The sequence below is a fragment of the Micromonospora sp. CPCC 206061 genome (assembly GCF_036906915.1).
Classification (GTDB): domain Bacteria; phylum Actinomycetota; class Actinomycetes; order Mycobacteriales; family Micromonosporaceae; genus Phytohabitans.
On sequence record NZ_JBAKHX010000046.1, the window covers coordinates 1 to 56,573 of the forward strand.

A 56,573-nucleotide genomic window follows, 5' to 3' on the forward strand; every position below is an offset into this window, starting at 1 on the left:
CCCGAAGTCCCGGCTCCGCCGGGACGCTGCCGCACACGTGGCTGGGCCGAGTTTCGTCTCAGGAGATCTTCATCGATCAAGGGCGAACGCACGTCGTTTTGAGATCGAACCACGTGCGTTTGTCCTTGATCGGCGGAAGGAGGGCGGCGACGGCGGAAGGAGGGGCGGCGGTCGGCGGGAGGAGGGTGGCGACGGCGGAAGGAGGGCGGCGGGAGCCGCCGGGACACGGCGCGGGGCTAGCGCAGGCGGTAGAGGATCTCGCCAGCGTCCGCCACGACGAGCGTTTCCGGGTCGGCGGCGTACGCGGAGAGGTCGACGGCAGCCGGATCGAGGTAGTCGAGGTTGGCCGCCCGGACCACCGGCTCGGGGATGCCGGTCGCGAGCGTGACCGTCACCCGCGGCCGCTCGCCGTGCTCCGGCGACCAGGTGCCCGCGCCGCGCAGGTGCGTCGAGTGCGCGAGCACACCCCAGTGGTGGTGCCGGTACGCGTCCCACTCGCCGAGGAAGTAGTCGCGGCAGTGGTACCCGATCCGCTCGATCTCCGGGTGCGTCTCGGAGAACGTGGTGATGTGCGGCGCGTACAGGATGACCTGGCCGCCGTCGGCGACGACCGGCTCCACCTTGTAGAAGCCCTTCGCGCCGGTCCACATGTCCTGGTACTTGGCGGGCACGATCGACAGCACCCGGCGCACCGGGGCGTCCAGGTACCGCACGTGCGTGCGCGCGGACACCTCGGCGCACGCCGCCCACGCCGCCTCCGGTGGGCCGAACGACGCGGCGTGCAGGGTGTTGGCGCCGGACTGGACGACCAGGCACAGCGCCAGCCGCCGGCTGGGCACGAGCGCCGCTGCCTCGTCGATAAGCGCGCGCACCGGCGTGGTGCCGCGGGTGCCGATGATGTCGACACTGGTGATCAGCGCGCCCAGCCAGTGCGAGAAGTCGATGATCTCCTGACCGGCGACGCCGGGAAACAGGTACTTGTTGCCCCCGGAGAACCCGACCACCTCGTGGGGGAACACCGGCCCGACCAGCAGGCACACGTCGTGCTCCACGACGGCCCGGTTGAGCGCCACGTCGACCGGCTCGCGCATCCGGCCGCCGGACAGCTCGGCGACCCGGTCCGCGCCGATGGTGCCGAGCGACACCAGCTCCTCAGGGCGCCACCATTCGTGGTTGCGCACCTCGAACCCGGGGTACGGGCCGCCGAGGTGGTCGCGCAGCCGCGCGTCGCTCATCGCCGCGTGGGTGCCGAGCGCCACGAGCACCGTCACCGCGGCGGCCCGACCCGTGAGCGTCTCGTGCACCGCGCCGAGCAGCAGCGGCAGCGGGCAGCTGCGGGTGGCGTCGGGCACGACCACGCACACGTTGCGGCCGTCGAGGTCGGCGCCGGCCAGCCGGTCCCGCACGAACGCCCGCACCGTCGCGTCGTCGAGAACCTGGCCGGCGGCGCCGACCACATCGGCACCGAGTGTCGTGCTCACCCCTGCACTATGCAGGATCCGACGACTGTGGGATGGGTAGGGCGTCGACGGTCGGAAGTCGTAGCGGTGTGGTGGAGCGGGCCGTGGCGACCTCGGGGCACAGGGCGCCCAGCAGGAAGCTCTGGCTCGCCGCGTCGATCGGGTGCAGTTCCTCCGTGATCTGGTAGTGGCTGAAGTTCTGCGCGTACGTCGCCTGGCGCCCCAGGTCGGGCAGGTGCAGCGACATCGTGATGTGACCGATGACGCCGCCGTCGTGGCCCCAGAGCGGCCCGCACGGCGTGGCGACCGAGTACACACCGAGCCCGTAGCCGCCGGCCTCGGGCGCGGCCGGGTCGAACGGCACCGTGGTGCGCATCTGCGTGAGCAGCGCCGGTGACAACACCCTGCCGCCGAACAGCGCCCGGTAGAAGTCGTTCAGGTCTTCGGTGGTGGAGATCAGCTCACCGGCCATCCCAGCCCACGACATGTTGAACGTGCTGACGTCGCGGACGCCGAACGACGCGAAGTACGCCCCGGCGTGCGGGCCGCGGATCGTCGGGTCCGTGCCCGGGAAGTACGTGTCGGTGAGCCGCAGTGGCCGCAGGATGCGCCGGGTGATCTCGGCGGCTGGGTCGTTGCCGGTGAGCCGCTGGATGATCAGCCCGGCGAGGATGTAGTTGCTGTTGGAGTACGAGTACGCGGCGCCGGGCTCGTTGGTGCGCGGCATGGCCAGTGCGATCGCGACGAGCTCCTCAGGCGCGTACGTGGTGGTCCGCGCGCTCTCCACCGCGGCCAGCGAGTTGAACAGCTCGTTGGTGTAGTTACCGATGCCGCTGGTGTGGTTGAGCAGCATCCGCACGGTGACCCGCTGGCCGACCTCGCCGGTCACCAGGTCGGGCAGGAGAGTGCCGACCGGGTCGTCGAGCCCGAGGCGGCGTTCGCCGACGAGCTGCAGGATCGTCGTCGCCACGAACGTCTTGGTGATGCTGCCGACCCGGTGGCGCATGTGCGGGCGGGTCGGTGCGGCGTTGGTCAGGTTGGCGATACCAGTGGCGCCGGTCCAGGTGCGGCCGCCGTCGCGCACCTCGGCGAACGCGCCGGGCGCGCCGGCGGCGTGCACGGCGGCCAGCGCCCGGCGCAGCGCGCGGTTGTCGGTGTCCGCCGACGCGGACGCGGGCAGGGCCGTCGCAGCCACGGCGAGGGCTAATGCTGTCGCGGCTGTCCGGAGTACTCGGGGAAAGTTCGACATGCTTCGCATCGTCGAACGCCGATCGGCCCGGCGCATCACCCCCAGGCGGGATTGTCGGGTCCGTCGTGAGAGCTACCCGGACGTCGTCTTTGACCCCAGCACCGCGAACGCCCACGATGTGTGCTGTGGTGCGATCTTCTTCCGAACGGCCGGACCGGCGACGAGGCGGTTCGCCGCCCAGCATCCGCGATGTGGCGGCCGCCGCGGGGGTGTCCTACCAGACGGTCTCCCGGGTGCTCAACGACTCGCCGAACGTCAGCCCCGAGACGCGGCGGCAGGTGCTCGACGTCATCGGCCGGCTGGAGTACCGGCCGAACAGGGCGGCGCGGGCGCTGGGTCTGGGGCGGGCGAACGCGGTCACGGTGGTGACCGCCGACACGACGCTCTACGGATACGCGTCGACGCTGCAGGGCATCGAGGAGGCCGCCCGGCTCAGGGGGCTGGCGGTGGGCGTGCGGGTGGTCGAGTCGGACCGGCCGGACGACGTGCGGCACGCGGTCGAGTACGTGACCGACCCGAGCGCGGGCAGCGTGATCGTGGTGGCGTTCGACTCGGCCGGTGCCGGGGTGCTCCGGGCGCTGCCGGCGGACCTGCCGGCGGTGGCCGCGACCGAAGCGGGCGGGCTCGCAGATTCGGCACGCATGATGATCTTTCTGGACGAGCGCCAAGCGGCCGCGGACGCGACCCGGCACCTGCTCGAACTGGGGCACCGCACCGTGCACCACGTCGCGATCCCGTCCGAGACCGGCACCAGCGCGCGGCAGGCCGGCTGGCGGGACGTGCTCGAAGCCGCCGGGGCGGTGGTGCCGGCGGTGGTGCCGGGCGGCTGGGACCCTCGCTCGGCCTACCTGGCAGGGCAGCGGCTGGCCGCAGATCCGCAGGTCACGGCGATCCTGTGCGGCAACGACGACACCGCGCTCGCGGTGCGCCGGGCGCTGTACGAGGCGGGCCGCGACGTGCCGGGCGAGGTGAGCGTGGTGGGCTTCGACGACGTGCCCGGCGCCGCGTACTGGACGCCTGCCCTCACCACGGTGCGGATGGACTTCGTGGCCCTGGGACGGGCGTGCCTGGTCGCGGTGACAGGGGAGTCCTGGTCCGCGTCGGACCTCGCGCCGCCCCGGCTGGTGGTGCGCGAGTCGACCGCGCCGCCGCCAGACATCCGCCGGTAACGAAACGGTAACGAGCCCTTCCCGTCCACCTATGTGATCGCTCACACTCCTTCACAGGAAACGGCATGTGACCGGTCACATCGATGGAGGTACAGGGCAAGCATGGACACCGTCACCAGCCTCGTGTGGGGTCACTCGGCGCTCAAGCTCGTCGTCGACGTGTCCCCCGACGGCCCGGTGGCCGTGCGGACTCTGACGGCCGGCGGCGGCCAGCACCGGGCTCGCCAGCAGTGGGCCCGCGCGACCCAGCCGCTCGTCGAGGTGCTGGTCCCGGGCGAGGGCCGGGGCCGGGCCTCGCACCGCTTCTCCGAGACCGCCATCGGCCGCCGCCTGGTGTACGCCGGCAGCGCGCAGACCCACGACGGCCGGTGGCGGGAGCTGCGCATCGACCTGCGCGACGAGCGGACCGGCCTCACGGCCGAGGCCGTATTCCGGTCCGCCGAGGGCGTCAGCGCCGTCCAGGTGCGCACGCGTGTCACGAACGAGGGCGGCACGCCGGTGCTGCTGCTCGGTGTGACGTCGTTCGCCGCCGGCCTGATCGGGTACCCGGTGGACGAACTCGACCTGGTACGCGGCGACAGCGAGTGGCTCGGCGAGGGCCGGTGGACGAGGCGGCCGCTGCGCGACGGCGTGCCCGATCTCAACCTGCCCCTGCACGGCCAGGACGGGCGCGGCCGGCTCGCCGTGGTCAGCAAGGGCACCTGGTCCACCGGAGTGCACCTACCCACCGGCGGTCTCGTGCACCGCGGGGACGGGCCAGCCTGGATGTGGCAGGTCGAGCACAACGGCGCCTGGCGGTGGGAGGTGGGGGAGCGGCGCGACGGCGCCTACGTTTCGTTGCTCGGCCCCACCGACCTCGACCACCAGTGGCAGCACCGCCTCGCGCCGGGCGAGAGCTTCACGACGGTACCCGCGTCGGTGGCCGTCTCCGACGGGCTCGACGGCGCGGTCGCGGCGCTGACCGCCCACCGCCGCGCGCTGGTGCGCCCGCACCGTGACCGGACCGCGCTGCCCGTGGTTTTCAACGACTACATGAACACGCTCATGGGCGACCCGACGACGGCGAAGCTGCTGCCGCTGATCGACGCCGCGGCGGACGCCGGCGCGGAGGTGTTCGTCATCGACGCCGGCTGGTACGACAACGGCGCCCACTGGTGGGACAGCGTCGGCGAGTGGCAGCCGTCGCAGACCCGCTTCCCGCGCGGGATCGAGGAGGTGCTGACCCACATCCGTGAACGCGGCATGGTGCCCGGCCTGTGGCTGGAGCCCGAGGTGGTCGGCGTACGCAGCCCGATGGCCGACAAGTTGCCGGAAGAGGCGTTCCTGTCGCGGGGCGGGGTGCGGTTGGTCGAGCACGACCGGTACCACCTCGACCTGCGCCACCCGCGCGCGGTGGCCCACCTGGACGAGGTGGTCGACCGGCTGGTCGAGCAGCTCGGCGTCGGCTACTTCAAGCTCGACTACAACATCGACCCGGGGGCCGGCACCGACCTGCTGGCCGACAGCGCCGGCGACGGCCTGCTCGAACACAACCGGGCCCATCTGGCATGGCTGGATCGTCTACTCGACCGGCACCCGGACGTGACCCTGGAGAACTGCGCCTCCGGTGCCATGCGCATGGACTACGCGATGCTGTCGCGGCTGCAGCTCCAGTCCACAAGCGACCAGCAGGACTTCCTGCGTTACCCGCCGGTCGCCGCCGCCGCCCCGATGTCCGTGCTGCCTGAGCAGTCAGCCAGCTGGGCGTACCCGCAGCCGGACATGTCCGAAGAGCAGCTCGCGTACAGCATGGTCACCGGCCTGCTCGGCCGGCTGTACCTGTCCGGTCGCCTGGACCGCATGGACGACACACAACTGGAGTCCGTGCGCGCAGGCGTGCGCGCCTACAAGGAGCTGCGCGCCGACCTGGCGGCGACGGTGCCGCTGTGGCCGCTCGGCCTGCCCGGCTGGGACGACCCGTGGCTGAGCCTGGCGCTGCGCGCCGGCGAGACCACCTACCTGGCGTTGTGGCGGCGCGGGGGCGCCACAACGCCTGCGAAGAACGCAGCGCCCCCGACCCTGTCCCTGCCGCACCTTTCGGGCCGGGACGTCGACATCGAAGTCCACTACCCGCGGGAGCTGCCCGCCTGGAGCCTCACCTGGACTCCGGAAAGCGGCTCGCTGACCGTGACACCCACCGGCGCGGAGCCCGCTGCCGCGCGCGTTTTCCGGATTGTTCCCCGACCCGCAGAAGGACCAACGCGATGAAGAGATGGATCAGCCTCGCCTGTGCGGCGGCGCTCACGCTCGGTCTCGCGGCGTGCAGCGACCCCGCCGCGGAGACCTCTTCCGACACCCCCGCCACCTGGGCCGACCCGACCGCGAAGCTCGACGGCGTCAAGCTGACGATCTGGGCGGCGCAGAACAGCAACACCGTGCCGAGCAAGGTGATCGCCGGGTTCCAGCAGGCGACCGGCGCCCAGGTCGAGGTCGTCACCATCCCAGACCCGTACGAGCAGGGCATCCAGACGAAGGTGGCCACCGGCGACAAGCCCGACCTGGCGTTCTGGCAGCCGACCGCGTCGATGCTGACCGCCATCAACGCCAAGACGAACCTCCAGACGCTCGACGAAGCGCCGTGGCTGTCGAAGCTGTCGCCGGACCTGAAGGACATCACCGGGATCCTGGACGGCACCCGATACGCCGCGCTGATCACCAGCCCGGCCGTCGAGGGCGTCTACTACAACAAGGAGGTCTTCGCCGCCAACGGCATCACGGCGACACCGAAGAACTTCGACGAGATGGTCCAGGTTGGACGCCAGCTCAAGGGCAAGGGCGTGACGCCGTTCTACGAGATGGCCGCCGACCGCTGGGGCACCCAGTGGTGGATCCAGGTCATGCTCGCCGACGCCGCGAAGGCCGGGCTCTGGGAGAGGGTCAACTCCGGTGAGGAGAAGTTCACCGACCCGACCATCCTCGACGCGATCAAGAAGTACAAGGCGCTGATCGACGAAGGGCTGTTCAACTCCAACATCAAGACGGCCAAGTTCGAGGACCAGGGCGCGGCGCTGCTCGCCGGCCAGACCGCCATGGTGGTACAGGTCAACTCGTTCTTCGGCCAGCTCCAGGCCAAGGCCGACACCGCCACCCTCGACTCCAAGATCGGCTTCTTTCCGATCTCGCCGTCCGGCAACGTCGGCACGTTCATCCCGGACCAGAGCAACGCTCTGGTCGCGTTCAAGACCGGCGACGCGAAGCGCGAGGCCGCGGCGCGCCAGCTGATGGCGTACTGGATGGGCCCCGGCTACGCCGACTTCATCGCCGACCGCAACACCGTCTCGCTCCAGACCGCCGTTCCGAACCCGCCGAGCGTGCCGAAGGCGCTGCTGGACGTGCACGCCTCGCTGCCGACCGCGGTGGGCTCGATGCAGGCGCTCGCGGTCGCCAACCCCGACCTGTACATCAACCTGGCCGACATGATCACCGGCACTATGACGCCGGAGCAGGTGGCCACGGCGACCCAGGACCAGTTCAACCAGCTCGCCAAGGCGGCCGGGGCACCCGGATTCTGACATGTCCACAGTAGAGACCACGCCGGCACTGGACCGGTCCGGACCGCCGACCCCGTCGGCGGCCCGGACCGGGCGCCGCCCGACCGGCAGGATCAACCGCCAGACCCACCCGATGTGGTTTCTGGGACCGGCGCTGGCGATCCTGCTGGTGTTCTTCTTCCTGCCGACGCTGTTCAACTTCATCTACGCCTTCACCGACTGGTCCGGCTTCAAGGCCGAGATCAACCCGGTGGGCTTGGAGAACTTCGAGGATCTGGCGTCGAGCGGCACGCTGTGGCGGGCGCTGCGCATCACCGTCGTGTACGCGGTGCTGGTGGCGGTCTTCCAGAACCTGTTCGGGTTCGGTCTCGCCGTGCTGCTGGAGCGGGACACCCGGCTCAACCGGATCGCGCGGGTCTTCTTCCTCATCCCCGTGTTGATGTCGGCGCTCGCGGTCGGATACATCTTCCAGGCGCTGCTCAAGCCGGAGGGCAGCCTCAACCAGCTCGTCGAGGCGGTCGCCGGGCACCCGTTCACGTACGCCTGGCTGGGCGACACGACCTGGACGATCGTGGTGGTCGCGGTCATCCACGCGTGGAAGTGGATGGGCCTGTCGATGCTGATCTACCTGGCGGGCCTCAAGACGATCCCGGAAGACATCATCGAGGCGGCCCGCATCGACGGCGCCTCGCGGTGGCGCACGTTCTGGAAGATCCGGTCGCCGCTGCTGGCGCCGGCGGTCACGTTCAACGTCGCCACCGCGCTGCTGGGCTCGATGAACGGATTCGACGTCGTGCAGGCCACCACCGGCGGCGGTCCGGCCCGCACCACGGAGATCCTGAACATCTTCATCTACCGCACCTTCGGCCAAGGGCTGTTCGCCCAGGCCACCACGATGAGCCTGGTGCTGTTCCTGCTGGTCGCGCTGATGGCGTTCCCAGTGATCTACGTGCTGCGCAGGCGGGAGGCGGTGCTGTGAACAGCGATGCCCAGATCTGGCGGCGGCTGCAACCGGTCGTCGCGATCCTCCTGGTGGCCAGCATCATCGGGATTCCACTGTGGCTCGTCGTGGTGACCGCCGGAAAGTCGCGGGGCGAGGCCCTGAGCCCCAACCTGTCGCTGCCGTCCGAGTGGCACCTGTGGGACAACTTCCACCAGGTGTGGACGGAGGGCGAGGTGCCCGCCGCGTTCTTCGGCAGCCTGCTCGTCGTCGTGCCCACCGTGTTCGGGGTGCTGGCCTTCGGCAGCCTGGCGTCGTGGGTGCTGGCCCGGCGCGCCACCCGCCTCAGCGCGGTGCTGTACGCCCTGGGCATCAGCGGAATCGTGCTGCCGCCGGCGGTGGTCACCGTGGTGCTCCTGCTGCGCCAGCTCGGCCTGGCGGGCACCGCGATCGGGATGATCGGCGTCTACATGGGAATCTACATGTCGACGGTCATCTTCTTCGTCACCGGCTTCGTCCGGACGATCCCGGAGTCGCTGGAGGAGGCCGCGCAGATCGATGGCGCCGGCCCGCTGACCGTGTTTCGCAAGGTGGTACTGCCGATGCTGCGGCCGGTGCTCGCAACCGCCACCATCCTCATCTGCCTGTACGTGTGGAACGACGTGTTCTACGCGTTCTTCGTCATCGGCGGGCGGATCGACACCCTGCCGCTGAACCTGTTCCGGGTCGCGAGCGCCGGCCTGTACCTCAACAACTGGCACCTCATCTTCGCCTACGTGATCCTGATGAGCCTCCCGCTGATCGCCGTGTTCGCGGTCGCCCAGCGCAAGATCATCTCTGGTATCACGAGCGGCGCTGTGAAGTAGTAGGGAGACTTGATGCACCGGATTGCCAAGCTGACGGCGACCTGCGCCGTCATCATGCTCGTGGGAGGCACGTTATCCATGCCGGCGGCCGCTGATGAGACCACCGACGTGTTGAGCGTCGACTTCGGGCAGACCACCGGAGACTTCCGGGGCGGCGCGACGGGCACCCTCTACGGGTTCGGCGACGACGGAGCCCCCACCCAGGCGCTCATCAACGGCGCCCACATCACCAACACCTCCCAGAAGGCGCCGTACGGCACGCAGCACCCCAGCGGCGACTCGCTCAAAGTGGAAGACGGCTTCTTCGCCAAGCACGGCAAGGACATGTACATCTACGTCCAGGACTACTACCCGGACTGGTCGTACAACGGTGGCAGGCGCCCCGGCGACGACCGCACGTACAACCAGGCCGACGGCACCTACACGTCGACGCCCAACGGGATCTGGGACTACCTGGAGGTCGTCGAGTTCGTCACCGAGGCGGTCGCCACCCGCTCGTCCCGGCCCACCGACTACGTGTTCATCCCGTTCAACGAGCCGGACGGCGGCAACTGGTACAACAACTGGAGCACGCTGAAGGACACGTTCCTCGCCGACTGGAAGGCCACGTACGACAAGATCCAGGAGGTGTACGCGCGGCACGGCCTCGGCCACGCGCGCATCGGCGGCCCCGGCGACACCCGCTGGCAGCCGGGCCGCTCCGCAGACATCCTCACGTACGCCAAGGCCAACAACGTGCTGCCCGACGTGTTCATCTGGCACGAGCTGGGCATCGACAACCTGAGCACGTTCCGCGCCAACTACGCCGCGTACCGCCAGCTCGAAAGGGACCTTGGGATCGGCCCGATCCACGTCAACGTCACCGAGTTCGGGATGCTACGCGACATGGGCACCCCCGGGCAGCTCATCCAGTGGCTGTCCATCATGGAAGACCTGAAGATCGACGGGCAGACCGCCTACTGGAACTACGCCGGCAACTTCAACGACAACAGCGCCCGCGCCAACGCCGCCAACGCCGGCTGGTGGATGTACAAGTGGTACGGCGACCTGGAAGGCAGCAAGACCGTCGCGGTCACGCCGCCGGCGCTCAACAGCGTCGACACCCTCCAGGGCATCGGGGCGATCGACACCCGCAACAAGCGCGCCACCGTCCTGTACGGCGGCGGCAGCAAGCCGGTGTCGCTGAAGCTGTCCGGCCTCCCGCGCTGGGTCTTCGATGACGTCGTCGACATCGAGGTCCGCGAGATCACCATCTCCGGGGCGGAGGGCGTCTCCGGAGCGCCGCGCGTCGTCAAGGCGCTCGACGGGGTGGCCCTCACCAAGCGGTCGATCACCCTCGACGTGCCCACCTACGACCGGTACGCCGCGTACCAGGTGCTCGTCACGCCCTCGCAGGACCGTGCCGTCACGGCCGGTCCGGTATGGACGTCCAGCGTCGAGGCGGAGAACACCGCGCTCACCGACGCCACCGTGTACTTCCAGGACCCACTGGCGGGAGGCGGCTGGAAGTTCCTCGCCTCGGGCAGCCACGATGTCGGCTCGTTCAACAAGCCCACGTCGAAGGCCGACTGGACCGTCACCGTGCCGCGCGACGGCCGGTACCGCTTCCAGGTGATCGGCGGGACGCCCGGCACCCCGGGACGGCACGCGCTCTTCGTCGACGGCGCCAACCCGACGATCATCCAGTACACCGCCGACCTTGCCCTCACGTCGTACCAGAAGTGGCAGTACCGGGGCAGCGTCGAGGTCACCATCCCGCTGACCGCCGGCCAGCACACCGTGTCGCTGCGGTCCAGCCTGGACGGTGCGACATTGCTGCCGAACTCCGACATCACCCTCGACAAGTTCCTGCTCACCGACGTCACCGACGGCGAGCCCACCGTGTACCCCGCTTCCACCCTGCGGTACACCGGCGGCGCCCGCGTCACCTATGACGTGCCGGCCGCCCGCGGGTACGCCTCGATCCAGGGCAGGAAGGACCGCGCCGACGCGTACGTGCAGGCGTGGGAGTCCGGCTACCACGACCTGGCGCTGGACTACCGCAGCGTCGCCGCCACCGACGCCACGGTGTCGGTCAACGGCCGGGAGGTCGCCACGTTCAAGCCGCGGCGGGCGGGTGCCTGGCGCTCCACCGTGCGCGCCCACCTGAGCCAGGGCATCAACGAGGTCGAGGTGCGCTCGAAGAACGGCATCCTGCTTCAGCAGCTCACGACGACCCGCACCCCGGACGCCGACAGCGCCGCGGTCACCATCCAGGCGGAAGACACCATCCGGCACGGCGCGGCGGCGGTCACCACGTACGCCGATGGCTCCGGCAGCAACGCGTCCGGTCTCAAGGGGCTCGGATCCGTCGGCAACGGTGCCGCGAACACCTTCGAGGTGCCGCGCGCGGCCGGCTACGACAAGCCGGGCGACTACGACATCGCCGTCACGTACGCCAACGCGGAGCTCAGCGGCCGGCACGACTACAACCCACAGGTCGTCGACCGCCGGCTCGACGTGACGGAGACGGGTGGCGGTAGCGGATACGCCTACTTCCGGTACACGTACGCGTGGAACAGCTTCCTGGAGCGCACCATCCCGGTGACGCTGACCACTTCGGACGGTTCGCTGGTCTTCGGCAACCCGTCCGGATGGGCCCCGGACATCGACAAGCTGGTGATCGCCCCGGCGGTCGTCGGCACCCCGACCACGGTCCCCGCTTCCTGACTCCGGCCTGACGACGCGGCCGGCCATTGTGGACGGCCGCGTCGTCTTTCAGGTTCAAGATTGCCTCAAGAGTCGCTTCCGCGAGCGTTCGTCGTGCGGCGCCGGGACGAGAATTCATCGGCCGGGCCCGCTCTGTTGAGGAGACGTCGTGAGACTCGCAACCCGTTTGGGAACCGTACTCGCCGCCGCCACGCTTGTCGTCGGCGGCCTTCCAGCCACGTCCGCCTCGTGCGCCCGCGACGGCGCGAGCGCGCCGAACTGGGACTGCACATCGTGGTCCTCCTGGATCAGCATCAGCACCGGCGAATACACCTGAGCCAAGCCGCTACGCGTACCAGGCGCGGCGGGCCATCCGGCCCGCCGCGCCTTCGGCTGCGTGCACTTGTGTTTTGGGTGGACAGATGTTGGACTGTGGCTAGCACTCGCCCTGTGTGAGTGCCAACCGAATGGGATGAGCCCCCGGAGGGGGACCGTTTGTCGCGGTCATCGCAGGTCGGTCCGATCAGTGCCGCGTTCGGCACTACGAAAAAAGGACGACGCAGATGGCCAAGTTGATCGTATTTGGCGACGAGGCCCGCCGTGGCCTGGAACGCGGCATGAGCATCGTGGCCGACACGGTGAAGGTGACGCTGGGCCCGAAGGGCCGCAACGTCGTGCTGGATGCCAAGTGGGGTGCGCCCACGATCACCAACGACGGTGTCAGCATCGCCAAGGATATCGAACTCGACGACCCGTACGAGAAGCTCGGCGCCGAACTGGTCAAGGAAGTCGCCAAGAAGACCGACGACGTTGCCGGCGACGGCACCACCACCGCCACCGTCCTGGCGCAGGCGCTCGTGCGGCAGGGGCTGCGCAACGTCGGCGCCGGCGCCAACCCGATCGCGCTCAAGCGCGGCATCGAAGCCGCCGTGGCCGCCGTGGTCGAGGCGCTGAGAAGCCAGGCCCGGGACGTGGAGACGAGGGAGCAGATCGCAGCCACCGCGTCGATCTCCGCCGCCGATCCGATGGTCGGCGAGGTCGTCGCCGAGGCGATGGACAAGGTCGGTGAGGAAGGCGTCATCACCGTCGAGGAGAGCAACACCTTCGGCCTCGAACTCGAACTGACCGAGGGCATGCGCTTCGACAAGGGCTACATCTCGCCGTACTTCGTCACCGACACGGAGCGGATGGAGGCCGTTCTCGACGACCCGTACCTGCTGATCGTCGAGAACAGGATCTCGAACCTGAACGACCTGCTGCCCATCCTGGAGAAGGTCATGCAGGCGGGCAAGCCGCTGGTGATCATCGCCGAGGACGTCGAAGGTGACGCCCTCGCGGCCCTGGTCGTCAACAAGGTCCGTGGCACGTTCTCGTCGCTGGCTGTCAAGGCACCTGGCTTCGGAGATCGACGTACGGCGATGCTGGCCGACCTCGCGACCCTCACGGGCGCCCAGGTCGTCACCGAGGCCATGGGCCTCACCCTGGACAAGGCCGGACTCGACGTGCTGGGCCGGGCCGGCAGGGTCATCGTCACCAGGGACGAGACGACCATCGTCGACGGGGCCGGTAACGCCGAGCAGATCGCCGGCCGGGTCGCCCAACTCCGCGCCGAGATCGACAACAGCGACTCCGACTACGACCGGGAGAAGCTCCAGGAGCGGCTGGCCAAGCTGGCCGGCGGTGTCGCGGTGATCAAGGTCGGCGCGGCCACCGAGGTCGAGCTCAAGGAACGCAAGCACCGCATCGAAGACGCCGTACGCAACGCCAAGGCCGCCATCGAAGAGGGTTTGCTACCCGGTGGCGGAGTGGCACTAGCTAACGCCGCGGCCAGCGCCTTCGACAAGCTCGACCTGACCGGCGACGAGGCCACCGGCGCGAACATCGTGCGGGTCGCGCTCACCGCGCCACTGCGGCAGATCGCCGTCAACGCCGGCCTCGAAGGCGGCGTCGTCGCCGACAAGGTCAACTCACTCCCGGTGGGTCACGGCCTGGACGCCGCCACAGGCGAGTACGTCGACATGATCAAAGCGGGCATCGTCGAACCGGCCAAGGTCACCCGCTCCGCGCTGCAGAACGCCGCCTCGATCGCCGCACTGTTCCTGACCACCGAGGTACTCGTCGCAGACGAGGCGGCGGCGGAGTAGCCCGGCGAGTCAAGCGTGCCCGTTGGTACCGCTTGGCGTCGAAGCCAAGCGGCACGGTCACATGGGGAAAACTGAGCTGGGTGATTGGGCTGACCGCCGCGCCGGCCCCGCGGGCCGGCGCGAGACGGAGCGTGTGCCAACCCGCGCAGCCCCCGGTAACCAGGGTTTAGAACCCGCCGGAACCGTAGCGGCCGCCTTCGGTCTCCCAGGCGTCTTCGGCTGCGCCGCCGACCGGGCGTGGGGTTGGTGTGCTGACGGCCAGGAGGATGTGTTGGGCGTGGATCTGGTTGTTGGTGGTGGCGGCCAGCACCATCGCCGCATCGGCGGTGCCGGTGGCGGTGTGGGGTGGGATGACGAGCAGGTCGACGCGGTCGTTGTTGACGCAGATCGCGGTCAACAGGCTGGTGGGTTGGCTGATGAAGTAGCCCAGCCGCAGGACGCGGCCATCCACGCCGAGGCGGTGCGGGTGGCTGTCCCAGCCGGCGGTGGCGAGAACGAGGCGGGTAACGGGGCTCCGGAGCCCGTCGATGGCCAGGATCAGGCCGGGCAGCTCCGCGACCGGGTCGGTCGAGCGGGGCCACCACGCGCCGTCCAGCAAGGTGCGGCGCGAGCCCGTGGACTCCATCCGCAGCCTCGGGGTCGACGGCGGCGTCAGGGAGACGATCGTCATGCGTTCGGCGGCGGTCGTGAGTTTCATGGTGTGCTCCTGCCGCCCGTCGCCGGTCTGGACCGGCGACGGGCTGGTTGGGGGTGCGGTTGCCTGGGGGTGCGCCGAATGTCCGGGGCGCCGGTTACTGGCGCTGACGGCGGGACAGGCGGCGCAGCTGGGTGATGCGGGCGGCGCCGATCACCATGGTCAGGAGCGCTGCGCCGACGGCGGCGACCAGCAGGGCCAGCGCCAGCGGCAGGCTGCCGTGCATCCACAGGAAGCTGACCTCGACGCTGGCCGTGTTCTGGAGCATGAAAACGATCAGCACCACGAACAGCAGCGCGGCGATACAGATACCGAACCATGCCGTGCTGGTGCGCGTGCGCGGCACGCGACCCGCCGGCGATGTAGCTATGGGGGCGGGGCGGGCCGGAGCGGTCGGCTCAGCGGTCGCGTTTCGGGCGCGGTCCAGATCGTTGGACATGACATCCCCTAACGGGGAAAGGCCGGTGTGGCGGGCACCTCAAGGTGGGATGTCGTCGAGTCCGGAATACCTTCATCGTACACCCGTTCGGTCCGATTGACCGATCATCAGCCGTGGTGCCCGTCGACCAGTCACCCGGTGTCCGGTAGCGACGACGCGGCGGCGATGTCGGCCTCAGCTGGGCGTCTCCGTCACCGGGTCACCGCCGCGGCCCACGACTTTGAGATGTCGCAGGGCCTGACGGTAGGAGTCGAGCAGGCTGGTCTGTGCGTACGGCAGGTTGTGGCTGTCGCAGAACGCGCGGACGATGGGCTGCGCGCGGCGCAGCGACGGGCGGGGCATGCTCGGAAACAGGTGGTGCTCGATCTGGTAGTTGAGGCCACCGAGGAGCAGATCGGTGAAGCGCCCCCCATGCACGTTGCGGGATGTCAGGACCTGCCGGCGCAGGAAGTCGCTGTCGTCGGCCCTGGACAGGATCGGCATGCCCTTGTGGTTCGGTGCGAACACCGACCCGAGGTAGAGGCCGAGAAGTCCCTGGTGCACCGCGACGAAGGCCAGGGCCTGAAGGGGCGAGAGCACCAGGAGCACGACGGTCAGGTAGGCCGCGATGTGCAGGCCGAACAGCAGCGTCTCGGGTACCCGGCGGCGGTAGTCGGGTCGGGCCAGCGCCTTCCCGCTGGACACCCGCAGGTCGACCGCCAGCAGCATGAGCATCGGGAAGAACAGGGCGCCCTGGTGGCGGGCGAGGAAGCGGCCCAGCCCTCGCCGGCCGCGCACCTGCGAGCTGGTGTAGGCGAGGTTGTTGCCGCCGATGTCGGGGTCGAGCCCTTCCTGGTTGGGATGGGCGTGGTGGCGGTGATGCTTGTCCACCCACCAGCCGAACGCGAGGCCGATGGTCAGGTTGCCGGTAATGATCCCGATCAGATGGTTGGCACGCCTGGACCGGAAAATCTGGCGATGCCCGGCGTCATGGGTGAGGAAACCGAACTGAGCGAACGCGACGGCCAGGCAGGCGGCGGTGGCCAGCTGCCACCATGAGTCGCCGAGCAGTACGAAGAACGTCCATGCCCCGACCAGCAGTACGGCGCTGGCGACGGTCTTCGCGGTGTAGTAGACGGGGCGCCGGTCCAGCAGGCCGGCTCGCCGTATCTCGGCCAGCAGGGCGGCGTAGTCGCTGCGTGGACGTACTCGTGTGACGGCGGTATCGATGGCGCTCACGGAACCCTCCCCGGCGATCGACGTACTGACACGTCGCCGGGGTCTGGAGCAACTAAGCCCCACTTTACCCCGGATCACCGTGGCTACACCGGCGTGTGATCAGCGGCTGGCGTCGGCGCCGATGTCGATGCCGGGTTCGACGCCGAGCATCCGTAGCAGGGAGCTGTGCTTGCGCGTGTCGACGACTCGGGGGAGCGCGCGGTCGACCCAGTCTGCCCTGTCATGCATCCCTCTGGACCGCAGGACCGCGATGATCTCGGACTTGTTGACATGCATCGTTGTCGTCCTGACTACTTTTCCCGGGCCGTCTCATGGGCATATACGGCCATGGACGAAAGGCGCGGGCCGCCGAATGTGGTCGCCATCGCGACATCCGAGGCGTCGCGGCCCCGCCCTATGACTATCCGGCCCTTGCGCGGACGGTTGTTGCGTGGATCGAACGTCCACCATCGGTCGCCGAGCCACACCTCCATCCACGCGGCGAAATCCATCGGTGCTGTGTCCGGCTCGACGTCCAGGTCCGGCAGGTACCCGAACACGTACCGGGCGGGGATGTTCAACGCCCGGCAGAACGAGATCGCCAGGTGGGTGAAGTCGCGGCAGACCCCGAAGCCGGAAGCGTTGACGTCGGCGGAGGTCGACTGGGCCGTGCTGCTGCCGTAACGGAACTCAAGATGGCCGTTGACGTGGTCACAGATCGCCTGGACGCGCCCGTAACCGGGCGGCAGCGAACCGAACCGCGTCCACGCCTCGTCGCCGAGCATGTCGGGCAGGCAATATCGGCTCGGGAGCGTGTAGATCAGCGTGTCGTCCGGCAGGTCCTGCGGGGGCAGTTCCGGCGCGTAGTGGTCGATCTCCTCGGTCGTGTCCGGCACCGACGCGGTCGCCTCGTACCGCAGGGTCGACCTGCCGGCTGGGAGCACCAGTCGCAGGCACGGGTTGCCGTACAGGTCGGTGTAGCTGCGCGCTGGCGTGTCGGGCGCGATGGACCAGTGCTGGCCGGTGATGATGGCGCCTTCGCCGTGCCGCGGCTGTACCTGGAACACGGTCGGCGTCGCCACGTCCGCCGTGTACACGAACTCGCACCCCACCCGCACCTGTCGGCCCGGCATGTCTCCATGTTCCCGCATATCGCGGTTCCGGGCGATTCGAGGGGGCGGAGACTGGCTCATCGCCTCGATGAGCGAGGTGAGCGAGGCGCTGGCGAACTCCACCCGGGCGTCGCTGGCTCCGTACGGCAGCCACAGCGTGCCATCGTGCAGCAGGCCGCCGCAGGAGTAGACGACGTTGGGTACGTATCCGTCGCGTTCGGTCTCGTCGGGGGCCAGGAGCGGGCCGGGCAACTCGGCGATGACGCGGTGCGGCTCGTCGAGGTCGAGCAGCAAGGCACCGATGGCGTACCGGCGCATCGGACCGACCCCGTGGGTGAGCACGAGCCAGCCGGCGTCGGTTTCGATGGGAGACCCGCAGTTACCGACCTGGATCAGTTCCCAGCCGCGGTGCGGCGCGTGCAGCGGCACCGGTGACTGCCACCGGTTCGCGTCGTCGAGGGCGGTCAGGCCAAGGGTCTCGCCGTCGGTGCGGCACAACGCGAGCTGGCGGCCTCCGACTGTGCGTGGAAACAGAGCTATGCCCTTGTTGCGTGCGGCGGGCCCGCGCATGGGGGTCATCTGGAAATGGCGCAGGTCGTCACTGGTGAGCATGCGGGGCGCGATGCGGTGCCCGTCGTAGGCGGTATAGGTGGCGTGGTAGGTCGATACCCCTTCGTCGTTGGTGAATCTGACGAAGCGCGCGTCCTCCATCCCGTTGCTCTCGGCGGGTATGGCCGGCCAGATGACTCGTTGATGGAGTGGGACGCCAGCGGGGAAGGTCATGGCGTAGCTGGCGGCGACGGTGCGGCGCAGTTGCTCCAGCGTGTTCTGGGTACTGGTGCGGGTGAGCAGGTCAGCGGGGAGGCGCGCCAACGCCCGTTCGAGGTCCGCGTCGTCGAAGCGTTCGGGCAGGGTTCCCAGGACGGTAGCGGAGACCTCGTTGTCACACGCCGCCTCGGCGAGTCCCGCGGCGAGCAGGTCGCGCCGGTAGTGGGTGCTGACGTGGTGGCCGGTGACCAGCGGCCCGGACCGGTCGGCCACGGCGAGGCGACTGCCGGGTCCGAGCACGGCGGTGGCGAAGCCGATCGACGACAGGTGTCCCTCGCCGATCTGGCGCAGGCTGACCGCCACCCGAAGCTGGCCGTTGTCCAGATCGGACTGATCGGGGTGTGCGACCACGGAAGGGTTGCACAGTGCGGCGCCTTCCACGGAGTACTCGTGGGTGAAGTAGGCGCCGACGATCAGGCGGGCCGCGGGCGACAGGTCGCTGGTCTGGGCGACCCGGTGGTGGACGAGGTCGTAGTGGTGCCGGAAGGTCGACTCGAGGTCGTGGTGCCGGTCGCCGAAGCGCTTCAGAGTCTCGTCCAGCAGCTGGCTCGTCTCGTCGTCCCCGAGCCGGGCGATGCGTTCGATGAGTGCGCTGGTGCGGGTGCGCACCGGCGCGGCGTCCTCACCGGGCACGAAGAGCCTGACGATGACTCGTCGCGGGTCGGGGGACAGCGCGGCGTCCAGGCGGGTGGCCAGTTCCGGCGTCGCGTGGGTCATGACAGCCCCCGGGCGTGTTGCAGGGTGGAGACGAGGGCGAGGGTCGACTCGGCGCCCTGGTTGAGGTTGGGTCCGTACGGCGTCAGGCCGTCGTATCCGCCGCCCGTGGCGGGATCCCACATGGCGGTGCCGGCATCGTTGTCGCCGAGGAACCACGCGACACACTCTCGTACGCCGGTGTGCCAGGTGTCGTCGCCGGTGACGTCCGCCGCGGTGGCGCTGGCGTCGGCGAGGGCCGCGACCTCGATCGGTTGCTGGTCGAACAGGGCACGTGCGGCGTGGCGCTGCCAGCCGCTGGCGGGGATGACGGACAGGTGGCCATGGACGCGCTGAATGTCGCGCAGCCAGGTCAGCATCCGCAGACCGCGGGCGAGCAGCCGCTCGTCGCCGGCGTGGTGGCCGGCGGCGATCACGACCTCGGGCAGGGCGGCGTTGGCGTACGCCAAATGCTGTTGTGGCCATGGCCAGTTCGCGCTCTGTCCGGGCAAGCCCACGGCGGTGGCCGCGTCGGCCAGCAGGGCGGTCGCGGCTGGGTCGTTCGGGTGGCAGCGGAGGACCTCGGCGGCGCCGAGGCCGGCGAAGGCCATCGCGCGCGGCGAGGGCGACCGCCGGGTGGCGCCGAGGCCGAACATGACCAGTGCCTCATCGCGGACCCACCGTGCGGGGCTGCGCGCGGCGGCGGTGCCCAGACCCCACAGCGCCCGCCCCCACCAGTCGCCGAGGCCGGGCTCGTCGGTCCAGCGGCGATCATGGGCGAGCCGGTTGTGGAAGGCGCCGCTGCCGTCCTGAGCGTGGCTCAGGAAGGTGAGGTAGCACTCCGCGAGTCGCAGCACGGTGGCGGGTGGGTCGGGTTCGCGGCTGGCGACGACGAGGCCACGGGCGACGTCGTCGGTGCAGTAGCCGTGCTGGCGGCGTGCGATGGCGTGCCGCGCGTGCTCGAACATGCCGGTGTCGTCGGTCAACCGCGCCAGGTGCGCGAAGCTCGGGTCGGGAGCGGCGATGCCGATGGTCGGTGTGGCGACACTGGGTGCGGTCATGCCGATGCCGCGGCTACGGCGGGCGGCGCGGCGGCGGCGACCTGCCTGGCGAGCGCGGCGTAGCGTGCCGCCACGGCCGGCCACAACAACGTCGGTGTCAGCTGGCGGGTGCGGCTGGCGAGGCTGGCCGCGAGGCCGGGTTCGCACAGGATCCGCCGGATGGCCGCGGCCAGTGCCGCGGGATCCTGGTGGGGGACGAGCAGGCCAGGGCCGTCTGTGAGCAGCTCAACGGCGTGGGGAAAGGGTGTGGCGATGACCGGAACCCCGGCGGCTACCGACTCGACGAGGGCGCCGGAGGTGACCTGCTCACGGGAGTCGTAGGGCAGCACGACCACGTCGGCGGAGCGGATCAGCCGCCCGAGGGCGTCGACGTCGCGGTATACCGGCTGGTACTGGACCGTGTTCGAGATTCCCAGCAGCCCGCCGAGGCGATGCAGGCCCTCGCGGTAGGCCTCCCCCTCGTGCTCGAGCACCTTGGGGTGGGTCCTACCCGCGATGGTGTAGCTGGGTGTCGGCTTGAGGTCCCGGAGCCGAGCGACGGCGCGTAGCGCCCATTCGATTCCCTTGCCCGGCCCGAGCAGTCCCCAGGTGAGCAGGTGCGGGCGTTCGTGTGGCTCGGTGGGTGCCGAGGCGTGGTCGGCGGTGCCGTGCGGGATCACGGTGACCTTGGCGGCGTCGACGGCGTACGCGACGAGCAGACGGTCGCGGGCGGTGTCGGTCATGGTGACGACGGCGCTCGCCGCCGCCACGATCTGCTCCAGTACCTCCTTCTGCGCGACGGTGGGCTGGGCGAGCACGGTGTGCAGGACCACGATGCTGGGCACGGCCAGCTGCCGCAGCAGCGGCAGGACGTCGGCCCCATCGGGCCCGGGGTAAATGCCGTATTCGTGCTGGACGATGGCGACGTCGAAGTTGTTGAGCGCCGCGGCCGCATCCCACCAGCCGGCCGGGCTTCGCGCGGACCATGTGTGCACGACGTCCAGGTCGGATGGTCCGAGCCGTCCCGTGCGGGCCGCCTGGTCGTCGTCACCGCCAGCGGTGACGCGTACGACGCCTCCGGCCGCGCCGCCCGCGGTGAGGTGCGTCGCCAGCGAGGAGTTGAAGGTGGCCAGTCCACAGTGGGTCGGTGGATGCGTGCTGAGGAAACCGAACGTGCCGGCCATATGGTGCCTTCCGGTCATCGGGCCGCCGCGTCAGATGGCTGCGGGCCTCACGCGTGGAAGGACGCCCGCCGGTCAGCGTGTGGGACCGGCGGACGATGTCGCGGAACGGGTCAGAACGAGCCGGTCCTGGTGTCGCTGTATGTGGCGAGGCGCGCGCCGACGATGTGCCCAAAGTTGATCAGCAGGGTGGACGTCGCGTCGTCGCCGAGGCGCGACACGGTGAGCGCCCGGACGGCACGCTCGCGCATCCAGGCCGCCAGCGTCTCGGTGGTCACCGCATCGTCGTGCAGGCGAAGGACGAGTTCCTTGTCTCGACCGACGGTCAGCAGGTAGAGCAGCGAGGTCGGGACGTCAGTATTCAATCCACTCCACCTCATATTCACCGTGGCTCAGCTAGAGCCGGCCTTTTCCTGTTGTGACGGCTGGATCGACAGCTGGATGCCCGATTCGGTCTCCGCGAGGAGGAACCGTTCGTGATGGCCACCGCCGGGCATCATGGCCCCGTAGAGTTCCTCGTTGGTGATCTCGATCGAGCCGCCCGCTCTGGCGACAAGAACGACGAGAACAGCGCGCAGGTTCACGTCGCTGAGGTAGGCCATGTGCTGCTCCTCGGTGCATCGCCCTGGACAGCGGCTAACGGCCCCGTGGGCCCGACGGGACATCCGCTCTGGTGATCGGGCCGGTGTGCGGGCACCTCAGGATTGGGATGTCGTCGAATCCGGATGCCCCAACCGTACACCTGTTCCGGCGGGAACGGCGGCGGCCGGCGCTGGCGCTTTCTCGGGCGCGGGGTCATGGTGGATGGTATGACGCAGCAGAGCCGTAGGGCCGATCGGGAAATCCAGGCCGACGTGGCCGGCGAGCTGGAGGGCATGCCCGGTCTGGAAGCGGCTCACGTCGCCGTGGTGGTCAAGGCGGGCATGGTGACGCTGCACGGAGAGGTGGACGGCACCGTCGACCGCCAGGTGACGAAGCGAAGGGTTGGGCGGATTCCCGGCGTGCGTGCCGTCGCCGACGAGCTGGTGGTGCGCGATCGTGGTGTGCCCGGCGTCGACGACGCCGACATCGCCGATATCGCCAACCAGAGGCTCGAGTCGGCGGCCGACGTGCCCATGGGCGCGGTCCGGGCCGACGTCCGTGGTCAAGTGGTCACTCTGTCGGGCGACGTCGCCTTCGGGCACCAGCGCGACGCCGCGTCGCGGGCGGTCAGGAACATCCCCGGCGTCATCGGACTCACCAACGACATCCGAGTCGCGGACGCCACCCCCTCCGAGCGGGAGTCGTCGAAGTGAGCACGCGCGTGACAGCGGCCCGCGTTCGCGCCGGCCTAGCCTCCAGGCAGTGGCGGACGTGGATGGGCCGCCGGCACGAGGGGGTAGACGGATGTCATCGACGACGGCACGCCGGGCGGTGGGTGCTTACGCTGCCGGTGTACTGATAGCGGCCGCTGGTGCGGCACCCGCAGCCGCGGCGACCGAGGCGGCGCCGGCCTTCCCGCATACCTGGCGGGCGACCAGGCGGGGGAGCGGTTCGGGTTCGCGGTGAGCGAACTGTCCGATATCGACGGTGACGGCGCCCGGGAGGCCATCGTCGGCGCGCTGTTGCTGCGCGTCGACGGCGAAGCCGCGGGCGACCATGCCGCGGACCCTACCGCGCGGGCCCGGATCGCGAGAGGTCTCCCGGCTCCTCGAAGCACGCCAGCCACTTGGCGAGCAGCCCCTGGAGCTGGGCGGCCTCCTCGGCCGACAGGCAATCCAGCAGCCGGTGCTCGTTGCGTACGTGCGCCGCGAAAGCCTGGTCGATCAGCTCGCGGCCGGCGGCGGTGAGCGCGACCACGCGGCCCCGGCCGTCGGTCGTGCTGGGGCGGCGGGTGACCAGCCCGTCGTGCTCGAGCCGGTCGATGCGCTTGGTCATCGCGCCGGTGGTGACCATCGTGAAGGCGGCCAGCTCGCCGGGCGCCCGCTCGAACGGCTCGCCCGCGCGCCGCAGTGCCGCGAGCACATCGAAGTCGCCCTCACCTAGCCCGAAGCGCCGGTACACGACCAGCAGCTGCTCGGTCAGGTGGCCGCCGAGCCGGTGCAGCCGCCCGATCACGCCCAGCGGTGTCACGTCGAGGTCGGGCCGCTCCCGTGCCCATGCCCGCTGGATGCGTGTGACGTGATCGTCAGGGCCGATATCTTCCATGGAAGCTACTATACCTTCCATGGAAGGTAACTTCAGGTGGGTACTGGTAACCGCGTTCGCCCCGGTCACGTGGGGCGCCACCTACCTCGTCACCCACCGCTACCTGCCGCCCGACCACCCGATCTGGGGCGCCGCGATCCGGGCGCTCCCCGCCGGCCTGCTGCTCCTGCTCGTGCGCCGGCGGCTGCCGCGCGGCTCCTGGTGGTGGCGGTCCGCGGTGCTCGGCGCGCTCAACATGGGCGCGTTCTTCGCCCTCGTGTACCTGGCCGCGCAGACCCTGCCCACCAGCGTCGCCTCGACCATCATGGCGACCTCGCCGGTCGTCATGATGGCGTTCGCGTGGGCGGCGCTGTCCGAACGGCCGCGCGCGATCCGGGTACTCGCAGCCCTCATCGGCATCGCCGGTGTCGCCCTGATGCTGCTCGACGGCAGCGGCGCGATCTCGGCCACCGGCGTCCTCGCGTCCGTGGCGGCCATGACGATGTCGTCGTTCGGCTACGTGCTCGCCAAGAAATGGAGCGCGGACGTCGACGTCTTCTCGCTCACCGCCTGGCAGCTGATCGCCGGCGGGCTCGTCCTCGTGCCGGCGGCGCTCGCGGTGGAGGGCGCGCCGCCCGCCCTCGACGGACCCGCCGTGCTCGGATTCGGGTACGTCACCGTGGTGGCGACCGCCGTCGCGTTCGCGGCGTGGTTCACCGGCCTGCGGCACCTCGGCGCCGGCACGGTGGGCCTGGTCGGGCTGCTCAACCCGGTCACCGGCGTGCTGCTCGGCACCGCCGTCGCCGGCGAGCGCCTTGCCGCGCACCAGGTCGGCGGTCTCGTCCTGGTGCTCGGCGGCATCCTGCTCGGCCAGCCGGTCGTGGCGGAGCGCTGGAATAGGGCGCGCGCGGTGACCGCTCGCCGCGCTACCGTGGAGACATGAGGACGCACACCGCCGCGACCGCGCGAGCTGCCAGCTCGACGGTCGCCGCTGCCTGACCTCCTCGCAGACCACCCACCGGCGGCCGGAAACGGCTCGCCGGTGTTTTGTGTCCACATGCCGCACCGCGCGGGCCTTCCGGCCATCTCCACGGAAGGACCCGCCATGAACACCGAACAGACCATCCGCACCTTCGTCGAGTTCTTCGAAGAGCGCGGCCACCGCCGCGTCCTCGGCTCCTCGCTCATCCCGCCACCGGGCGATCCGGTGCTGTTCACCACGTCCGGCATGCATCCGCTCACGCCGTATCTGACCGGCCGCCCGCACCCGCTCGGCAGCCGCCTCGTCGACGTGCAGCGCTGCCTGCGCACCACCGACCTCGACGAGGTCGGAGATCGCACCCACCTGACCGTGTTCGAGATGCTCGGCTCCTGGTCGCTCGGCGACTACGACGGGCAGCAGAGCGTGCGATGGGGCTTCGAGCTGCTCCGCGACGGCTTCGGCCTCGATACCAGCCGGATGCACGTCACGGTGTTTGGTGGGGACGGGCAGGTCGGGCCGGACACGCGGTCGCTGGAGACCTGGCGCGAGCTCGGGCTGCCCGTCGAGCTGACCGGTGACGAGAACTGGTGGTCCAACGGCCCCACCGGCCCGTGCGGCCCGGACTCGGAGATCTTCGTGTGGACCGGTGACACGCCGCCGCGCGGCACTCCCACCACCGACGACCGTTGGGTCGAGGTGTGGAACCACGTGCAGATGCGGTACGACCGCCAAGAGGACGGGACGCTGCGGCCGCTTTCGCGGCCGGGCGTCGACACCGGGCTGGGGCTGGAGCGGCTGCTCGGCGTCCTACAGGGCAAGAATTCCGTGTACGAGGTGGACGTCTTCGAGCCGTGGACGTCTACCGTGCCCCGGCTGTGGCCCCTCGACGAGACCTCGACCAGGATCGTCCGCGACCACCTGCGTTCGTCCATTGTGGTCATCGGCGACGGCGTGCGCCCCTCGAACACGGGCCGCGGGTACGTGCTGCGCCGGCTGGTACGCCGCGTGCTCACCACGCTGTGGCGCGACGACCCCAGCCGCACACTGTCCGACCTGCCTGTCCAGCCGATCCGGCACACCATCGACCACTTCGGACTGTCCATCGGCGTCGAACCGGTACGCGAGGTGCTGCTCGGCGAGCAGGAGCGCTTCGGTGACCTCGTACGGCGCGGGCGGCGCGTGGTGTCCCGGCGGCTGTCGCGCGGCCCGCTCGGCGAGAGCGACTACCAGGACCTGCACGAGACCCACGGCCTGCCGAGAGAGCTCGTTCGCGCGCTGCTTACGCCGTAGCCCTGTTCACCGCGAGCCATTCCACCGCGAAGTCGACGAGCGGCCGCTGCCGCATCAGGCGGCACGCCGCGTCGCCCACCCGACCGGTGCGGGCGCTGCCGCTCTCCTCGAAGGCGGCGCCCAACCGCTCGAAGTCCTCCTCCTCGGTGGCGACGTCCTCCCACCGCGTCCAGGCCCGGCCACCGCCGGGCACGAGCACCGCCGAGCCCTCCCACCTGCGCGGCGGATCCGGCAGCCGGTACTCGGCCAGGTGCAGCGAGGTGTTGCCGTCGTGCCCGACGCCCAGCAGCAGTACGTCGCCGTCGAGCCGGTAGACGGCGCCGACGGGGGAGTGTTCCCCCAACATGTCGTCGAGGCGGTGCCCCGCCGTCACGGCCTGCGCCGCCGGGCCGACTGCCGCGAACGACACCTGCGGGTGGTCGCTGCGCCGCGCTCCCGGCCACGTGCGCACCGTCTCCGCGATCCGGCCCATCCACCGGCTCGGGGTGAGCGCCGGGTCGAATCCGGGCGTGTGCTCGCGGATCACCGTCCACCACGACTCCGGCACCGGCGGGTGCTGCCAGCCAGCCGGGTCGGTGTTGTCGGACGTGTGCGTCGGCGCGACCAGCGTGCCGTCGGGGCCGAGCGCGTCGAGCAGCGCCTGGACCACCGCGACCGGCCCACCGCAGACCCAGCCGAGCGACTTCAGCGAAGAGTGGACCAGCAGCACAGACCCGCGCCGCACCCCGAGCGAAGCCAGGTCGTCGGCGAGTGTGGCGCGGGTGTGCGGCAGGTCCGTATCGATCGTTCGACCCTACCGCCCGCCGAGCCAACTGTTCAGCCGGGTCAGCGCCGTCGCGGTGTACCTGCCCACGACGTCGGGATCGGCGGACCAGCCGGCCTCCCAGCCGCGCTCGTAGAGCACCATCACCACGTCACCGACGCGCACCACCGAGATGAGGCGGACGTCGTCGCCCCCGGTGGGGTTGCCGTCCGGGTCGACAGTGGGATAGCGCTTCTCGAACATGAACGAGTCGTCGCCGCGCTTCGTCGCCGACACCATCTTGTACCGGTCGTCGCCGTCCCTCGCGCAGCCGGCCACGACCGAGCGCAGCTGTGCCATGAATTCCTTGGCCGCACTCGCCTTGTACACGGTGATGGTCTCGTTGAACGTACCCTCCGGTGTCGAACCCTCCGTGGGATTGATGTAGTAGGTGACGTGCTTGCTTCGCCGCACCTGAATCTTGGCTTCGCTCTTGTAGGTCGCGCCACACAGTTCGGGTAGGTGCTCGTCGCCGAGCAGGCCGTCGATCATCCCGTCCTGCAGGAAGGCGCTGTCCGGAATGGAGCGCGGTATGGCGCGGCCGGTCGCGCTGGCGCTCGCCTGCGGGTCCACCACGCCGGACGCCGGCGCGGACGCGCTCGGCGAGGCGGCCTGTGTGGGTGGTGTGGCCGGTGGCGGTGTCGGCGACAGCGTCGCGGTGGGCGTGTCGCCGGGCGTCACCGGCGGTCCGGAGTCCGCGCGCAGCAGCCACTGCGTGCCGCCGGTCGCGCCGCCGACCGCGACCGCGGCGGCCGCGACCGCCGCCACGACCCGCATCCGGGTCCGACGGTCGGCGCGGGCGCGCACTTCGGTCGGTGGAGCCAGGTGTACGGTGTCCGCCTCGTCGGCGAGGGCACGGTACGCCCGGTCGAAGTCAGCCATCCCCGCTCCCTTCCCACGTCCCGTTGGCCGCTCCGGCGCCCGCCAGTACCTCGGCGAGCCCGGCCCGGCCGCGCGACAGCCACGACTTGACGGTGCCGACCGCCACGCCGGTCTCCGCGGCGATCTCGGCGACCGGCAGGTCGAACAGATAGCGCAGCGCGAGCGCCTGCCGCTGCGCCACCGGCAACTGCCGCAGGGCGCCCACCACCAGCACGGTGTCCTCGCTGGGTGGCCGCACGGGCTCCGGTGGACCGGCGCGCAGCAGGGTCGCGCGCCAGCGGTTGAGCCGCCGCCACCGGTCTGTGGCCAGCCGCGTCACGACCAGCCGCACCCACGCTTCGGGGCTGGGATGGGTGGCGACGGTCCGCCATCTCTGCCAGGCCCGGGTGTACGCCTCCTGCACGAGATCCTGTGACTCGGCGAGATCGCCGACGACCGCGTACCCGTACCGCATGAGCCGCACCGACGTGCTCCGGTAAAACTCGTCGAAGCTGTGTGTGTCCCGCATTCCCTCCCCGCTCTCACCGCGCCTGACATGGTTACGACCCGCTGGCCGTCCAGGTTGCAGTACGCCACGCCGCACGTAAGGTGCCGGTGAACCGCGGGTCAGGCCGGGGCGCCGCGCTTGACGCAATCATCCGGTTGCAATGGCGTGGTTAGCAACCGAATGATTGCTATACAGGGAAGCTCCGCGGGGAGGTGTCGCGCGAGGAGTGGCTCGCCGCCCGCAGGCAGCTTCTGGCGAAGGAGAAGGAGCTCACCCGGGCTCGTGACCGGGTAAACGCAGACGGCGAGCAGCGTCAGGCCAGACGGGCGTTGAACTCCCGGACACCGCGGGCGGCCGACAGCGACATTGGCACCGCGAAGCCCTGCGCAGCGTGCCGGCGAAGTGTGCCATCCATCCTCAGAGGACGCTCTTCTGGGCGGCGTCGCGGCGGCGCTGGGCGGAGGGCATGTGTGACTGCCAGAGCCACGAGTCGGCCTCCCAGTGGCGCTGGTCCGTCGTGTAGCGGACGACGGAGTACGCGCGGCTGCCGTCGTCGGGGCTGAGGTTGGGGTTGCGCGGCGCGCCCGCGTACGGGCCGGTGTCGGCGCGCGAGAACGCGTCGCCCACACCGCCGAAGAGCTTGTGCCGCCGCAGCCACGCCATTAGCCCCGACCGGCGTTCGGCCCCGCGCGGTTCGTCGCTCATGCCTTCACCGCCGCCGGGAGCGCCAGCGCCAGCAGGTCGGCGGTGACCGTGCCGGTGTCGACGCTGGGGTCGAGGACGCGGCGCAGGGCGAGCCCGCCGCCGAGCGCGCCGAGCACCACGACGAGGCGGGCGAGCGGCACCGCCGGCTGGATGCCGAGCCGCCCGCAGTGCTGTGTCAGCAGGGCGGTGAGCGCGTCGTCGAGGCGGCGTTGCAGATCCGCGAGAGGCTCGGCTTGCCGCGGGTGGCCGGTGACCGCGGCGAGATGCTCCGCGGCAGCCGCCGTCCACCGGGTGGCCTCGCCGTCGGAGACGATGGCGCTGGGGTCGAGCGCCGCGACCAGGTCGTCACGGCTGGTGGCCCGGTCGAGGGCGGCACCCAGCAGCTCCAGGTGCGTTCGCGCGCGGGCCTCCACGATGGACTGCCACAGCCCTTCCTTACCGCCGAAGTGCTTGTAAAGCGCGCCGCGCGTGTAACCCGCCTCGGAGGCGATCTCCTCGACCGTCGCGGCCAGGTAGCCGCGCCGCAGGAAGACCGACCGGCCGGCGACGAGCAGCCGCTCGTGCGTGAGTTCCTGCTGCTGGTGCCGCGTCAGCCGAGCCATCCGCCGCCTACTTTCAGAAACACTGTGTATCTGGATACACGATGTTACTGCATCGCTCGCTGATACGGATCGGTGATCTCGCGTAGGCGGGTGAGTGCCTCGCGTAGCTGGCGCATCCGCTGCTTGCCCAGGTGCGCCTCCCACTCGGCCTCGACCTCCGCGACCACCGCGGCCGCGAGCGGCACGGCCCGTGCCCCGCGCTCGGAGATGCGCACCAGCCTGGCGCGCGCGTCGGTGGGGTCGGGCGCGCGCTCCACGAAGCCGGCGCGCTCCAACTGGTCGACCAGGAAGCCCGCGGACTGCTTGGTGATCTGCGCCTGCTCGGCCAGGTCGGTCAGCCGGCTGCCGCCCGGCGCGATGCGCTGGAAGACCCGCGCCTGGGCCGGGGTGACGTCGCCAAAGCCCGCCTCGGCCATGGCCGCGAAGACGCGACTCTCCATCGCCCGATAGGGGATAAAGAGAAGTAAGCCCAGGTTGAGCGGGGTGTCGTCCACTGATGCTCCTTGACTTTAGTCAGAGTGGCTGATTAAAGTAGTCAGATAATCTTACCAAACTAAGGGCTAGTCATGGACAAGGATGAGAGCTGGCGCGTCATTGCTGAGCAGCGACTCAGCCTCGCCGACCTGCTGGAAAGCCTGACCGTCGACGAGTGGGAAGCACCCTCACTGTGCGACGGGTGGCGGGTGCGTGACGTCGCCGCCCACGTGGCCATGGCCTCGCAGCCGCCGGGCGTGTGGTTCATGATCAAGGAGGGCGTCCGCGCCCACGGCCGCTTCCACCGGCTCAACCACGACGTCGCCGTGCGCCACGCGGCCCGACCCACTGAGCGGCTCGTGGCGGAGCTGCGCGAGTTCGCGCCGTCGCGGGCGCTGCCCGCGGTCACGAACTACCGCAACGCCCTCTTCGACATCCTCGTACACGTGCAGGACATTGCCGTGCCGCTCGGCCGCGACCGGCCGATGCCGACCGGCGCGGCGCTGGCCGGCGCCACGCGCGTCTGGACGATGGGCTGGCCCTTCTGGGCGCGGCGCAGGCTGCGCGGCGTGCGGCTGGTCGCCACCGACACCGCCTGGTCGGCCGGCGAGGGCGCCGAGCTGCGCGGCCCGATCGACGCGCTGTTGCTGCTGCTCACGGGCCGCACGGCCGTCGCGCTGCCGCGCCTCGCAGGCCCGGGGGCTGTGCTGGTTGGCGCTCGCTCCGCTCGCGCGGGCCCTGGGGCCTAGGAGGCGTCGCCTTCCCTCGTCGCTGCGCTCCTCAGTCCAGACGACGCCGGCCCCAAGGCCGTGCTGGTTGGCGCTCGCTCCGCTCGTGCGGGCCCTGGGGCCTAGGAGGCCGCGGTGCCGTGCGGGGGGCGGGCGCGGATCGCCGCCACACGCCATTATGGAGCGGTGAGCTTCGGGGGACGGAAGGCGGCGGTCGCGCTGTGGGCGGTCTTCGCCGCGATAGCGGCGGTGTCCTGCGTGCTGGTGGCGCGGCGCGACACCAAGCTCTCCGACCTGCACATCTACTACGGCGCCATGCGGCACCTGCACGACGGGCGGCCGCTGTACGAGTTCGTGGCGGAAAACGGCGGCCCGTTCACCTACCCGCCCTTCGCCGCCGTCGTGCTCTGGCCGATCGCGCTGGTGCCCGAGGGCCTGCTGCAAGCGGCCTGGCTGGCGGCCACGATCGCGGCGATCGCGGCGATCGGCGTGCTCGTCGGCCGCGTGTGCGGCGGCGGGCGCCCGGTGGTGGTCGCGGCCGTCGCATGTGGACTGCTGCTGTCCGCGCCCGCCCAGAGCAACCTGCGCTTCGGCCAGGTCAGCGTGTTCATCGTGCTGCTGGCCCTGGTCGACGGCATCGGTCTGACACCGGCCCGGCACCGGGGCCTGTTCGTCGGGGTGGCGGCCGCCATCAAGCTCACCCCGCTGCTGTTCGTCGTCTACTTCCTCGTCGCCGGCCGGTATCGTGACGCGGCCCGGGCGGGCGGCGCGTTCGTCGCGTGTGCGGCGGTGGGCGCGCTGCTGCTGCCGTCGGAGAGCATGACGTTCTGGACCGGCACGATGGCCGACACGTCCCGCATCGGCAACCTGGCCTCGCTCGGCAACCAGTCCGTCCAGGGCGCGTTGCTGCGGCTCGGCCTGTCGCCGGAGGCCCTGCCGCTGGTATGGGCCGTGCTCGTCGCCGTCATCTGCGGCATCGCGCTGCTGCGCGCCCGCCAGATCGAGCACAGTGGACACGTGGCGCGCGCGGCCGTCCTGGTGGGCTGCGCGACCGTGGCCGCCTCACCGGTTTCCTGGACGCACCACCAGATCTGGCCGGTGCTCGCCGCGATGCTGCTGATCGCCACCCAGGGCACCGCCCGCCGGGTGGCGGGCGTCGCGCTGCTCACCGCGATGGTGGTCTCGCTCGGCGTGGTGCTGCGCGGGTTCGCGCTGACGCCCGGCATCCAGTTCGCGCTGGAGAACGCGCGCGCCGTCGGCACCGTCGGCGTCTGCGTGCTCGGCTTCGGCGGCGTCGCGGTGGCCGCCGCTACCCATCGCCAGGCCGCGCGCCGCGCGCGCCGCTGGGCGGTCGCCACCGCCGCCGCGACGGCGCTCGCCGTGGTCGCCGTGCAACCGCTGCCCGCGGCCGCCGACCCCACCTTCAAGGCGTACAGCTGGGAGCACACGAGCAATCCGCGATACTTCTACGTGTGCCACGAACGGGCCGGTTGCGCCGACTTCATCGGGCCCCGGGCGATCCGGTTCCTGGTGACGGCGGAGAAGACGAAGGTGCGCGTCAACGGCGTGGTCGACGCGCGGGTGGGCCGGCTGGAGTACCATTCGGCGCCCGGCGGGTCGCCGCGCGACATTCCACTGCTGGCCCTGTACCCGGAACACCGGGTCTTCTCGTTCCGCTCCGCCAGCCTGTCCCACGGCCGCCTGGTCGTGTACGACGTGAGCGGTCGCCCCCTGGTGACCTACACCAGCGAGCTCGCGCCCCCGTCCTAGGCCCTGTCCTGTCGATCATGGCCGGCCATGATCGACAGGACAGGGCCTAGCTAGGCGGGGTTGAGCAGGTCGGTGCCTTCCAGCAGCGACCACAGGCCGGCGCCGTCGGGGGCGGCAAGCCAGCGCTTGCCGGCCTCGTCGGACTCGACGGGTGCGCTGCCGGCATCCGACGGAAGCGAACCTGCCAGCACTGCCTGCGTTGGGGAGAGGTGCCGGATAGCGACCGCGGCCACGTGCTCCGGATGGCTCGCGGCGAAGGTCCGGTAGATCTCCGGGTCGTGCTGGCCGTCGTCGCCGACCAGCAGCCACCGCACCCACGGCAGCTCGCGGGCCAGCCGCTCCAGCGCTGCCAGCTTGTGCTGCTTGCCGCTGCGGAAGAACCGGTCCTTCTGCGGCCCCCAGTCGGTCAGCAGCAGCGGCCCCACCGGGTACAGGTGGCGGGACAGGAACCGGTTCAGGGCCGGCGCGACGTTCCAGGCGCCGGTGGACAGGTACAGCACCGGGGCGCCGGGGTGGGCGGTGACGAGCCGCTCGTACAGGACCGCCATACCGGGGACGGCGGCGCGGGCGTGCTCGTCGAGCACGAACGTGTTCCACCCCGCCAGCAGCGGCCGGGGGAGCCGGGTGACCATGACGGTGTCGTCGATGTCGGAGATCAGCCCGAACCGGACGGCCGGGTCGGCGATCCGCACCGGGGCCTCGATCTCGCCACCTCCGGGCGTGGAGAGCCGCACGCTGCGCCAGCCGGGCTCGAGGTCGGCGTCGACGGTCAGGTCGATGAACCCGCCCCGGTTCGCGTGCGCCTCATATCGCTTGCCGTCGATCTCCACCACGAACGGCGCGTCCTTCGCCGAGACCGTCGTGAAGCTGCGCCACCCGCGGACCTTGCCGGGGCGCTTGCGCGGCGCGCCGCCCGGGCGGGTCACCATGATCCGCCCCATCACCCGCACCCAGCCGGGCGCGCCGTAGCCGGTGTACGGCACGATCGTGCTCTGCCAGCCGCGCCGCCGCAGCCAGCGCTCGATCACGGCGTGCAGCGCGTCCTCGATGCGCGCCGCGCGGTGCAGCACGGGTGCCTCAGCTGGGGATTCCACCACGCCGCCAGCCTCGCACATCGCCTTCCAGGGTGGAGAGCCACCTGGTCAGTAGGGCTGCAAAGGCGGCGGGGCGTTCGAGGTGCAGGAAGTGGCCGGTGCCCGCCCACACCACCACGCGCGAGAGCGGATGCCCGCCGAGCGCGGCCTCCCACGCGGCCGGCTCCGCCAGCGACCGCAGGCACAGCACAGGGCAGGCACGGCGCCGCAGGTAGCGCTCGGCGGCAGGGCGGGCGCCGAACGCGCCCGGGTCGGTGTACATGCCGGCGTAGCACTTCGCGAGCACGTGTCCGGGGGTGGCGAGGAACTGCCGGCGCACGTCGGGCGGCAGGTCGCCGAGATGGCTCACTGCCGCGGCGCCGCCCTCCCGTACCGCCGACAGCCGCTCTTCGAACAGCCGCTCCTCGGCCGCGTCCGCGCCGTACGCCGGGTCGACGACGACCAGCGCGTCGACGGTGCCGGGGTGCTCGACCGCGAGCGCGGTGACGACCTGCGCGCCCATGGAGTGTCCAATCGCGACAACCGGACCCAGGCGCAGGTCGGTGGCCAGCTCCGCGAGGTCGGCGGCCAGGTCCGCCGGACGATACCCCTCATCGGGTACCGGTGAACGCCCGTGCCCGCGCAGGTCGACGGCCACCACCCGGTACCCGGGCAGCGGGATCGGGTCCCACACCCGCGAGTCGCCGCCCCAGCCGTGCACCAGCAGCAGAGGCTGGCCGGTGCCCGAGTCGCGGTAGTGCGGCCGCACGTCAGCCCGCCCGGTACGTCACGGCGTCGAACTCGGCCACCGCGCCCTCGCCGGCCAGGTCGTGCACCCACAGCCCCACGAACGCCCCGGTGAAGCCGAACGACCGCACCAGCCCATCGACGAACTCGTCGGCGTACTCGTCGGAGAGCACGGTCGCGTCCAGCTCGACGGGGACGGTCTGCCAGCCGCCGCCGGTGTCGCTGGCGAACCGCACGACCGGCCCGTCGAACTCGACCCGCAGCGCGACCCGCCCGGGCACCTCGTGGCTGACCCGGTGCGCGGTGCGGGCGCCCTTGTCGCTGACCACCAGCTCAAGCCCGTCGGTGGTCGCGCACAGGAAGTACCAGTTGCGGGAGTTGTAGTACCCGGTGACGCCGGCCGCCTGGTGCACCGAGCCGGGCCGGAACGCCATCGTGGCTTCCAACGCACACCGCAGGTCGGTCACGGGCCGCCCGACGAGGCTGGGAGTGCGGGTGCCGTACGGCGACTGTCCACCATGGATCCGAATGCGCCCGCCGTCGATGGTGAGCCAGTCGGGCGACGCCGGCCGGCGCAGTGTGCTCCACGGCTGATCCTGCGGTGGCCACGGGTGCGGCGGTAGATCGGGAGCCGGCACCTCGACCGCTGGCACACCACCGGCCACGCGCGGCCAGCCGTCGACCCATTCGACACGCTGGATCGCGGTCTCCCGGCCCAGCACGCACCGGCCCCGTTGGGTGTAGGGGCGGGCGGCCAGGTGCGCCATGTACCAGGAGCCGTCCTGGGCCCGCACGAGGCTGCCATGGCCCGCCTTCTGCAGCGCCAGGGTGTGATCGTGCCGGGCGGTCATCGTCGGCCCGTCGGGATCCGGCTCGTACGGCCCGAACAGGTCACGCGAGCGGGCGACGGTCACGCCGTGCTCGTACCCTGTGCCGCCCTCGGCCACCATCAGGTAGTACCAGCCGTCCACCCGGTACAGGTGCGGCCCTTCGACGAGCGGCACCGTGCCCTCGAAGATGGTGCGCGGCGCGCCCACCGGCTTGCCGTGCTCCAGCAGCTGGATATCGATGCCGGAGAACCCGTGCCCCGGCCGCGAGTCGAAGACCATGCCCAGCAGCCACGTCGAGCCGTCGTCGTGGAAGAGCGCCGCGTCGAAGCCCCGCCCCGGCAGCGGCAGCGGGTCCGACCACGGCCCGTCGATCGACGGCGCGGTGACGAGGTAGTTGCGCACGTCCTTGTAGCCGGACGCGTACGTGTCGACCACGCCGTACACGAGGTGGAAGAGCCCGTGCGCGTACGTCAGATCGGGCGCCCATACGCCGCCGGAGTCCGGCACGCCGGCCAGGTCGAGCAGCCGCCGGTCGGTGAGGATGCCGCCCAGCGGCCGCCAGTGCACCAGGTCTCGTGAGTGGTGCAACTGGACGCCCGGACACCATTCGAAGGTGGACGTGGCGATGTAGTAGTCCTCGCCCACCCGCAGGATCGAGGGATCCGGGTGGAACCCCGGGAGCACGGGGTTGCGAATCACGCGGTGTACTCCAGCTCGTGCGGTGCGACCCCGTGCGCGAACGGCAGCCCGGCCACGTACCGGCCGATCTCGTCGACCGCGCAGGCGCCGAGCCGGTGCAGCTCGTTGCCCAGCGCGCCGGCAATGTGCGGGGTCAGCACCGCGTTGGGCAGGTCGTACAGCGGCGAGTCGGCCGGCGGCACCTCCGGGTCGGTCACGTCGATGACCGCGTGAAGGCGGCCGGTGACCAGCTCGCGCACCAGCGCGTCCTGGTCGACCAGCGCGCCGCGCGCGGTGTTGATGAGCGTGGCCCCATCGCGCATGCTGGCCAGCCCGGCCCGGTCGATCATGTGCCGGGTGCTGGGCAGCGACGGCGCGTGCAGGGTCACGATGTCGTTGCCCCGCAACAGGTCGGGCAGGTCGACCAGGCGCACGCCCAGCCGCCTGGCCTCGTCCGTGTCCACGAGGGGATCGTAGAGGCTCACCTCGAAGTCGAACGGGCGCAACAGCTCGATGACCCGCCGCCCGATGCGCGACGCGCCGACCACGCCCACCGTTCGCCGGTACCCGCCGATGCCCGGGTACTCGGTCAGCGCGTCGATGCCCCCGCGCCGCGCCCGGTAGGCCGTCTCCAGCGCCCGCGCGCCCTTCGCGGCCAGGATGACGGCCGCGATCGTGTACTCGGCGACGGGCAGCGCGTTGGCCGCGGCGGCGCTGGAGACGACGACGCCGCGCGCCCAGCAGGCCTCGGTGACGTGCGCCTTGACCGACCCTCCGGTGTGGACGACCGCGGCGAGCCGGGGCGCGGCGTCGAGCACAGCGGCGGTGATGGGCGGGCACTCCCACCCGGTGATCAGGATCTCCGCGTCCGCCAGCGCGGCTGTACCTGCCGCGCTGGCGTCGAAGTCGTCCAGTACCAGGTCGGGTGCGACCGCCACCAGGCTGTGCAACCGGTTCCACAGTGGCCGGTCGAACAACCGTGGCGGCAGGTCGCGCCGCATAGCCAGCACCGCCTGGGGCCTATTGTCCCTTGAGGTACTCATTCGCCTGCTTCTCCATCTCGGCCTGCAGCTTGGCGATGCCGGCCTTGTCGAGCGCCTTCTTGAGCGCGTCGAGTCCCTTGTCGACGTCGACAGCCCCAACGAACAGCGGGTTCGCGTACTGAGTCATCGCCGCGACGACCTGAGCGTCCTCCCGCTTGACCGGCTCCGGGTCGGGAATGAAGCTGGCGAACGGGTCGACGGTGAAGTTGTCGTAGTCCTTCGCCCAGGTGAACCAGGCGTCCTCGGACTCCGTGATGTCCTTGATCTTCAGCTCGAGGTCGGCCCGCCAGCACAGCGCGAAGCCCGGGAACGTGTACTTCGTGACCTGCTCGAACTTGTCAGAGCCGACCGGCCGCCAGTCGGTGCCCTCGACCCCGTACGAGATGAGGTCGTGGTTCGCCTTGACGGACAGCCAGTCTTCCAGCTGCATGGCCTTCTCGTGGCTGCTGCCCTTCGCGTTGAGCACCACGAAATTGTCCGCCTGGAAGGTCTGGTAGGGCTTGGCGGACCTGCCACCGCGGAACGGGACGACGTTGGCCAGTCGCGCCCCCGGTACCGCCGCGGCAAGCGTAGCCACGGACTTGGACGACAGCCCGTCGGTGATGGCCCAGCGCGACGCGTACCGGCCGGCCTCGAACTGGCTGTTCACAGTCGACGTGTCGACGTTGAGCGCGTCCTTGTTGATGATGCCGTCCAGGTAGTAGCGCCGCACCGCGCGCAGCGCGTCAACCATGCCGGGGGCCTCCCAGAAGGGCACGGGGCGCGACGAGCCGGTCTGCTTGGCGTCCAGGGCCATGACGAACGGAAGGGAGTCGCCGGAGAACGCCTGGGCGCTGGGTTGCGGGTTGTCCCAGCTGTACGCGTTGAACAGGCCGACAGGCTGCCCGTTCGAGATCAGCAGGTCGGGCATGTTGGAGTTGACCGCCATCGGGATGACGTTCTTCTCCTTCTGCTTGACGGCGTACCAGAACCTCTCCAGCGTCGCGTAGTCGGCGATCTCGCCGAAGCCGTGCTTCTCCGCGAGGTCCTGCCGGATGTTGAAGTGCTGGATGCGGGCGGCGGCGTTGACCTGCGGGATGCCGTACAGCTTTCCCGACCACTTGTTCTGCTCGATGAGCTTGGGGTCCAGCGTCTTCGACAGGTTCGGGTACTTGCCGCCGGCCAGCAGATCGTCGACCGCGACGAGCGACTTGCTCGCGACGAGCTGGGTCATGCTGAGCCAGCGCGCCTGCAGCGCGGTGTCGAAGCTCTCGCCCGCGGTGAACTTGAGCAGCGTCTGGTTCTTGTAGTTGGCCCAGGCGGTGAACTGCGGGTTGATGGTGAAGCCCAGCTCGGCCTTGAGCTTGGCGTTGACGGCGGCGAGCACGGCGTCCCAGCCGGGCGGCACGTCGCCGGGCAGCAGCACGGTGAGCGAGTCGCCGGACCCGCTGTCGTCCTCGCCGCCGCCGCAGCCGGCGGCGCCGAGGAGGGCCGCGATGGACAGGCCGCCACCGGCGGCGAGCAGTCGGCGTCGGGAAATGGACATGGTGGCCTCCGGGAAGGGTTCGTTTCGAATGCGTGGGGAGACTCAGCCTTTGGTGGCGCCCAGCGTGATGCCTTTGACGAAGTAGCGCTGGGCGAACGGGTAGGCGAGCAGGATGGGGCCGATGGTGACGGCCGTCAGCGCGAGCCGAAGCTGGTAGACCGGCGGGGACTGCCCGGCGCTGGTGGGCAGCATCTGCGAGAACGACACGTTCTGGATCATGTTCTGCAGCAGCAGGGGAAGCGGGTACTTGTGGATGTCGGTGATGAACAGCAGCGCGGTGAACCACTCGTTCCAGTAGTGGACCGCGTAGAACAGGCCGACCACGGCGAGGATCGGCTTCGACAGTGGCAGGACGATCCGGAAGAAGATCCGCCACTCGCCGGCGCCGTCGATACGGGCCGACTCGAGGATCGCCTCGGGCAGCTGGCGGAACGCGCTGACCTGGATGAAGACCAGGAACGGCGCGACCAGCAGGGGCAGGATGACGGCGAAGTAGCTGTTCTGCAGGTGCAGGTACTGCGTGACGAGCAGGTACAGCGGCACGAGGCCACCGCTGAACAGCATCGGGAGGTAGGCGAACACCGCGATCGGCCGGCTGATGCCCGGCAGCCGGCGGGCGATCACCCAGGCGATGCCGGACGTGGCGGCGAGCGACAGCGCGGTGCCGACGACGGTGATGAAGATGCTCGCGAAGTAGGCCTCGAGTACCGTCGGCCCGGTGAAGATCATTTCGTACGCGGCCGTCGAGAACGGCTCGGGAAGCAGGCTGTATCCCGTGGTGGCCAGCTTCGACTCGGCGGTGAACGAGCCCGAGATGATCATCCAAAAGGGGACGACGCACAGCACCATGAAGAAGCCGACGCCGACGACGCTGACGATGGTGAACGGTTCGAGTCTCTTCTTCTTGGTCATCACAGGACGCTGCTCTCCTTGGCGTACCGGCGCTGGATCAGCACCGCGGCCGTGACGAGGATGAAGCCGACGACCGACTGGAAGAGCCCGACCGCCGCGGTGGTGCCGAAGTCGCCGAGCTGCCGCAGCGACCGGAAGACGTACGTGTCGATGACGTCGGTGGTGGGGAAGAGCGTGCCGTTGTCGCCGACGATCGCGTAGATGGTGCCGAAGTCGCCGTAGAAGATCCGGCCGACGCCGAGCACGAGCAGCACGGCCGCGGTCGGCCGCAGCAGCGGGATGGTGATGCGCCAGGCCATCTGCGCGCGGCTGGCGCCGTCGATCGCGCCGGCCTCGTAGACCTCCTCCGGGATCGAGGTGATGGCGGCGAGGAAGATGACGCTGAGGTAGCCGCCCATCTGCCACACCTTGACGACGGTGAGGATCCACGGCCACGGGCCCGGTTCGCTGTACCAGTCCACGGTCGGCAGGCCGAACCCCGCGAGGGCGTCGTTGACGGCGCCGCCCGAGCCGCCGACCCCGGCCAGCAGCACCTGAAGGATGATGCTGATGACGATCGGCGAGACGAAGTACGGGAAGAAGATCGTCGACTGGGCCACTCGCTTGAAGAACCGCCCGCGGATCTCGTTGAGCATCAGCGCCAGCGTGATGCCGGCCGCGAGGGTGGCGGCGAGGAAGAGCGTGTTGAGCAGCAGCGTGTTCAGCAGGATGCGGCCGGCTTCGCCGGAGGAGAAGAAGTAGCGGAAGTTGTCCAGCCCGTTCCACGGGCTGCCGAAGACCCCGTCCGCGACGTTGAACTCCTTGAACGCGACGACCAGGCCCACCATCGGCAGGTACGCGAACACGACGAAGAAGGCGACGGCGGGCAGCGCGAGCAGGCCCACCCAGAGGTTGCCGCGCAGCGGCTTGTGCCGCCGCGCCGGTGCGGCGGGCTTCGGCGTTGACGCCGCCCGCCGTACTTCCCTGGTCTGTAAGGCGCTCATCGTCCGATCCTGTGAGCTAGGCGATAGAAAACGTTCTCTTGGGTGCTCAGGAACCTAGCTCCGGCCGTCCGCTGGTGTCAAGAGTATGAACAGGGTGATGCGGTGGTGACAACGGACCTCTAAGGTGGAGAACGTTTTCATAACGCGACGGGAGTCTTCGTGAGCGACAGGCGCAGCGACCGGGTCACGGTCAAGGACGTGGCGGCCCGCGCGGGGGTGTCACCCGCGACGGTCTCCCGGGTGCTCACGGGTGACTACCCGGTCAACGCCACCACCCGCAGTCGCGTCCAGCGCGCCGTCCGCGAGCTCGACTACGTCGCCAACGCCCAGGCCCGCGCGCTCAAGGGCGCCGGCACCCGGCTGGTCGCGTTCGTCATGGAAGATGTCACCGGACCGTCGTTCGCGTACGTCGCCAAGGGCGTCGAACACCAGGCCACCGCCCACGGCCGGCTCTGCCTCATCTGCACCACCCACGGCGACCCCGCGCGCGAACTCGCCGTCGTCGAGGCCATGCGCGAGCAGCGCGCGGACGCGGTCATCCTGGTCGGTGGCGGGTTCCTCAACGACGAGTACCGCGAACGCATGATCCAGTTCGCGCATGCGCTCGACAAGGCCGGCTCCCGCCTCGTGCTGTGCGGCCGGCCCTCACTCGGCGCCGACGTGCCAACCACGATCGTGGAGTACGACAACGAGGGCGGGGCGTACGCGGTCACCAGCCACCTGCTGTCCCAGGGACACCGGCGGGTCGCGGCGGTCGGCTTCGCCCGGCTCGACCACACCACCAGCCGCGACCGGCTGCGCGGGTTCAACAGGGCGCACCAGGAGTACGGCGTCCCCGCCGACCAGGCGCTCATTCGACCCGGCACGTTCACCGAGGCCGACGGGTACACGGTCACCCGCGCGCTGCTGGCCGAGCGCACGGACGTCACCGGGATCTTCGCCGCCACCGACATGGTCGCCGCCGGCGTCTACCAGGCGCTGCGCGATGCCGGCCTCCGGGTGCCACGGGACGTGTCGGTGGTCGGGTACGACGACATCCCACTCGCGGCCAACCTGTACCCGCCGCTGACCACCGTGCGGGTGCCGACCGAGGAGTTGGGGCGCACCGCCGTGCGGCTCGCCCTCGACCCGGCGCAGAACCAGCAGGTCGTTCTCGGCACCCACGTGGTGGTGCGCGAGTCGGTGGCACCGGTCGTGGTCCGCGCCTAAGAAAGGGTCGCGTACCGGGCTTCGCGTTGGTGTTTGGCCAGGCCGTCATGCGGGAACTGCGCCGCGAGCCGCCGCTTCACCGCCACGTACTGAGCCGCGATGTCCTGGTCGACGCGCAGGTAGTCGCGGAACAACAGGGAAACTGTTCGGTGCGTCGAGGACTCTGCACTCCCAAACCAGCGGCCCGCGACGGGTCCGCTGGTGATCGTTCTCTACGATAACGTTGCTGGTCATGCTCGACGCCCGCGCCCTGAACCGCGCCCTCCTCGCACGCCAGATGCTGCTCAACCGCCACCAGGTGACGGCCGCCGACGCGATCGAACACCTGGTCGGCCTACAGGCGCAGGAGCCGCTCGAGCCGTACGTGGGACTGTGGAGCCGCGTGGCCGGGTTCGAGCCGCGCGAGCTCGTCGACCTGCTCGAAAGCCGGCGCGCCGTACGCACCCTCGTCATGCGCCGCACACTGCACCTGCTGACCGCCCGCGACTGTCTCGTGCTGCGCCCGCTGCTCGACTCGGTGGTGGTAGGGCGGATGTGGACGACGCTGCGCCGCGTGCTGCCCGGCGTCGACCTGGAAGAGCTGGCGAAGGCGGGCCGCCCGCACTTCGAGGAGCAGCCCCGCATGCTGTCGGAGGTGGGACGCGCGCTCGCCGACCGCTGGCCGGGCGTCACCCCGCGCAACCTCGGCGACGCGCTCAGCTCCGTGGTGCCGCTCGTGCAGGTGCCGCCGCGCGGCATCTGGGGCAGTCGCGGATCCGCCTACAACACGACGATCGAGGTGTGGCTGGGCCAGCCGCTTGTCGCCGCGACCCCGGAGGCGCTCGACGCGCTAGTGCTGCGGTACCTGGCCGCGTACGGGCCGGCGGCCAGCGCCGACATCCGCGCCTGGTCCGGCCTGGCCGGACTGCGCGAGTCGGTGCAGCGGCTCCGCCCGCAACTTCGCACGTTTCGCGACACCCGCGGCCGCGAACTGCTCGACGTCCTCGACGGCGCCCTGCCCGACCCGGAGACGCCCGCGCCGCCACGCTTCCTGCCCGCGTTCGACAACGCGGTGCTCGCGTTCGACGACCGCAGCCGCATCATCGACCAGGAACATCGCGGGCTGAGCGTGGCGGGCGCCCGCTTTCTGCTGGTCGACGGCCGGGTCGCGGGCACCTGGACCATCGCGTCCGAGACGCTCCAGATCACGCCGCTGCGCCCGCTGACCGCCGCTGAGCGCGACGCTGTGGTCGTCGAGGGCGAGGCGCTGCTCGCCTTCCACGACCTTCCCGGTGCCCGCGTCGACCTGGCTAGTTCCCCATGATGTTGTCGGCGTGCGCGACTCCCGCGACGACAACACCGGCGACCACGGTCGCCAGGGCGAGCGCGAAGCGCCACGCCTTACCCAAGAGTGTCTTCCCCCGCATGACAAGATCCTCCTGTATCGATAGTGGAATGCCCCGACCGTAACGCCGCGGCTACCGGCGCGGCAGCCCGATGGCCGCAACGGGCCACGATGTCGTACCGGGCGTGCAGAATGCGGGCATGTCCCCGAAGCACAGGCACACCGGCACCACACCATCGACTACATCGAGCTGACGGTCACCGACCTCGACGAGGCCAAACGGTTCTACGCCGAGGCGTTCGGCTGGGAGTTCAACGACTACGGGCCGGGCTACGCCGGCATTCGCGGTGCCGAAGACGAGGTCGGCGGCCTCCGCCTCGACAAGGAGGCGCGGCCAGGCGGCGGCCCGTTGGTGCTGCTCTACTCCACCGACCTCGACCAGTCCGTGGAGGCGGTGCGAAAGGCCGGCGGCGAGGTGGTCAACGGCCCATATGCCTTCCCGGGTGGCCGCCGCTTCCACTTCACCGACCCGAGCGGTAACGAGTTGGGCGCCTGGGCCGAGGCCTGAGATCACCGGAGCGGCGCGGGTTAGACAGCCACGCTCTCGACCCGAGAAACGCTGCCAGCAGGTATCGGGGCCGGAGTGTGCCATCTCCGCCCTATGTTCGTCGGTGGTAGAGGTTGCGGCGGGGTTTGCGTTCGGTGTCCACATAGTGCGGTGGGGTGAATTCGGGTCTGCCGTCTGCGCCGAGCCGGACTTCCCATTCGCGGCGGTGGATGAGTCGGTGGTGGTAGCCGCATAGCAGGACGCCGTTGTGTAGGGCGGTGGTTCCGCCGGTGGTCCAGGCGGTGATGTGGTGGGCGTCGCACCAGCGTGGTGGCCGGTCACAGCCGGGGAACGCGCACCCGCCGTCCCGGGCTCGCGCGAGCTGCAGCGGTGTGCGAAGGCTGTGTTTGGCGCGGTTGTCGGCGGCGCGGGCGCTGCGTTTGGCGTGGTTGTTGGCGGTGTGCGGGCGCTGTGCTGGCGTGGTCCGGTTGGCCGCAATTCCGGCGCGAAGCCTGTCGTCGATCAAGGCAGTTTGTATGGATCAAGGGCGAATGCACGTGGTTTTGAGATCGAATCACGTGCGTTTGCCCTTGATCGACGGGGAGAGGCCCTTGGTCGACGGCAAAGCGACGGCAAGGAGGCCCTTGGTCGACGGGCGTGCGCCGCAGCGGCGCGCGGGTGCTGGGCCGGGATCGGGTGTGTCGGGGGGAAATCCGTTTGGCGGGAGGGGTGCTGGAGGTGATGATCACGGGATGGGTTCTACTCATCCGGACGGCCGTGCCGGTATCGACGCTGCCCTGGTGAAGCGCCTCATCGCGGCGCAGTTCCCGCAGTGGAGCGACCTGCCGGTGACACCTGTCGAGGTCGACGGCTGGGACAACCGCACGTACCGCCTGGGTGACGATATGACGGTGCGCCTGCCCACCGCTGCCGGCTATGTGCCCGCCGTGGCCAAGGAGAACGAATGGTTGCCCCGGCTGGCGCCGTCGCTGCCGGTCGCCGTGCCGCCGGTCCTGGCCATGGGGGCGCCCGGCGAAGGATATCCGTTCCCATGGTCGGTGCGGGGCTGGCTGCCCGGCGAGCCGGCCGACCCGGAGCGGATCGACGACATGTCGGAGTTCGCGCTCTCGGTGGCCGAGTTCGTCCTTGCGCTGCAGCGTTGCGACGCCGCCGGCGGGCCGCCCGGTGGGGAGCACAGCTGGCACCGGGGCGCCTCGCCGGCCTACTACGACGACGAGACACGCCGGTGTCTGGTCGAGCTGGAGGGTCGCGTCGACACGGCGGCTGCCGCCGCCGTCTGGGACGCGGCGCTGGCCGCCGAGTGGCGCGGGGAGCCGGTGTGGTTCCACGGCGATATCGCCTCGGGAAACCTGCTGGTCGTCGACGGGAAGCTGGCAGCGGTTATCGACTTCGGCACCTCGGGCGTCGGCGACCCGGCGTGCGATCTGGTGATCGCGTGGACGATGTTCTCCGGCGACAGCCGGCGCGCGTTTCGCGAGGCGGTCGGCCAGGACGAGGGCGCGTGGGCGCGGGCGCGCGGCTGGGCGCTTTGGAAGGCCATGCTGGTCCTGTCCGGGACCAGGGATCCGCACCAGGGCGCCGTCAACCAGCGGGTCATCGGCGAGGTCCTGGCAGACCACCACCAGTTCGCGTAGGCAACCTGCGCTCAGCGACTGGAAGAGTTCAGCGGGGCGGGCCGGCCTCCACGCGGGACAGCAGATCCGCGTGCGGTGCTCGCCGGCCGTGGATGTGCTCCAGCCACCACGTGACGCCGGCCGCCTCGTACCGCCCGAACACCGCGTCGTCCGGCCCGGCGGACACTCCCGTCAGCGCCACGTCGAACGGCGCGTCACGTCCGATGTGGACGATTCCGGCGGCCAGGCGCTCGGGCGGCACGGCCATCTCGCCGGCTTCGTTGTCGCCGCCGACGATCCAGCCGTCCCAGCGCCTCGCCCGGCGCCGCGCCGCCTTGCCGTGCCCGCCGATCCAGATCGGCGGGCGTGGGCGCTGCAGCGGCAGCGGCGCGAGTGTCACGCCGTCGACGCTGTAGTGCTCGCCCGCGTGGCTGACCGGCTGCCCTGTCCACAGTGCTGAGACGACGTCGAGGGCCTCGTCGAGCATTGTCGCCCGCACCCGCGGCTCGCCCGGCTCGCCGAACGCGGTGAACTCGGCCGGCACGCCGCCCGCCCCGGCGCCGAGGACCATCCGGCCGCCGCTGAGGCGGTCGAGCGTCGCCACGGCGTTGGCCACGACCGCCGGGCGGCGTCGCGGCAGCGGGGTGACAGCGGTGCCGATGCGGACGCGCGTCGTCGCCTGGGCCACCGCGGCGAGTATCACCCACGGGTCGGCCGACGGTACGCCCCAGGCGAACGCGAGGTGGTCCCAGACGAACACCGCTTCCCAACCGGCGGCCTCCGCCGCCTGGGCGAGCTCTACGACCCGGGCCGGCTCGGCGAATTCGCCGAGCGTGCAGACGTCGATGCCGTACCGCATCAGCGTGGCCGCGTGCGCGGGAGGGCGCTGTCGCGCACGACCAGGTGACCGCTCATGGTCAGGTGCGCCGGCTCGGTGCCCTCGCGCACCGCGAGGCGGATCGCCTCGGCGCCCGCGTCCGCCAGCGGCAGCGCTACCGTGGTGAGCCGCGGCATCACGTCGACGGCGAGTTGGATGTCGTCGAAACCGGTGACCGACACGTCGGCGGGCACCGAGACGCCCGCCGCGCGCAGCGCGGACATCGCACCGACGGCGATGAGGTCGTTGGCGGCCAGGACGGCGTCGACATCCGTGAAGCCACCGAGCGACCCGCGTATCGCCTCGGAGCCGCCCCGGCGGCTCACCTCGCAGTGGACGACCCGGATGCTGTCCGGGGCGACCCCGCCGGCGCGTAGCCCTTCGATGAAACCGGTGGCACGTGTGGTGACGTTCGCGCGGGCCACGTCGCCGGCCAGAATCACCACTTCGCGATGCCCGGTCTCGGCCACGTACGCGCCGAGCGCCCGTGCGGCAGCGTGGTTGTCGAAGCTGATGGAGTCGAACGGCATGTCGGTGTCGCCGACTATCACCACCCGGCCGCCGTCGCGCTCGTACGCGCGTAGCTCGCCGAGCAGCCGCCCGCCGACGAGGTCGGCGTCGAGGCGGCTGGATGTGAGCACGATCGCGCGGGGGCGCAGCGCACGCAGCCGGCGTACCGTTTCCAGCTGCCGGTCGGGCGTGCCGCCGGTCGACGACACGGTGACGAAAGCGCCCGCGGTGCGGGCCTCGCGCTCCATCGCGGCGACGACCATCCCGATGGATGGGGTGGTGAGGTCGTCGACGATCAGCGTGATCGAGTCGCTCGCGCGCCGCATCGCGCGTGCGGAGGCGTCGGCCGTGTACCGCAGCGTGGCGGCCGCCGCGAGCACCCGCTCCTGGTACTCGGGAGCGACCGTGCGGGAGCTGCCACCGAGCACGCGGGACGCGGTCGAGACGGACACGCCCGCAGCGGCCGCCACGTCGTGCAAGGTGACGGTGGGTCGCGCGGCGTGGGGCACGGCCCGAGAATACTGCACACTCAGGCCGTCACCGTCACCACCAAAGGGTCACTCTTAGTCGCGCCGGCGGCGTTGCGCAGCTCCACCACGTACGTGTGGGTGCCGATCGCCCGGCCGGTGAGCACCGTGCTGGCGCGCTGTGCCTGCGGTGTGGCGGCGGTGAGCTGTTGGGTGTCGACGAGCACGCCGTCCTCGAACAGCCGGTACTCCGTGGCGTTCGTACCCCACCACATGTTCATCCGCACGGTGTGGTCGCCGTCGCCGTCCCAGTTGTCGGAGCTGAGCACCGGCTTTCCGGGGTTGGCGTCGGTGACTTCGACGGTGACCGACGCGGTGGCGGTGACCCCGGCCTGGTTGAGCAGTTCGCCCGTGTACACATACCTGCCGTTGGGGCGGCCGCTCAGCGAAACGGTGGCCTTCTGCGCCGACGGTGTGTTCGGCGTCAGCTCGCGCCGGGCGATCTCGACGTCGTTCTCGTACAGCACGAAGACGCTCGCGTTGACGCCCCACCACAGGTTCATCGTCACGTCGTGCGCCCCGTCGCGCAGGCCGTGCTTCCAGCCGTTGGTGGTCGACAGCGTGCCCGGGCCGGGCACGTTCGTCGCGCCGTCCTGGGGGAGCTGTGCCGTCGACCGGGTCACCGCGACGGCGTATCGAGCCGCCGCCGTGCCGTCCTCGGAGGACACCTCCACGACCACCTCGGTGTCGCCCACTGCCAGGGGTATCGCGGCCGACGCCGTGCCGCTCGGCACCGATTGCTCCCGCACGGTGATGCCGGAGCGCGGGTTGAGGGCGGTCGGCGCGAGCGTGAGCAGTCTCGTCTCGTAGGGCACCAGGAGGGTGTACCGGAGCGTGTCCGGGTCGAACGCCGGGTCGAGGGTGCCGGCGCTCGTATCCAGCGCGGTCAGCGAGGCGTCGGCGGCCAGCGACCGCCGCTGGATCGCCAGCGTGTACGCCGCCTCGGTGCCGTCCTCGGCCACCACGACGACGCGCACGTCCTTTCCGGACTGTCCGAGCGCGACGCGCTGGCTCGCCTGTGCCCCGGCGAATGTCGCGCCGTCGACGCTGACCGACCGCGCGAACGGGCTTCGCGCCACGGCGGTCACCTCGACCTCGCCGACCCGCGCCGGCACCTCCAGCCTGTAGCCGCCGTCCGGCCGGGCAACCGGCGCGCCGTGGTCGGTCTGGAGTGTGGCGAGGGCCGCGTCGCCGGGCAGCAGCCCCACGCCCTGCGACACCCGGACGTCGTCCACGTGCACGCTGCCGTAGTTGCTGCTGTTGGCGTAGTAGTCCACCTGCGCGACGCCGTCCATCGCCGTCCGGAACGCGGCGTCGCCTGCGACCCGGCGCCCGTCGAGGTAGAGGTCGAAGCGCTGGTTCACCGTGTCGATGACGACAGCCACGTGGTACCAGCGGCCGAGCTCGTAGGCACCGATGGTCTGTGTCGTGGTGCCGGTGTACGCCAGGACGGTGTTCTTCGTGAACGCGACGCTGATCGCGTTCTGCCCGTTGGTGCCGCGGATGTATGGCACGCTCCACCAGTGGTTGCCGGAGACGTACGCCTGGTCGATCATCACGTTCGCCTCGACCGTGACGATGCCCACCAGCGGAGGCGCGAAGGTCCGCGCGACACTGGTGTTGCCGGTGTTGGCCGTGCGAGTGAGCTTGGCGCTCTTGTCCGTGGCGCTCGGCGCCTCCACCACGTCGACCCGGCCGCCCGCGCCGCTGACCGTCAGGCCGTCCGTGCCGGTGGGCAGGGTGCCCGTGGCGAGGTCGTCGAAGTCGTGCACCGCCTTGTACTCCGGCACAGGCCGGGTCAGCAGCAGCGCGCCCACCACGGTCGTGGTGGCCGGGGCGACGTCCACGCCGGACCTCGTCGCGGTCGCGTATCCGCCGGAGCTGGCCCGCACCGTGTAGCCGTCACCCACGGGCACCCCGTCGGCGTGGAACTCGCCGTTGTCGCCCGTGGTCGCGGCGCCGATGGCCTGGTCGCCGTCGAGCACGGTGACCTCCGCGCCCGGGAGGGGGTTCGCCGCCTGGTCGAGCACCCGCCCGGCGACCGCGCCGACCACGCTGGTCGACACCAGCGTCAGGTTGACGGTGGTGGTGTTGCCGGGCCGCACGTCCACGGTGGACGTGGCGGTTTCGTACCCGTTGCGCGCCGCCGTCAGCTCCAGCCCGTCCGCGAACGCGACGTCGCGCACCGCGAACCGGCCGTCCGCGCCCGTGCTGGCGCTCTTGCCGCCGACCGTCACGAGCGCACCGGAGATGGGCACGCCGGCCGGGTTCCGCACGCTGCCGTTGACCGACTCGGTGACCGCACCGTCCGGCGTGGTGTACTCGAACGCGCCCAGGTCCGGCGCGCCGTTGTAGAGCGCGGTGCCGGCGTAGTCCCGGCCGCCGTTGCCGTCCACGGCGGTGCCGGTGTTGACGGCGGGTGACCCGGAGCGCACCCGGAGCCCGTGGGCGGACTGGAGTTGTGGGCCGGTCGAAGGCGTCCCGTATGGACCGTCCACCGTGGGCGCGGCGAACAGCGGGTCGCCGAGCACCGCCGTGGTGTCGCCTGGCGGCACCGACAGCGCCGCGCCGCCGTACAGGTTGCCGCTGTACCGGATCGTCGGGCTGGTGGTCAGCGTGGCGCCTGCGCGGGTGGAGTAGATGAGGTTGTTGCTGATGTCGTATCCGGCTTGGAGCGAGCTGCCGTACCCGTAGATGAGGTAGTTGCTGCGGTCGTTGTAGATGGTGTTGTTGTAGACGTTCGCCCGGGCGGCCCGATCGGAGTGCAGGTAGATCTGGTAGCGGGTGTTGCCCCGGATCACGTTGTAGCGCACCACCACGTCGCCGAACACGAACTGGCACAGCAGCACGCCGTCGCCGTTGCCGTGCAGGTAGTTGTACTGCACGACCTGGCGGGTCGTGCCCTTGTCCGGGTCGATGCCGTTGGAGTCGGCGCCGCCGGCCTTCTGCTCGGTGTCGTACACCTCGTTGAACTGGATCGTCACGTCGTCGGCGAAGTACGTCTCGATGCCTGACGTGCCGGTGCGCTGGACCACGTTGCGCTCCACTACCGCGCCCCGCACGTTCGTGATGTACATGCCGTTGCAGCCGTACGCCGTGCCCGCCTGGGTGACGTAGTTGCCGCGGATGGTGATGTTGGTGTGTGGAGTGAACTTCGGATCGGTCGGGTTGACCCGGGTGCCCCAGCCGGTCGCCGTGGCGATCGTCTCGCCGGCCGCGTTCTTACCGTCCCCTGTGTACTGCTTGATCACGATGCCGGCGAACGACGTGTTGACGACGGTGGAGTTCTGGATGACCACGTCGTTGAGCACGGTAGCGGTCGCGGGCGGGGCGTGGATGTCGGGCACCGTCGTGTCGAAGACGATGCCACCGGTTTTCTTCGAGCCGTCCCAGCCGGTCTGGAAGTGGATGCCGGGGGCGTTGTTCTCGACGCTGCCGCTGATCCAGTTCACCTCGCCGGTCACGTCGTGCACGTCGACCGCGTCGACGACGAACCCGTCCAGGATCTGGCTGTTGTCACCGCTGACGTGGATGCCGCGCAGGTCCCGCAGGTTCTCGCCCGGTGCGCCGGTCGCGGGGACGGCGTTGGTGACTTCCAGGTTGCGGATGGTCCAGTACTCCTGGTTGAAGAGCCGGACCGCGTCGCCGACCGTGCCGTCGCCGTCGATGCGCGGCTTGCCGCCCTCGCCGTACCTGTCGACGGTGACCGGCGCTCCGGCGGCGCCGGACCCCTTCGGCCAGAGCTGGCCGCGCCAGCGGTCGCCGGAGCGCAGCAGGACGCGGTCGCCGGGCCCGAACGTGGTCGCGTTGATCTTGTCGAGGCTTCGCCACGCGTGCGTCTCGTCGAGGCCGGAGGCCGTGTCGTCGCCGGCGGCGCTGACGTAGTAGGTCGTGCCGGCGGCCGCGGCCGCGGCCGGGGCCCCCGGCATGACAGCGAGCGACGCTGTCGCGAGCGTGATGGCGGCCGCGGCGGCGGCCCGGAGTCGGAGGGACGGCATGCCGGGGCTCCTACCTTCGTGGGAAAACGCATTCCAACACATTGGGCTGGGAAAGCTCAAGGGGCCGCGCGTCCCGGCTAACCATGACGGCACAATGTCGGCATGCAGGACGGACCAAAGGCGACCCTTAGGGACGTCGCCCGCGCGGCGGGCGTCTCCGCGGCCACCGCGTCACGCGCGCTCAACGGCAGCGCGCGGAACGTCCGGCAAGAGAACATCGCCCGGGTACTGGAGGCCGCGGCGGCTCTGAACTACGAGCCGCACCTGTCGGCGCAGGCCATCGCCCGCGGCTCCACGAGCACCGTGGCGCTGGTCGTCAGCGGCGTCGACGACCCGTACTTCTCGTCGATCGCGGCCGGCGTGGCGGCCGGCGCCGAAGCGGCCGACCTCACCGTGACCATGGCCGTCTCCGACCGCTCGCCCGAACGCGAGCTGCAGATCGTCCGCACGCTGCGGGGTCACCGCCCGCGAGCGATCATCCTCACCGGCAGCCGCATCGAGGGTGCCGACACCCGCGACGCGCTGATCGAGGAGCTGACCGCCTACCGGACGGCGGGCGGCAGCGTCGTCATGATCAGCCAGCCCGACCTGCCGTTCCCGACCGTCGCGATCGACAACGCGGGCGGGGCGCGGCGGCTCGCCCAGGCGCTGGTCGGGCGCGGGTACCGCCGGTTCGCGGTGATCTGCGCGGCAGACCGCATCCGCACCTCCCGCGACCGGTGCCAGGCCTTCGTGACCGGCGTGCGCGAGGCCGGCCTGCGCGAGCCGCTCGTGGCGGAGGCCGAGTTCACGCGCGCGGGTGGCTACGCCGCGGCCCGCGTCCTGATCGCGCGCGGCGCGCTGGCGGGCGAAGACCCGATTGAGGTGGTCTTCGCGGTCAACGACGTGATGGCGATCGGTGCTATGACCGCGTTCCGGGACGCGGGGCTGGCGCCCGGGGGTGGCGTGGCGGTCGCCGGTTTCGACGACATCGCGGCTGCGCTGGATGTTGTGCCCGCGCTGACCTCGGTGTCCGTGCCGCTGCGGGCAGTGGGCGAGTACGCGATCGAGCTGGCGCTGTCGGAGGCCGACCCGACCCGCGTGGTCCCGGTCGCGACCACGATCGCCTTGCGGGAGAGCACGCCGCCGCTACGCTGAGTGCCTTCGGGGCGGCGTGGGGGGTTGACGTGGTCGGGGGCAGCGGGCAAACTGCGGAATACGTTTTCCCATCCCAAGATCATGTAGGCAGGAGGTCGCCATCCCATGAGCGCTCTCGGCGAGCTTCAGCGGCTCCGAAAGGAGGGTGGGGCGCCGCGGAAGCGGGACAACAAGGCCGCTTTCGTGTTCCTGCTGCCATGGTTCGCCGGGCTGGTCCTCATCACCGCCGGCCCGATCGTGGCGTCGCTGTTCCTGGGCTTCACGGACTACAACCTGATCCAGCCGCCCGAGTTCAACGGCGTCGACAACTGGACGCGGATGCTCGGCGACGAGCGCCTGCACAAGGCGCTCGCCGTGACGTTCACGTACGTCGGGGTGTCCGTGCCGCTGCAACTGGCCTGCGCGCTGGGGCTGGCGCTGCTGCTCGACCGGGGGTTGCGGGGCCTCCCGTTCTACCGGTCGGCGTTCTACCTGCCGTCGTTGCTCGGGTCGAGCGTCGCGATCGCGGTGCTGTGGCGGCAGATCTTCGGCGCTGACGGACTGGTCAATCGAGTACTGGAAATGGTCGGCATCGAGGGCCGCGGGTGGATATCGGACCCGAGCACCGCGCTGTCGACGCTCATCGTGCTGAACGTGTGGACGTTCGGCGCGCCGATGATCATCTTCCTCGCCGGCCTGCGCCAGATCCCCACCATGTACTACGAGGCGGCGGCCACCGACGGCGCCAGCCGGTGGACGCAGTTCTGGCGCATCACGCTCCCGCTGCTGTCACCGATCATCTTCTTCAACCTGGTGCTGCAGATCATCCACGCGTTCCAGTCGTTCACGCAGGCGTTCGTGGTGTCCGGCGGAAGCGGCGGGCCCAGCGACTCCACCCTCTTCTACACGCTGTACCTGTATCAGCGCGGGTTCAACAACTTCGACATGGGCTACGCGTCCGCGCTCGCGTGGCTGCTGCTCGTCATCATCGCCGCTTTCACCGCGGTCAACTTCTGGGCCGCCAAGTACTGGGTCTTCTACGATGACTAATCTTCTACGCTCGGCCGTGAAGCACATCGGCCTCACCCTGCTCGCACTGGTCATGTTGTATCCGGTGCTGTGGATGGTGGTCAGCTCGCTGCGGCCCAACAACGAGATCTTCCGCCGGCCGGGGCTCGTGCTCGACACCTTCCACACGGCGAACTACACGGGCGGCTGGGACGCGCTCACCTCGCCGTTCGGGCACTACATGCTCAACTCGTCGATCGTCGTGCTGGGCTGCATCATCGGCAACCTGGTGTCGTGCTCGATGGCGGCGTACGCGTTCGCGCGCCTGGAGTTCACGGGCAAGCGGCTGTGGTTCGCTATCATGCTCGGCACGATCATGCTGCCGATCCACGTCATCATCGTGCCGCAGTACATCCTGTTCTCACAGCTTGACTGGATCAACACGTTTCTGCCGCTGGTGGTGCCGAAGATGCTCGCCACCGACGCCTTCTTCGTCTTTCTCATGGTGCAGTTCATCCGCGGGCTGCCACGCGAGCTGGACGAGGCGGCGCGCATCGACGGCTGCGGCCACGGTCGCATCTTCCTGCGGATCGTGCTGCCGCTGATGATGCCGGCGCTCGCCACCACCGCCATCTTCACGTTCATCTGGACCTGGAACGACTTCTTCAGCCAGCTCATCTACCTGACGGATCCGGAGATGTACACGGTGCCCGTCGCGCTGCGATCGTTCGTCGACTCGACGGTCGCCACGTCCTGGGGATCGATGTTCGCCATGAGTGTGCTTTCTCTGGCTCCGGTCTTCCTGGCCTTCCTCATCGGCCAGCGCTATCTCATCAAGGGAATCGCCACCACTGGAGGCAAATAATGAAAAGAACAGGTGCCGCGATTGTTGCTGCCGCGCTCACGCTCGGGCTCGCCGCGTGTGGGGGCGGATCCGACGCCAGCCAGGAGCTCTCCGACGATCCGGTGACGCTCCGCTTCACCTGGTGGGGCTCGGACGAGCGGCACAAGCGCACCCAGCAGGTCATCGACATCTTCCAGAAGGCCCACCCGAACATCACCGTCAAGGGTGAGTTCAAGGAGTGGAACGGCTACTGGGACAGCCTTGCCACCACCGTCGCCGCCAACGACGCGCCCGACATCATCCAGATGGACGAGCTGTATCTGGCCTCGTACGCCGAGCGCGGCGCGCTGCTCGACCTCGGCACCGCCACGAAGCACCTGAACACCGCGGACTTCGACAAGGAAGCGCTCGCCACCGGAGTCGTGGACGGCAAGCAGTACGCGCTGCCGGTCGGGCTGTCCGCGTACTCCATTGTGGTCAACACCGACCTGCTGGCGCAGTACGGCGTCACCGCGCCTGACGACAGCACCTGGTCGTGGGACGACCTGAAGACGGTCGGCGCGCAGGTGTCAAAGGCTAGCGGCGGCAAGGTGACCGGCGTGCAGTCGTGGGGCTTCGACGCGGGCGGCGTCAACATCTGGGCACGCCAGGCGGGCGCCTCGCTGTACGACGAGAAGGGCAACGTCAGCATCCCGCCGGCTGTGCTCGCCAGCTACTGGGCCTACCTCGCCGACCTGGCCAAGACGGGAGTCGCGCCGCCGCCGTCCGTGACCATCGAGCGCGCCAGCGCCGCCCTCGACCAGTCCGGCACCGCCACCAACACGTCGGCGTTCGGCACCTGGTGGAACACCCAGCTCACCTCGCTGACGGCGGCCAGCGGCAAGAACCTCAAGCTGCTGAAGCTGCCCGGCGAGTCGCAGGGCAAGGGGAAGGGCGCGTACTACAAGCCTTCCATGTTCTGGTCCGTCTCGTCGCGGTCGAAGCACCCAGCCGAGGCGGCGCTGTTCGTCGACTTCCTCGCGAACAACCAGGACGCCGCCAACGTGCTGCTGACCGACCGGGGTGTGCCCGCAAACACAAAGATCCGTACGGCGATCACCGGCCAGTTGAAGGAGACTGACAAGGCGGCGGCCGCCTACCTCGACGCCATCACGGTGGGCGAGGCGCCGCGGGTGACCCCGAACGGCGCGAGCAACATCGAGGCCATCCTCAAGCGCCACACCGAGCAGGTGCTGTTCGGCCGGGCGACGCCGGAGCAGGCAGCCGCGTCGTTCATCAAGGAACTTCAGTCCGAAATAGACGCAGCCTGAGGGAAGTAACCACAGCATGTCGCAACGCAGTTACCGTACGGCGATCGTCGGCACCGGAGCGATCGCGACCGCGCACGCACGCGCGGTGCGCGCCGCGAACGGCCGGGCGGACCTCGTGGCGGCGGTCGACATCGACGTCGACCGGGCCCGCGGGTTCGCCGAGACCTGGGGCGTGCCGCGCTCCTTCGCGAGCCTGTCCGAGCTGCTGCTGGAGGAGAAGGTCGACGTCGTGCACGTCTGCACGCCTCCCCAGCAACACGCCCGGCTGGCGATCGAGTGCCTGGCCGCCGGGGTGACCGCGGTCGTGGAGAAGCCGCCCACGCTCTCCCTGGCCGAGCTGGACGAGATGGTCGCCGCGGAAGGCCGCTCGCCGGCCCATGTGGCGACCATCTTCCAGCACCGCTTCGGCTCCGGCGCGGTCCGGCTGCGGCGGATGGCCGCCGAGGGCGAGCTTGGCCGGCCGCTGCTGGCCACGTGCGACACGCAGTGGTACAGGGACGAGGCGTACTTCGCGGTGCCGTGGCGCGGCTCGTGGGAGAACGAGGGTGGCGGGCCCACGATGGGACACGGCATCCACCAGTTTGACCTGTTGCTGTCGGTGCTGGGCCCGTGGCAGGAGGTCACCGCGGTGGCGGCCCGCCGCGCCCGGCCCACCGAGACCGAAGACGTCTCGATGGCCCTGGTGACGTTCGACAGCGGCGCCGTGGCGTCGGTGGTGAACTCGGTGGTGTCGCCGCGCGAGACCTCCGTGCTCCGGTTCGACTACGAGCACGCCACCGTCGAGCTGGAGCACCTGTACGGGTACACGGACAAGCACTGGACCCTCACGCCGGCCCCCGGCCACGAGGGCCTCGTCGACCGGTGGGCGGACGACCCGTCGTCGCAGCCGAGCGGCCACGACGCGCAGCTGGCGGCGGTGTACGACGCCCTCGACGCGGGCGAGGCGCCGCCGGTGACGCTCACCGACACCCGGCGCACCATGGAGTTCATCGCGGCGCTGTACGCGTCCGCGTTCACGGGGGAGCGAGTGCGATGTGGACAGATCGGGCCGGACAGCCCGTTCGCCAGGAGGATGGACGGCACCGGCACTCCGTGGGGCAAGGTGAGCACCAAATGACGCTGAAGGCCAACCACGCCCTCGACCATTCGGTGACCGTCACGGCCGGCGACGTCGAGCTGTTCACCTATACCTACCGGCCGGACACACCCACACTGGAGTCCCCGAAGCCTTACCTGCACCCGATCCGCACGCTCACCGGCGACCTCGTCAGCCTGTACCGGCCGCACGACCACGTGTGGCACAAGGGGATCGCGTGGTCGCTGCCGCACGTGGGCCCGCACAACTTCTGGGGCGGCCCCACGTACGTGCACGGCCAGTTCTACGTCCAGCAGGACAACAACGGCAGCGCCGTGCACCGGGAGCTGACCGCGCTGTCGGCCAGCGGCGACCGGGCCGAGCTGGCGCACCGGCTCGACTGGTTCTCGCAGGCCGGCGAGCCGGTCATCGACGAGCACCGGGCGCTGTCGGCCACCGTGCTCGACGGCGCCACGTGGGTGCTGACCTTCGACACCACGATGACCAACGTGTCCGGGGAGACCCTCAACATCGGCTCGCCGACCACCAAGGGCCGGGAAAACGCCGGGTACGGCGGGCTCTTCTGGCGAGGGCCGCGCTCGTTCACCGGCGGGCTGGTGCAGTCGCCGACAGGCACCGGCAGCGGCAACGACCTGCGCGGCACCCGGGCCGAGTGGCTGGCCTT

54 protein-coding genes and 1 pseudogene (1 of these 55 running past the window's edge) are annotated in these 56,573 nt (G+C 70.4%); 24 read left to right on the forward strand and 31 right to left on the reverse strand.

The window, feature by feature from the left end:
• Positions 1-236: 236 nt before the first annotated feature.
• Entirely contained in the window at positions 237-1,481 is a 1,245-nt protein-coding gene (locus V6V89_RS26230) for a lactate racemase domain-containing protein (protein ID WP_334622017.1), read from the reverse strand.
• 7 nt (positions 1,482-1,488) lie between these two features.
• A complete protein-coding gene (locus tag V6V89_RS26235) occupies positions 1,489-2,601 on the reverse strand; it encodes a serine hydrolase domain-containing protein (protein WP_334622074.1) in 1,113 nt (370 codons plus the stop codon).
• A 299-nt stretch (positions 2,602-2,900) separates the two neighbouring features.
• On the opposite strand from V6V89_RS26235, the gene V6V89_RS26240 reads away from it, so the two are divergent.
• The 8 genes from V6V89_RS26240 to groL all read left to right on the forward strand — a co-directional run bounded on the left by V6V89_RS26240 (position 2,901) and on the right by groL (position 14,046).
• Complete coding sequence (locus tag V6V89_RS26240) at positions 2,901-3,878, forward strand: LacI family DNA-binding transcriptional regulator (protein ID WP_334622018.1); 978 nt, start codon at positions 2,901-2,903, stop codon at positions 3,876-3,878.
• A gap of 102 nt (positions 3,879-3,980) precedes the next feature.
• Positions 3,981-6,125, forward strand: a complete 2,145-nt coding sequence (locus V6V89_RS26245; protein ID WP_334622019.1) for a glycoside hydrolase family 36 protein — start codon at positions 3,981-3,983, stop codon at positions 6,123-6,125.
• Positions 6,122-7,429, forward strand: coding sequence for an ABC transporter substrate-binding protein (locus V6V89_RS26250; protein WP_334622020.1), 1,308 nt, complete (start codon positions 6,122-6,124; stop codon positions 7,427-7,429). Before V6V89_RS26245 ends, V6V89_RS26250 begins: the two co-directional genes overlap by 4 nt.
• A 1-nt stretch (position 7,430) precedes the next feature.
• Positions 7,431-8,387: a carbohydrate ABC transporter permease gene (locus V6V89_RS26255; protein WP_334622021.1), complete on the forward strand. Its 957-nt coding sequence runs from the start codon at positions 7,431-7,433 to the stop codon at positions 8,385-8,387.
• Positions 8,384-9,214 (forward strand): carbohydrate ABC transporter permease, encoded by an 831-nt coding sequence (locus tag V6V89_RS26260; protein WP_334622022.1) that lies wholly within the window; start codon positions 8,384-8,386, stop codon positions 9,212-9,214. Before V6V89_RS26255 ends, V6V89_RS26260 begins: the two co-directional genes overlap by 4 nt.
• 12 nt (positions 9,215-9,226) lie before the next feature.
• A complete protein-coding gene (locus tag V6V89_RS26265; protein WP_334622024.1) occupies positions 9,227-11,923 on the forward strand; it encodes a hypothetical protein in 2,697 nt (898 codons plus the stop codon).
• 148 nt (positions 11,924-12,071) lie between these two features.
• On the forward strand, positions 12,072-12,239 hold the full coding sequence (locus V6V89_RS26270; RefSeq protein ID WP_334622025.1) for a hypothetical protein: 168 nt from the start codon (positions 12,072-12,074) through the stop codon (positions 12,237-12,239).
• 226 nt (positions 12,240-12,465) lie between these two features.
• Complete coding sequence (gene groL / locus V6V89_RS26275; RefSeq protein ID WP_334622026.1) at positions 12,466-14,046, forward strand: chaperonin GroEL; 1,581 nt, start codon at positions 12,466-12,468, stop codon at positions 14,044-14,046.
• 166 nt (positions 14,047-14,212) lie between these two features.
• On the opposite strand, the gene V6V89_RS26280 is transcribed toward groL, so the two are convergent.
• The 9 genes from V6V89_RS26280 to V6V89_RS26320 form a co-directional block, all read right to left on the reverse strand.
• Positions 14,213-14,743, reverse strand: a complete 531-nt coding sequence (locus tag V6V89_RS26280; protein WP_334622027.1) for a DUF5994 family protein — start codon at positions 14,741-14,743, stop codon at positions 14,213-14,215.
• Positions 14,744-14,837: 94 nt separating this feature from the next.
• Positions 14,838-15,179 carry a lipopolysaccharide assembly protein LapA domain-containing protein gene (locus V6V89_RS26285; protein ID WP_334622028.1) on the reverse strand — a complete coding sequence of 114 codons (342 nt, stop codon included), beginning with the start codon at positions 15,177-15,179 and terminating at the stop codon, positions 14,838-14,840.
• A gap of 174 nt (positions 15,180-15,353) precedes the next feature.
• The gene (locus V6V89_RS26290) at positions 15,354-16,388 is read right to left on the reverse strand and encodes a fatty acid desaturase family protein (RefSeq protein WP_442935219.1); all 1,035 of its coding nucleotides are present in this window, start codon (positions 16,386-16,388) and stop codon (positions 15,354-15,356) included.
• Positions 16,389-16,496: 108 nt separating this feature from the next.
• Entirely contained in the window at positions 16,497-16,673 is a 177-nt protein-coding gene (locus V6V89_RS26295; RefSeq protein ID WP_334622030.1) for a hypothetical protein, read from the reverse strand.
• A 14-nt stretch (positions 16,674-16,687) separates the two neighbouring features.
• Positions 16,688-19,033, reverse strand: coding sequence for a transglutaminase domain-containing protein (locus V6V89_RS26300; protein WP_334622031.1), 2,346 nt, complete (start codon positions 19,031-19,033; stop codon positions 16,688-16,690).
• Entirely contained in the window at positions 19,030-20,070 is a 1,041-nt protein-coding gene (locus V6V89_RS26305; protein WP_334622032.1) for a glycosyltransferase, read from the reverse strand. The genes V6V89_RS26300 and V6V89_RS26305 overlap by 4 nt, the downstream gene beginning before the upstream one ends.
• Positions 20,067-21,233, reverse strand: coding sequence for a glycosyltransferase (locus V6V89_RS26310; RefSeq protein ID WP_334622075.1), 1,167 nt, complete (start codon positions 21,231-21,233; stop codon positions 20,067-20,069). The genes V6V89_RS26305 and V6V89_RS26310 overlap by 4 nt, the downstream gene beginning before the upstream one ends.
• Positions 21,234-21,343: 110 nt before the next feature.
• Positions 21,344-21,595 carry a hypothetical protein gene (locus tag V6V89_RS26315; protein WP_334622034.1) on the reverse strand — a complete coding sequence of 84 codons (252 nt, stop codon included), beginning with the start codon at positions 21,593-21,595 and terminating at the stop codon, positions 21,344-21,346.
• 27 nt (positions 21,596-21,622) lie between these two features.
• Entirely contained in the window at positions 21,623-21,832 is a 210-nt protein-coding gene (locus tag V6V89_RS26320) for a hypothetical protein (protein WP_334622035.1), read from the reverse strand.
• Positions 21,833-22,039: 207 nt separating this feature from the next.
• Between V6V89_RS26320 and V6V89_RS26325 the strand changes: the two genes are divergently transcribed.
• Positions 22,040-22,525 carry a BON domain-containing protein gene (locus V6V89_RS26325; protein WP_334622036.1) on the forward strand — a complete coding sequence of 162 codons (486 nt, stop codon included), beginning with the start codon at positions 22,040-22,042 and terminating at the stop codon, positions 22,523-22,525.
• A gap of 126 nt (positions 22,526-22,651) precedes the next feature.
• Here the strand turns inward: V6V89_RS26325 and V6V89_RS26330 are convergent, their stop codons facing one another.
• Complete coding sequence (locus V6V89_RS26330; RefSeq protein WP_334622037.1) at positions 22,652-22,870, reverse strand: hypothetical protein; 219 nt, start codon at positions 22,868-22,870, stop codon at positions 22,652-22,654.
• Positions 22,871-22,880: 10 nt separating this feature from the next.
• Positions 22,881-23,417, reverse strand: a complete 537-nt coding sequence (locus V6V89_RS26335; protein WP_334622038.1) for a MarR family winged helix-turn-helix transcriptional regulator — start codon at positions 23,415-23,417, stop codon at positions 22,881-22,883.
• A gap of 19 nt (positions 23,418-23,436) precedes the next feature.
• Here V6V89_RS26335 and V6V89_RS26340 point away from each other — a divergent pair, with 19 nt between their 5' ends.
• Positions 23,437-24,339, forward strand: a complete 903-nt coding sequence (locus V6V89_RS26340; protein ID WP_334622039.1) for a DMT family transporter — start codon at positions 23,437-23,439, stop codon at positions 24,337-24,339.
• Between the two features lie 162 nt (positions 24,340-24,501).
• Positions 24,502-25,668, forward strand: a complete 1,167-nt coding sequence (locus V6V89_RS26345; protein ID WP_334622040.1) for an alanine--tRNA ligase-related protein — start codon at positions 24,502-24,504, stop codon at positions 25,666-25,668.
• Here V6V89_RS26345 and V6V89_RS26350 read toward each other — a convergent pair.
• From V6V89_RS26350 to V6V89_RS26360, 3 genes are all read right to left on the reverse strand, one after another.
• Positions 25,658-26,392: an aminoglycoside N(3)-acetyltransferase gene (locus tag V6V89_RS26350; protein ID WP_334622041.1), complete on the reverse strand. Its 735-nt coding sequence runs from the start codon at positions 26,390-26,392 to the stop codon at positions 25,658-25,660. The two genes, V6V89_RS26345 and V6V89_RS26350, sit on opposite strands and share 11 nt — an antisense overlap.
• A 69-nt stretch (positions 26,393-26,461) precedes the next feature.
• Positions 26,462-27,352, reverse strand: coding sequence for a hypothetical protein (locus V6V89_RS26355; RefSeq protein ID WP_334622042.1), 891 nt, complete (start codon positions 27,350-27,352; stop codon positions 26,462-26,464).
• Complete coding sequence (locus V6V89_RS26360) at positions 27,345-27,860, reverse strand: SigE family RNA polymerase sigma factor (protein ID WP_334622043.1); 516 nt, start codon at positions 27,858-27,860, stop codon at positions 27,345-27,347. Before V6V89_RS26360 ends, V6V89_RS26355 begins: the two co-directional genes overlap by 8 nt.
• Before the next feature lie 191 nt (positions 27,861-28,051).
• Here V6V89_RS26360 and V6V89_RS41845 point away from each other — a divergent pair.
• Positions 28,052-28,099, forward strand: a pseudogene (locus V6V89_RS41845) (hypothetical protein); the annotation flags it as partial.
• 157 nt (positions 28,100-28,256) lie between these two features.
• Here V6V89_RS41845 and V6V89_RS26365 read toward each other — a convergent pair.
• Genes V6V89_RS26365 through V6V89_RS26375 form a run of 3 tightly spaced genes read right to left on the reverse strand, consistent with a single transcriptional unit; the run spans position 28,257 to position 29,640 of the window.
• Positions 28,257-28,544 carry a hypothetical protein gene (locus V6V89_RS26365; RefSeq protein WP_334622044.1) on the reverse strand — a complete coding sequence of 96 codons (288 nt, stop codon included), beginning with the start codon at positions 28,542-28,544 and terminating at the stop codon, positions 28,257-28,259.
• Positions 28,541-29,146 (reverse strand): TetR/AcrR family transcriptional regulator, encoded by a 606-nt coding sequence (locus V6V89_RS26370; RefSeq protein WP_334622045.1) that lies wholly within the window; start codon positions 29,144-29,146, stop codon positions 28,541-28,543. Before V6V89_RS26370 ends, V6V89_RS26365 begins: the two co-directional genes overlap by 4 nt.
• Positions 29,147-29,190: 44 nt before the next feature.
• The gene (locus V6V89_RS26375; RefSeq protein ID WP_334622046.1) at positions 29,191-29,640 is read right to left on the reverse strand and encodes a MarR family winged helix-turn-helix transcriptional regulator; all 450 of its coding nucleotides are present in this window, start codon (positions 29,638-29,640) and stop codon (positions 29,191-29,193) included.
• Between the two features lie 72 nt (positions 29,641-29,712).
• Here V6V89_RS26375 and V6V89_RS26380 point away from each other — a divergent pair, with 72 nt between their 5' ends.
• Positions 29,713-30,369 carry a maleylpyruvate isomerase family mycothiol-dependent enzyme gene (locus V6V89_RS26380; RefSeq protein ID WP_334622047.1) on the forward strand — a complete coding sequence of 219 codons (657 nt, stop codon included), beginning with the start codon at positions 29,713-29,715 and terminating at the stop codon, positions 30,367-30,369.
• Positions 30,370-30,534: 165 nt separating this feature from the next.
• The gene (locus V6V89_RS26385) at positions 30,535-32,118 is read left to right on the forward strand and encodes a glycosyltransferase 87 family protein (RefSeq protein ID WP_334622048.1); all 1,584 of its coding nucleotides are present in this window, start codon (positions 30,535-30,537) and stop codon (positions 32,116-32,118) included.
• 50 nt (positions 32,119-32,168) lie between these two features.
• Here V6V89_RS26385 and V6V89_RS26390 read toward each other — a convergent pair whose 3' ends face one another.
• The 7 genes from V6V89_RS26390 to V6V89_RS26420 are packed head-to-tail and all read right to left on the reverse strand — an operon-like array spanning position 32,169 to position 39,909.
• Positions 32,169-33,215, reverse strand: a complete 1,047-nt coding sequence (locus V6V89_RS26390; protein WP_334622049.1) for an App1 family protein — start codon at positions 33,213-33,215, stop codon at positions 32,169-32,171.
• Positions 33,196-33,960, reverse strand: a complete 765-nt coding sequence (locus tag V6V89_RS26395) for an alpha/beta fold hydrolase (RefSeq protein ID WP_334622050.1) — start codon at positions 33,958-33,960, stop codon at positions 33,196-33,198. Before V6V89_RS26395 ends, V6V89_RS26390 begins: the two co-directional genes overlap by 20 nt.
• A gap of 1 nt (position 33,961) precedes the next feature.
• Positions 33,962-35,467, reverse strand: a complete 1,506-nt coding sequence (locus tag V6V89_RS26400) for a glycoside hydrolase family 43 protein (protein WP_334622051.1) — start codon at positions 35,465-35,467, stop codon at positions 33,962-33,964.
• Positions 35,464-36,489 carry a hydroxyacid dehydrogenase gene (locus V6V89_RS26405; protein ID WP_334622052.1) on the reverse strand — a complete coding sequence of 342 codons (1,026 nt, stop codon included), beginning with the start codon at positions 36,487-36,489 and terminating at the stop codon, positions 35,464-35,466. Before V6V89_RS26405 ends, V6V89_RS26400 begins: the two co-directional genes overlap by 4 nt.
• Positions 36,467-38,014, reverse strand: a complete 1,548-nt coding sequence (locus V6V89_RS26410) for an ABC transporter substrate-binding protein (RefSeq protein ID WP_334622053.1) — start codon at positions 38,012-38,014, stop codon at positions 36,467-36,469. Before V6V89_RS26410 ends, V6V89_RS26405 begins: the two co-directional genes overlap by 23 nt.
• 42 nt (positions 38,015-38,056) lie before the next feature.
• Entirely contained in the window at positions 38,057-38,926 is an 870-nt protein-coding gene (locus V6V89_RS26415) for a carbohydrate ABC transporter permease (protein WP_334622054.1), read from the reverse strand.
• On the reverse strand, positions 38,926-39,909 hold the full coding sequence (locus tag V6V89_RS26420; protein WP_334622055.1) for an ABC transporter permease subunit: 984 nt from the start codon (positions 39,907-39,909) through the stop codon (positions 38,926-38,928). Before V6V89_RS26420 ends, V6V89_RS26415 begins: the two co-directional genes overlap by 1 nt.
• Before the next feature lie 159 nt (positions 39,910-40,068).
• Between V6V89_RS26420 and V6V89_RS26425 the strand changes: the two genes are divergently transcribed.
• Entirely contained in the window at positions 40,069-41,118 is a 1,050-nt protein-coding gene (locus V6V89_RS26425; RefSeq protein ID WP_334622056.1) for a LacI family DNA-binding transcriptional regulator, read from the forward strand.
• Here the strand turns inward: V6V89_RS26425 and V6V89_RS26430 are convergent.
• Positions 41,115-41,324 (reverse strand): GrpB family protein, encoded by a 210-nt coding sequence (locus tag V6V89_RS26430; protein ID WP_334622076.1) that lies wholly within the window; start codon positions 41,322-41,324, stop codon positions 41,115-41,117. The genes V6V89_RS26425 and V6V89_RS26430 overlap by 4 nt on opposite strands.
• Before the next feature lie 26 nt (positions 41,325-41,350).
• On the opposite strand from V6V89_RS26430, the gene V6V89_RS26435 reads away from it, so the two are divergent.
• Positions 41,351-42,421 (forward strand): winged helix DNA-binding domain-containing protein, encoded by a 1,071-nt coding sequence (locus tag V6V89_RS26435; protein ID WP_334622057.1) that lies wholly within the window; start codon positions 41,351-41,353, stop codon positions 42,419-42,421.
• 256 nt (positions 42,422-42,677) lie between these two features.
• On the forward strand, positions 42,678-43,010 hold the full coding sequence (locus V6V89_RS26440) for a VOC family protein (protein ID WP_334622077.1): 333 nt from the start codon (positions 42,678-42,680) through the stop codon (positions 43,008-43,010).
• A 91-nt stretch (positions 43,011-43,101) separates the two neighbouring features.
• Here V6V89_RS26440 and V6V89_RS26445 read toward each other — a convergent pair whose 3' ends face one another.
• Positions 43,102-43,515, reverse strand: coding sequence for an HNH endonuclease signature motif containing protein (locus V6V89_RS26445; RefSeq protein WP_334622058.1), 414 nt, complete (start codon positions 43,513-43,515; stop codon positions 43,102-43,104).
• A 226-nt stretch (positions 43,516-43,741) separates the two neighbouring features.
• Between V6V89_RS26445 and V6V89_RS26450 the strand changes: the two genes are divergently transcribed.
• A complete protein-coding gene (locus V6V89_RS26450) occupies positions 43,742-44,644 on the forward strand; it encodes an aminoglycoside phosphotransferase family protein (protein WP_334622059.1) in 903 nt (300 codons plus the stop codon).
• A 28-nt stretch (positions 44,645-44,672) separates the two neighbouring features.
• Here V6V89_RS26450 and V6V89_RS26455 read toward each other — a convergent pair whose 3' ends face one another.
• The 3 genes from V6V89_RS26455 to V6V89_RS26465 are packed head-to-tail and all read right to left on the reverse strand — an operon-like array spanning position 44,673 to position 50,535.
• Entirely contained in the window at positions 44,673-45,482 is an 810-nt protein-coding gene (locus V6V89_RS26455) for an LLM class flavin-dependent oxidoreductase (RefSeq protein ID WP_334622060.1), read from the reverse strand.
• Positions 45,482-46,519 (reverse strand): LacI family DNA-binding transcriptional regulator, encoded by a 1,038-nt coding sequence (locus tag V6V89_RS26460; protein WP_334622061.1) that lies wholly within the window; start codon positions 46,517-46,519, stop codon positions 45,482-45,484. Before V6V89_RS26460 ends, V6V89_RS26455 begins: the two co-directional genes overlap by 1 nt.
• Before the next feature lie 20 nt (positions 46,520-46,539).
• Complete coding sequence (locus V6V89_RS26465) at positions 46,540-50,535, reverse strand: carboxypeptidase regulatory-like domain-containing protein (RefSeq protein WP_334622062.1); 3,996 nt, start codon at positions 50,533-50,535, stop codon at positions 46,540-46,542.
• A 102-nt stretch (positions 50,536-50,637) separates the two neighbouring features.
• Here V6V89_RS26465 and V6V89_RS26470 point away from each other — a divergent pair, with 102 nt between their 5' ends.
• The 6 genes from V6V89_RS26470 to V6V89_RS26495 all read left to right on the forward strand — a co-directional run.
• Positions 50,638-51,672 (forward strand): LacI family DNA-binding transcriptional regulator, encoded by a 1,035-nt coding sequence (locus V6V89_RS26470; RefSeq protein ID WP_334622063.1) that lies wholly within the window; start codon positions 50,638-50,640, stop codon positions 51,670-51,672.
• A gap of 105 nt (positions 51,673-51,777) precedes the next feature.
• Positions 51,778-52,701 carry a carbohydrate ABC transporter permease gene (locus V6V89_RS26475; RefSeq protein WP_334622064.1) on the forward strand — a complete coding sequence of 308 codons (924 nt, stop codon included), beginning with the start codon at positions 51,778-51,780 and terminating at the stop codon, positions 52,699-52,701.
• A gap of 16 nt (positions 52,702-52,717) precedes the next feature.
• Complete coding sequence (locus V6V89_RS26480; RefSeq protein ID WP_334622065.1) at positions 52,718-53,524, forward strand: carbohydrate ABC transporter permease; 807 nt, start codon at positions 52,718-52,720, stop codon at positions 53,522-53,524.
• Complete coding sequence (locus V6V89_RS26485; protein WP_334622066.1) at positions 53,524-54,813, forward strand: ABC transporter substrate-binding protein; 1,290 nt, start codon at positions 53,524-53,526, stop codon at positions 54,811-54,813. The genes V6V89_RS26480 and V6V89_RS26485 overlap by 1 nt, the downstream gene beginning before the upstream one ends.
• A gap of 16 nt (positions 54,814-54,829) precedes the next feature.
• Positions 54,830-55,930, forward strand: coding sequence for a Gfo/Idh/MocA family protein (locus V6V89_RS26490; protein WP_334622068.1), 1,101 nt, complete (start codon positions 54,830-54,832; stop codon positions 55,928-55,930).
• Positions 55,927-56,573 carry the 5' portion of a PmoA family protein gene (locus V6V89_RS26495; RefSeq protein WP_334622070.1) on the forward strand. 274 nt of this gene lie beyond the right edge of the window, so only the first 647 of its 921 coding nucleotides appear in the window; its start codon is at positions 55,927-55,929; the stop codon falls past the right edge of the window. Before V6V89_RS26490 ends, V6V89_RS26495 begins: the two co-directional genes overlap by 4 nt.

Bases quoted from the DNA above. Each gene is read 5' to 3' on its own strand.
- V6V89_RS26410 (WP_334622053.1), bottom strand. From the start codon at position 38,014: ATGTCCATTTCCCGACGCCGACTGCTCGCCGCCGGTGGCGGCCTGTCC.
- V6V89_RS26360 (WP_334622043.1), bottom strand. From the start codon at position 27,860: ATGCGGGACACACACAGCTTCGACGAGTTTTACCGGAGCACGTCGGTG.
- V6V89_RS26455 (WP_334622060.1), bottom strand. From the start codon at position 45,482: ATGCGGTACGGCATCGACGTCTGCACGCTCGGCGAATTCGCCGAGCCG.
- V6V89_RS26415 (WP_334622054.1), bottom strand. From the start codon at position 38,926: ATGACCAAGAAGAAGAGACTCGAACCGTTCACCATCGTCAGCGTCGTC.
- V6V89_RS26295 (WP_334622030.1), bottom strand. From the start codon at position 16,673: ATGCATGTCAACAAGTCCGAGATCATCGCGGTCCTGCGGTCCAGAGGG.
- V6V89_RS26470 (WP_334622063.1), top strand. From the start codon at position 50,638: ATGCAGGACGGACCAAAGGCGACCCTTAGGGACGTCGCCCGCGCGGCG.
- V6V89_RS26365 (WP_334622044.1), bottom strand. From the start codon at position 28,544: ATGAGCGACGAACCGCGCGGGGCCGAACGCCGGTCGGGGCTAATGGCG.
- V6V89_RS26310 (WP_334622075.1), bottom strand. From the start codon at position 21,233: ATGGCCGGCACGTTCGGTTTCCTCAGCACGCATCCACCGACCCACTGT.
- V6V89_RS26280 (WP_334622027.1), bottom strand. From the start codon at position 14,743: ATGAAACTCACGACCGCCGCCGAACGCATGACGATCGTCTCCCTGACG.
- V6V89_RS26335 (WP_334622038.1), bottom strand. From the start codon at position 23,417: ATGGAAGATATCGGCCCTGACGATCACGTCACACGCATCCAGCGGGCA.
- groL (WP_334622026.1), top strand. From the start codon at position 12,466: ATGGCCAAGTTGATCGTATTTGGCGACGAGGCCCGCCGTGGCCTGGAA.
- V6V89_RS26345 (WP_334622040.1), top strand. From the start codon at position 24,502: ATGAACACCGAACAGACCATCCGCACCTTCGTCGAGTTCTTCGAAGAG.
- V6V89_RS26380 (WP_334622047.1), top strand. From the start codon at position 29,713: ATGGACAAGGATGAGAGCTGGCGCGTCATTGCTGAGCAGCGACTCAGC.
- V6V89_RS26245 (WP_334622019.1), top strand. From the start codon at position 3,981: ATGGACACCGTCACCAGCCTCGTGTGGGGTCACTCGGCGCTCAAGCTC.
- V6V89_RS26285 (WP_334622028.1), bottom strand. From the start codon at position 15,179: ATGTCCAACGATCTGGACCGCGCCCGAAACGCGACCGCTGAGCCGACC.
- V6V89_RS26475 (WP_334622064.1), top strand. From the start codon at position 51,778: ATGAGCGCTCTCGGCGAGCTTCAGCGGCTCCGAAAGGAGGGTGGGGCG.
- V6V89_RS26355 (WP_334622042.1), bottom strand. From the start codon at position 27,352: ATGGCTGACTTCGACCGGGCGTACCGTGCCCTCGCCGACGAGGCGGAC.
- V6V89_RS26255 (WP_334622021.1), top strand. From the start codon at position 7,431: ATGTCCACAGTAGAGACCACGCCGGCACTGGACCGGTCCGGACCGCCG.
- V6V89_RS26340 (WP_334622039.1), top strand. From the start codon at position 23,437: ATGGAAGGTAACTTCAGGTGGGTACTGGTAACCGCGTTCGCCCCGGTC.
- V6V89_RS26265 (WP_334622024.1), top strand. From the start codon at position 9,227: ATGCACCGGATTGCCAAGCTGACGGCGACCTGCGCCGTCATCATGCTC.
- V6V89_RS26330 (WP_334622037.1), bottom strand. From the start codon at position 22,870: ATGGTCGCCCGCGGCTTCGCCGTCGACGCGCAGCAACAGCGCGCCGAC.
- V6V89_RS26450 (WP_334622059.1), top strand. From the start codon at position 43,742: ATGGGTTCTACTCATCCGGACGGCCGTGCCGGTATCGACGCTGCCCTG.
- V6V89_RS26485 (WP_334622066.1), top strand. From the start codon at position 53,524: ATGAAAAGAACAGGTGCCGCGATTGTTGCTGCCGCGCTCACGCTCGGG.
- V6V89_RS26420 (WP_334622055.1), bottom strand. From the start codon at position 39,909: ATGAGCGCCTTACAGACCAGGGAAGTACGGCGGGCGGCGTCAACGCCG.
- V6V89_RS26300 (WP_334622031.1), bottom strand. From the start codon at position 19,033: ATGACCCACGCGACGCCGGAACTGGCCACCCGCCTGGACGCCGCGCTG.
- V6V89_RS26250 (WP_334622020.1), top strand. From the start codon at position 6,122: ATGAAGAGATGGATCAGCCTCGCCTGTGCGGCGGCGCTCACGCTCGGT.
- V6V89_RS26320 (WP_334622035.1), bottom strand. From the start codon at position 21,832: ATGGCCTACCTCAGCGACGTGAACCTGCGCGCTGTTCTCGTCGTTCTT.
- V6V89_RS26465 (WP_334622062.1), bottom strand. From the start codon at position 50,535: ATGCCGTCCCTCCGACTCCGGGCCGCCGCCGCGGCCGCCATCACGCTC.
- V6V89_RS26305 (WP_334622032.1), bottom strand. From the start codon at position 20,070: ATGACCGCACCCAGTGTCGCCACACCGACCATCGGCATCGCCGCTCCC.
- V6V89_RS26435 (WP_334622057.1), top strand. From the start codon at position 41,351: ATGCTCGACGCCCGCGCCCTGAACCGCGCCCTCCTCGCACGCCAGATG.
- V6V89_RS26405 (WP_334622052.1), bottom strand. From the start codon at position 36,489: ATGAGTACCTCAAGGGACAATAGGCCCCAGGCGGTGCTGGCTATGCGG.
- V6V89_RS26325 (WP_334622036.1), top strand. From the start codon at position 22,040: ATGACGCAGCAGAGCCGTAGGGCCGATCGGGAAATCCAGGCCGACGTG.
- V6V89_RS26370 (WP_334622045.1), bottom strand. From the start codon at position 29,146: ATGGCTCGGCTGACGCGGCACCAGCAGCAGGAACTCACGCACGAGCGG.
- V6V89_RS26490 (WP_334622068.1), top strand. From the start codon at position 54,830: ATGTCGCAACGCAGTTACCGTACGGCGATCGTCGGCACCGGAGCGATC.